This is a genomic window from Syntrophorhabdales bacterium (genome assembly GCA_035541455.1).
In the GTDB taxonomy this organism is placed as follows: Bacteria; Desulfobacterota; Syntrophorhabdia; order Syntrophorhabdales; family WCHB1-27; genus JADGQN01.
The window spans coordinates 1-57,201 of the sequence record DATKNH010000112.1 but is presented as its reverse complement, the minus strand read 5'-3'; the positions used below and the strand labels follow the sequence as shown (position 1 = coordinate 57,201).

56 protein-coding genes and 1 tRNA gene (1 of these 57 only partly in view) are annotated in these 57,201 nt (G+C 52.5%); 30 read left to right on the top strand and 27 right to left on the bottom strand.

Annotated features, from left to right (window positions below; genetic code table 11):
- Positions 1-1,133 carry the 3' portion of a lipopolysaccharide transport periplasmic protein LptA gene (gene lptA / locus VMT71_11690; GenBank protein ID HVN24625.1) on the top strand. It extends 466 nt beyond the left edge of the window, so 1,133 of the gene's 1,599 nt are visible here — the last part of the coding sequence; its start codon lies beyond the left edge, outside the window; the stop codon is at positions 1,131-1,133.
- Here lptA and VMT71_11685 read toward each other — a convergent pair.
- The 5 genes from VMT71_11685 to VMT71_11665 form a co-directional block, all read right to left on the bottom strand.
- Entirely contained in the window at positions 1,111-1,551 is a 441-nt protein-coding gene (locus tag VMT71_11685; GenBank protein HVN24624.1) for a PaaI family thioesterase, read from the bottom strand. The two genes, lptA and VMT71_11685, sit on opposite strands and share 23 nt — an antisense overlap.
- Before the next feature lie 4 nt (positions 1,552-1,555).
- Positions 1,556-1,882, bottom strand: coding sequence for a thioredoxin (gene trxA / locus VMT71_11680; protein ID HVN24623.1), 327 nt, complete (start codon positions 1,880-1,882; stop codon positions 1,556-1,558).
- Between the two features lie 569 nt (positions 1,883-2,451).
- Positions 2,452-2,643: a hypothetical protein gene (locus VMT71_11675; GenBank protein ID HVN24622.1), complete on the bottom strand. Its 192-nt coding sequence runs from the start codon at positions 2,641-2,643 to the stop codon at positions 2,452-2,454.
- 236 nt (positions 2,644-2,879) lie between these two features.
- On the bottom strand, positions 2,880-3,548 hold the full coding sequence (locus tag VMT71_11670; protein ID HVN24621.1) for an MBL fold metallo-hydrolase: 669 nt from the start codon (positions 3,546-3,548) through the stop codon (positions 2,880-2,882).
- Complete coding sequence (locus VMT71_11665; protein HVN24620.1) at positions 3,545-4,540, bottom strand: hypothetical protein; 996 nt, start codon at positions 4,538-4,540, stop codon at positions 3,545-3,547. The genes VMT71_11670 and VMT71_11665 overlap by 4 nt, the downstream gene beginning before the upstream one ends.
- A gap of 170 nt (positions 4,541-4,710) precedes the next feature.
- On the opposite strand from VMT71_11665, the gene uppS reads away from it, so the two are divergent.
- From uppS to VMT71_11650, 3 genes are read left to right on the top strand one after another with little or no spacing between them, the layout of a single operon-like run.
- Entirely contained in the window at positions 4,711-5,481 is a 771-nt protein-coding gene (gene uppS, locus VMT71_11660; GenBank protein ID HVN24619.1) for a polyprenyl diphosphate synthase, read from the top strand.
- Positions 5,478-7,472 carry an ATPase, T2SS/T4P/T4SS family gene (locus VMT71_11655; protein HVN24618.1) on the top strand — a complete coding sequence of 665 codons (1,995 nt, stop codon included), beginning with the start codon at positions 5,478-5,480 and terminating at the stop codon, positions 7,470-7,472. Before uppS ends, VMT71_11655 begins: the two co-directional genes overlap by 4 nt.
- The gene (locus VMT71_11650) at positions 7,469-8,218 is read left to right on the top strand and encodes a TVP38/TMEM64 family protein (protein ID HVN24617.1); all 750 of its coding nucleotides are present in this window, start codon (positions 7,469-7,471) and stop codon (positions 8,216-8,218) included. Before VMT71_11655 ends, VMT71_11650 begins: the two co-directional genes overlap by 4 nt.
- Before the next feature lie 59 nt (positions 8,219-8,277).
- Here the strand turns inward: VMT71_11650 and VMT71_11645 are convergent, their stop codons facing one another.
- From VMT71_11645 to VMT71_11625, 5 genes are all read right to left on the bottom strand, one after another.
- Positions 8,278-9,039 carry a cell envelope integrity protein TolA gene (locus VMT71_11645; GenBank protein HVN24616.1) on the bottom strand — a complete coding sequence of 254 codons (762 nt, stop codon included), beginning with the start codon at positions 9,037-9,039 and terminating at the stop codon, positions 8,278-8,280.
- Positions 9,036-9,446, bottom strand: a complete 411-nt coding sequence (locus VMT71_11640; protein HVN24615.1) for a biopolymer transporter ExbD — start codon at positions 9,444-9,446, stop codon at positions 9,036-9,038. Before VMT71_11640 ends, VMT71_11645 begins: the two co-directional genes overlap by 4 nt.
- Positions 9,443-10,117: a MotA/TolQ/ExbB proton channel family protein gene (locus VMT71_11635; GenBank protein HVN24614.1), complete on the bottom strand. Its 675-nt coding sequence runs from the start codon at positions 10,115-10,117 to the stop codon at positions 9,443-9,445. Before VMT71_11635 ends, VMT71_11640 begins: the two co-directional genes overlap by 4 nt.
- A gap of 285 nt (positions 10,118-10,402) precedes the next feature.
- Positions 10,403-11,137, bottom strand: coding sequence for a ribonuclease Z (locus VMT71_11630; GenBank protein ID HVN24613.1), 735 nt, complete (start codon positions 11,135-11,137; stop codon positions 10,403-10,405).
- Between the two features lie 70 nt (positions 11,138-11,207).
- Complete coding sequence (locus VMT71_11625; GenBank protein ID HVN24612.1) at positions 11,208-12,179, bottom strand: NAD-dependent epimerase/dehydratase family protein; 972 nt, start codon at positions 12,177-12,179, stop codon at positions 11,208-11,210.
- A gap of 136 nt (positions 12,180-12,315) precedes the next feature.
- Here VMT71_11625 and VMT71_11620 point away from each other — a divergent pair.
- The 5 genes from VMT71_11620 (at position 12,316) to VMT71_11600 (ending at position 14,747) form a co-directional block, all read left to right on the top strand.
- A tRNA-Met gene (locus tag VMT71_11620) sits at positions 12,316-12,389 on the top strand.
- Positions 12,390-12,439: 50 nt separating this feature from the next.
- Positions 12,440-12,712: an HU family DNA-binding protein gene (locus tag VMT71_11615; protein HVN24611.1), complete on the top strand. Its 273-nt coding sequence runs from the start codon at positions 12,440-12,442 to the stop codon at positions 12,710-12,712.
- 2 nt (positions 12,713-12,714) lie between these two features.
- Positions 12,715-13,308 carry a hypothetical protein gene (locus VMT71_11610; GenBank protein ID HVN24610.1) on the top strand — a complete coding sequence of 198 codons (594 nt, stop codon included), beginning with the start codon at positions 12,715-12,717 and terminating at the stop codon, positions 13,306-13,308.
- On the top strand, positions 13,309-14,193 hold the full coding sequence (locus VMT71_11605; protein HVN24609.1) for a hypothetical protein: 885 nt from the start codon (positions 13,309-13,311) through the stop codon (positions 14,191-14,193).
- Positions 14,190-14,747, top strand: coding sequence for a hypothetical protein (locus tag VMT71_11600; GenBank protein ID HVN24608.1), 558 nt, complete (start codon positions 14,190-14,192; stop codon positions 14,745-14,747). The genes VMT71_11605 and VMT71_11600 overlap by 4 nt, the downstream gene beginning before the upstream one ends.
- Positions 14,748-14,764: 17 nt before the next feature.
- On the opposite strand, the gene VMT71_11595 is transcribed toward VMT71_11600, so the two are convergent.
- The gene (locus VMT71_11595; protein HVN24607.1) at positions 14,765-15,469 is read right to left on the bottom strand and encodes a thymidylate synthase; all 705 of its coding nucleotides are present in this window, start codon (positions 15,467-15,469) and stop codon (positions 14,765-14,767) included.
- Between the two features lie 146 nt (positions 15,470-15,615).
- Between VMT71_11595 and VMT71_11590 the strand changes: the two genes are divergently transcribed.
- Positions 15,616-16,254 carry an MBL fold metallo-hydrolase gene (locus VMT71_11590; protein HVN24606.1) on the top strand — a complete coding sequence of 213 codons (639 nt, stop codon included), beginning with the start codon at positions 15,616-15,618 and terminating at the stop codon, positions 16,252-16,254.
- Between the two features lie 28 nt (positions 16,255-16,282).
- Positions 16,283-17,122, top strand: coding sequence for a patatin-like phospholipase family protein (locus VMT71_11585; protein HVN24605.1), 840 nt, complete (start codon positions 16,283-16,285; stop codon positions 17,120-17,122).
- 219 nt (positions 17,123-17,341) lie between these two features.
- On the opposite strand, the gene xseA is transcribed toward VMT71_11585, so the two are convergent.
- The 3 genes from xseA to VMT71_11570 are packed head-to-tail and all read right to left on the bottom strand — an operon-like array spanning position 17,342 to position 20,781.
- Positions 17,342-18,565, bottom strand: a complete 1,224-nt coding sequence (gene xseA, locus VMT71_11580; protein ID HVN24604.1) for an exodeoxyribonuclease VII large subunit — start codon at positions 18,563-18,565, stop codon at positions 17,342-17,344.
- A 12-nt stretch (positions 18,566-18,577) separates the two neighbouring features.
- Positions 18,578-19,867, bottom strand: a complete 1,290-nt coding sequence (thiC, locus tag VMT71_11575) for a phosphomethylpyrimidine synthase ThiC (protein HVN24603.1) — start codon at positions 19,865-19,867, stop codon at positions 18,578-18,580.
- Positions 19,864-20,781: a hydroxymethylpyrimidine/phosphomethylpyrimidine kinase gene (locus VMT71_11570; GenBank protein HVN24602.1), complete on the bottom strand. Its 918-nt coding sequence runs from the start codon at positions 20,779-20,781 to the stop codon at positions 19,864-19,866. The genes thiC and VMT71_11570 overlap by 4 nt, the downstream gene beginning before the upstream one ends.
- A gap of 418 nt (positions 20,782-21,199) precedes the next feature.
- On the opposite strand from VMT71_11570, the gene VMT71_11565 reads away from it, so the two are divergent.
- From VMT71_11565 to VMT71_11550, 4 genes are all read left to right on the top strand, one after another.
- Positions 21,200-21,652 carry a Spy/CpxP family protein refolding chaperone gene (locus tag VMT71_11565; GenBank protein HVN24601.1) on the top strand — a complete coding sequence of 151 codons (453 nt, stop codon included), beginning with the start codon at positions 21,200-21,202 and terminating at the stop codon, positions 21,650-21,652.
- Positions 21,642-23,195: an ATP-binding protein gene (locus VMT71_11560; protein ID HVN24600.1), complete on the top strand. Its 1,554-nt coding sequence runs from the start codon at positions 21,642-21,644 to the stop codon at positions 23,193-23,195. The genes VMT71_11565 and VMT71_11560 overlap by 11 nt, the downstream gene beginning before the upstream one ends.
- Positions 23,196-23,293: 98 nt before the next feature.
- Positions 23,294-24,652, top strand: a complete 1,359-nt coding sequence (locus VMT71_11555; protein ID HVN24599.1) for a sigma-54 dependent transcriptional regulator — start codon at positions 23,294-23,296, stop codon at positions 24,650-24,652.
- 89 nt (positions 24,653-24,741) lie between these two features.
- Positions 24,742-25,335 carry a DedA family protein gene (locus VMT71_11550; GenBank protein HVN24598.1) on the top strand — a complete coding sequence of 198 codons (594 nt, stop codon included), beginning with the start codon at positions 24,742-24,744 and terminating at the stop codon, positions 25,333-25,335.
- 2 nt (positions 25,336-25,337) lie between these two features.
- Here the strand turns inward: VMT71_11550 and VMT71_11545 are convergent, their stop codons facing one another.
- From VMT71_11545 to VMT71_11530, 4 genes are read right to left on the bottom strand one after another with little or no spacing between them, the layout of a single operon-like run.
- Entirely contained in the window at positions 25,338-26,543 is a 1,206-nt protein-coding gene (locus tag VMT71_11545) for a type II secretion system F family protein (protein ID HVN24597.1), read from the bottom strand.
- Positions 26,544-26,575: 32 nt separating this feature from the next.
- Positions 26,576-28,027, bottom strand: coding sequence for a DegQ family serine endoprotease (locus tag VMT71_11540; protein ID HVN24596.1), 1,452 nt, complete (start codon positions 28,025-28,027; stop codon positions 26,576-26,578).
- Positions 28,024-29,442, bottom strand: coding sequence for a heavy metal sensor histidine kinase (locus VMT71_11535; protein HVN24595.1), 1,419 nt, complete (start codon positions 29,440-29,442; stop codon positions 28,024-28,026). Before VMT71_11535 ends, VMT71_11540 begins: the two co-directional genes overlap by 4 nt.
- The gene (locus tag VMT71_11530) at positions 29,426-30,109 is read right to left on the bottom strand and encodes a response regulator transcription factor (protein ID HVN24594.1); all 684 of its coding nucleotides are present in this window, start codon (positions 30,107-30,109) and stop codon (positions 29,426-29,428) included. The genes VMT71_11535 and VMT71_11530 overlap by 17 nt, the downstream gene beginning before the upstream one ends.
- 416 nt (positions 30,110-30,525) lie before the next feature.
- On the opposite strand from VMT71_11530, the gene VMT71_11525 reads away from it, so the two are divergent.
- From VMT71_11525 to VMT71_11490, 8 genes are all read left to right on the top strand, one after another.
- On the top strand, positions 30,526-32,076 hold the full coding sequence (locus tag VMT71_11525; GenBank protein ID HVN24593.1) for a fused MFS/spermidine synthase: 1,551 nt from the start codon (positions 30,526-30,528) through the stop codon (positions 32,074-32,076).
- A gap of 188 nt (positions 32,077-32,264) precedes the next feature.
- Entirely contained in the window at positions 32,265-33,377 is a 1,113-nt protein-coding gene (nuoE, locus tag VMT71_11520) for an NADH-quinone oxidoreductase subunit NuoE (GenBank protein HVN24592.1), read from the top strand.
- Between the two features lie 12 nt (positions 33,378-33,389).
- Positions 33,390-34,601, top strand: a complete 1,212-nt coding sequence (locus VMT71_11515; GenBank protein ID HVN24591.1) for an NADH-ubiquinone oxidoreductase-F iron-sulfur binding region domain-containing protein — start codon at positions 33,390-33,392, stop codon at positions 34,599-34,601.
- Positions 34,602-34,609: 8 nt separating this feature from the next.
- On the top strand, positions 34,610-35,206 hold the full coding sequence (locus VMT71_11510) for a (2Fe-2S)-binding protein (GenBank protein HVN24590.1): 597 nt from the start codon (positions 34,610-34,612) through the stop codon (positions 35,204-35,206).
- Positions 35,196-37,634, top strand: a complete 2,439-nt coding sequence (locus VMT71_11505) for a xanthine dehydrogenase family protein molybdopterin-binding subunit (GenBank protein HVN24589.1) — start codon at positions 35,196-35,198, stop codon at positions 37,632-37,634. The genes VMT71_11510 and VMT71_11505 overlap by 11 nt, the downstream gene beginning before the upstream one ends.
- A gap of 10 nt (positions 37,635-37,644) precedes the next feature.
- Positions 37,645-38,613: an FAD binding domain-containing protein gene (locus VMT71_11500; protein ID HVN24588.1), complete on the top strand. Its 969-nt coding sequence runs from the start codon at positions 37,645-37,647 to the stop codon at positions 38,611-38,613.
- A 199-nt stretch (positions 38,614-38,812) separates the two neighbouring features.
- Positions 38,813-39,052 carry a MoaD/ThiS family protein gene (locus VMT71_11495; GenBank protein ID HVN24587.1) on the top strand — a complete coding sequence of 80 codons (240 nt, stop codon included), beginning with the start codon at positions 38,813-38,815 and terminating at the stop codon, positions 39,050-39,052.
- A 76-nt stretch (positions 39,053-39,128) separates the two neighbouring features.
- A complete protein-coding gene (locus VMT71_11490; GenBank protein HVN24586.1) occupies positions 39,129-40,322 on the top strand; it encodes a glycerol dehydrogenase in 1,194 nt (397 codons plus the stop codon).
- Between the two features lie 64 nt (positions 40,323-40,386).
- On the opposite strand, the gene VMT71_11485 is transcribed toward VMT71_11490, so the two are convergent.
- On the bottom strand, positions 40,387-40,830 hold the full coding sequence (locus VMT71_11485; GenBank protein ID HVN24585.1) for a hypothetical protein: 444 nt from the start codon (positions 40,828-40,830) through the stop codon (positions 40,387-40,389).
- 10 nt (positions 40,831-40,840) lie between these two features.
- Positions 40,841-41,383: a hypothetical protein gene (locus VMT71_11480; protein ID HVN24584.1), complete on the bottom strand. Its 543-nt coding sequence runs from the start codon at positions 41,381-41,383 to the stop codon at positions 40,841-40,843.
- 539 nt (positions 41,384-41,922) lie between these two features.
- On the opposite strand from VMT71_11480, the gene VMT71_11475 reads away from it, so the two are divergent.
- Positions 41,923-42,525, top strand: coding sequence for a hypothetical protein (locus VMT71_11475; protein ID HVN24583.1), 603 nt, complete (start codon positions 41,923-41,925; stop codon positions 42,523-42,525).
- Between the two features lie 61 nt (positions 42,526-42,586).
- Here VMT71_11475 and VMT71_11470 read toward each other — a convergent pair whose 3' ends face one another.
- The gene (locus VMT71_11470) at positions 42,587-42,808 is read right to left on the bottom strand and encodes a hypothetical protein (GenBank protein HVN24582.1); all 222 of its coding nucleotides are present in this window, start codon (positions 42,806-42,808) and stop codon (positions 42,587-42,589) included.
- A gap of 801 nt (positions 42,809-43,609) precedes the next feature.
- Here VMT71_11470 and VMT71_11465 point away from each other — a divergent pair.
- Positions 43,610-45,004, top strand: coding sequence for an MATE family efflux transporter (locus VMT71_11465; protein HVN24581.1), 1,395 nt, complete (start codon positions 43,610-43,612; stop codon positions 45,002-45,004).
- Positions 45,005-45,082: 78 nt separating this feature from the next.
- Here the strand turns inward: VMT71_11465 and VMT71_11460 are convergent, their stop codons facing one another.
- Positions 45,083-47,293, bottom strand: a complete 2,211-nt coding sequence (locus VMT71_11460) for a vitamin B12-dependent ribonucleotide reductase (protein ID HVN24580.1) — start codon at positions 47,291-47,293, stop codon at positions 45,083-45,085.
- Positions 47,294-47,629: 336 nt separating this feature from the next.
- Between VMT71_11460 and VMT71_11455 the strand changes: the two genes are divergently transcribed.
- Positions 47,630-48,076 carry a hypothetical protein gene (locus tag VMT71_11455; protein HVN24579.1) on the top strand — a complete coding sequence of 149 codons (447 nt, stop codon included), beginning with the start codon at positions 47,630-47,632 and terminating at the stop codon, positions 48,074-48,076.
- Between the two features lie 140 nt (positions 48,077-48,216).
- Entirely contained in the window at positions 48,217-49,290 is a 1,074-nt protein-coding gene (locus VMT71_11450) for a PDZ domain-containing protein (protein HVN24578.1), read from the top strand.
- Between the two features lie 33 nt (positions 49,291-49,323).
- On the opposite strand, the gene VMT71_11445 is transcribed toward VMT71_11450, so the two are convergent.
- Both VMT71_11445 and VMT71_11440 read right to left on the bottom strand, forming a co-directional pair.
- Complete coding sequence (locus tag VMT71_11445; GenBank protein HVN24577.1) at positions 49,324-49,476, bottom strand: hypothetical protein; 153 nt, start codon at positions 49,474-49,476, stop codon at positions 49,324-49,326.
- Between the two features lie 29 nt (positions 49,477-49,505).
- On the bottom strand, positions 49,506-49,934 hold the full coding sequence (locus tag VMT71_11440; GenBank protein HVN24576.1) for an SRPBCC domain-containing protein: 429 nt from the start codon (positions 49,932-49,934) through the stop codon (positions 49,506-49,508).
- A gap of 978 nt (positions 49,935-50,912) precedes the next feature.
- Here VMT71_11440 and VMT71_11435 point away from each other — a divergent pair.
- The 3 genes from VMT71_11435 to VMT71_11425 all read left to right on the top strand — a co-directional run bounded on the left by VMT71_11435 (position 50,913) and on the right by VMT71_11425 (position 53,429).
- Positions 50,913-51,206, top strand: a complete 294-nt coding sequence (locus VMT71_11435; GenBank protein ID HVN24575.1) for a hypothetical protein — start codon at positions 50,913-50,915, stop codon at positions 51,204-51,206.
- A gap of 130 nt (positions 51,207-51,336) precedes the next feature.
- Positions 51,337-53,010: an FAD-dependent oxidoreductase gene (locus VMT71_11430; protein HVN24574.1), complete on the top strand. Its 1,674-nt coding sequence runs from the start codon at positions 51,337-51,339 to the stop codon at positions 53,008-53,010.
- A 38-nt stretch (positions 53,011-53,048) separates the two neighbouring features.
- Positions 53,049-53,429: a hypothetical protein gene (locus VMT71_11425; protein ID HVN24573.1), complete on the top strand. Its 381-nt coding sequence runs from the start codon at positions 53,049-53,051 to the stop codon at positions 53,427-53,429.
- 223 nt (positions 53,430-53,652) lie between these two features.
- On the opposite strand, the gene VMT71_11420 is transcribed toward VMT71_11425, so the two are convergent.
- The 3 genes from VMT71_11420 to VMT71_11410 all read right to left on the bottom strand — a co-directional run bounded on the left by VMT71_11420 (position 53,653) and on the right by VMT71_11410 (position 57,100).
- Entirely contained in the window at positions 53,653-54,822 is a 1,170-nt protein-coding gene (locus VMT71_11420; GenBank protein ID HVN24572.1) for a M20 aminoacylase family protein, read from the bottom strand.
- A 66-nt stretch (positions 54,823-54,888) separates the two neighbouring features.
- Complete coding sequence (locus tag VMT71_11415; GenBank protein HVN24571.1) at positions 54,889-56,160, bottom strand: MFS transporter; 1,272 nt, start codon at positions 56,158-56,160, stop codon at positions 54,889-54,891.
- A 25-nt stretch (positions 56,161-56,185) separates the two neighbouring features.
- On the bottom strand, positions 56,186-57,100 hold the full coding sequence (locus tag VMT71_11410; protein ID HVN24570.1) for an L-2-amino-thiazoline-4-carboxylic acid hydrolase: 915 nt from the start codon (positions 57,098-57,100) through the stop codon (positions 56,186-56,188).
- Between the last annotated feature and the right edge of the window lie 101 nt (positions 57,101-57,201).

The window sequence follows — 57,201 nt, the reverse complement described above, 5'->3', positions numbered from 1 at the left end:
TGCAGCGAATGACCCAGAAACTCGCTGATCGGGAGTTGTACGTCGGAGAATTCTACTACAAGACCGGTAACTATAATGCTGCCGTGACCCGGCTGGAGTACTTCATTACCAAGTATCCGACAGCGAAGGGCATCGACCAGGCATACTTTATACTTTCAGCATCCTACAAGGAACTCGATGAGCCCCAGAGGGCCAACCTGTATCACGAGAGGCTGGTCAAAGAGTATCCTGACAGCCCGCTTCTTGCATCCAAAGGTAAGAAGGTGACTAAAACAAAGGTCACTGTGGCAGATGCAGCGTCTGGAAGCGGCACTGGAAAAAAATCGAAGCAGATAACGGTCCGATCCCCTACTGCAGCAGCAACGACAGGGGCCCAAAAAGACGCCGCCACAGGCAAGAGCGGCACGGCCCAGGCCACAACAAAGCCAGATCAGAAGACAGCACCCGCGACGGAACAGAAAGCAGAACGGAAACCGGAAGCGGCGCCCCCAGCAGATAAGAGCGGTACAGAGCCACTCCCGCGCCTGACCGAGGAGAAGAAACTGCGTCAGATAGAACTCTATCCTCCTGCCGAGGAAGCGGCTCCGGCTGAACCCCAGAAACTGGCGTCTGCTGACTCCGGGCAGGCCACAAAGGGTAAGGGGCTAACTGGAGAGCCGCCGGCACAGGGACAGGTCACATCGAATGGACAGGCAGGAAAGCCTGAAGGAAAGGGCGGCGCACTCGGTTTTTTCAATACGAAAAAGCCTGTGGATATTGTATCCGATTCGATGGAAGGGCTGGAGAAGGGAAAAATTATTATCTTCAAGGGAAACGTGTTGACCAAGCAGGATGATCTGCAGATTTTTTCAGATACGCTCACCGCGTACCTGAACGAAGAGAGCAACGAGGTGGAGAAAGCCGATGCGGAAGGCAATGTGAAGATCGTGAAGGGCGACAGAACGGCGACCTGCAGGCAGGCCTTGTTCGAAAATGCCAAGGGCGAGATAACATTGAAGGGCAACGTGGTTGTTTACTCGGGCGCTGACAGGCTCGCAGGAGAAACTGTGATCTATTACATCAATGAAGACCGCGTGACTGTGGAAGGGGAAAAGGATACGAAGGCCCGCGTCACCGTTCAGCCGAAGAAGTAGTCTTCAGAAATCCTATTTCAGCATCTTTTCTATACACAAGTGCCTGGCACGTCGCGACGAGACCTTCGCTGTCGTTGACCGTAATCTGATATGTTGCAGTTCTTCTTCCCCTGCTTACTTCTCTCGACTCTGCGCGCAGAAGGCTGTTCTTCAGCGCGGGCTTAATGTACGTCATGTTCATGTTCAGAGCCAGTGCCACAGTCCCATGGCTGTTTGACGAGATCTCGAAGGCTTCGTCGATCAATGAGAAGACAGCGCCACCGTGCGCTATGCCATGGATATTATCGAGAGCATCGGTGTAGTGCATCTCGCAGAGAGCGTAGCCTTCCTGCACATCCACGAGTTTTATACTGAGAAGCTTTGAATAAGGCTCCTGTGCGACCTTGTTGAAAAAGGCTTCGCGTTGCCAATCTTGCATATGATCAGCCGAGCACTTTCTTGAGGGAATTCTCAACGGTGCCCTTGGGAACGGCTCCCACAATTCGATCGACCACTTCCCCGTTCTGAAAGAGAAGCAGTGTTGGAATCCCCCTTATGCCGAACTTTGCCGGCGTCATGGGATTTGCGTCCACATTCATCTTCATTACCTTCACCTTGCCCTCATACTCTCCCGCCAAACCCTCCACAATGGGGCCCATCATCTGGCACGGTCCGCACCACGTGGCCCAGAAATCGACCAGGACAGGCATTGTAGATTCAGCCACTTCTTTTGCAAAATCTGCGTCATTCAGCACCAAGGCTTTCTCCATAATTACCTCCTTTTAGTATCCATTTCGCAATGCTTGTCATTTCAACGCCGTGCCTCGCGGTCGGCAGAGGCGGTATTCTTGATCGCTTCGCTGTGTGTCATGCCTCCCCGTTGAAAAGATACATGGCACACACGAGCCGCTGAGGATAGCTTCAGGACAACATGCTGTAGTGAATGGTCACGCCATTCAGGGTGCTACTTTCAGCTGAATCGGGTAGTCTTTCCGCATCCCAAAGAGACAGGTTCTGATGACTTCCGGTTGTCCAAGCTGCCGCATATCGGACACGCAGTTTTGCTTGCGTCAGAACTCTTTTCAAAGGTCTTGCCACACTTATTGCAGGTATACTTTTCCTCTGCCATTCTTTCTACCTCCGTAGTGTCTGCGCTGGTTGCTTATATAATATAAGAGGACCAATGAAGTATTACAACTGTCGTCCGGTGTCGCAGGAATCCTTCCTGCCGGGGGCAACTCAGGTTCCAATGCCCAGACGGGGGAGAATATACCGGTTGAGGAGGAACCACGCAATGACGATGAGTGGCAGGGCTATCAGTTCCAGCATGTCTCCAGTGTTACCAGATCACATCAATTTTTTGAGGACTGCGGGTCATGCCGACATATACATCCTCGTCGGACAACTCGTTGTAACCTATTTCCTTGCGCACCTGGCTACCGCCGCAATTGGGACAAAATATGTTCTTTGGATTCGGCAACAGAAAAAGGCAGCCGCATTGATCGCACAGATATTCATCGGGTATCTTCACCGTTTGCCCTCCTTTTTTCCCTGCATTCAGGATCATCCATACACATCCGGTTGATAATGCAGCGACTCCTGTGAGTGCAATAGTCAAGGGGATGCGGGCACGGCTGTATGGTGATGTCTACTTCCTGATTATATCTTTCGCATGTGAGCTGTGTCATGAACAGGAGTAAACCTTCACTCGTACGCTAACATAGTACATCGATGCACCGGTAATGTCAACAATCCTGTAAGTACCCGTCACATAGAGTTCACGGAAAAGAATTCCTGAAGAACCACTTGGAAGTTCTTTTCGATTGTCTTCTTTCCCTTGACAACTTCTCCGTGTCCGGGCACGAGGTATTCAATATCCAGCTTCGAGAGTCGTGCGATACTCTCCGCCAACGTGCGTATATCTCCTCCCGGCAGGTCGGTGCGTCCCACACCCATATAGAAGAGAGTATCCCCGGAAAAGAGCACCTTACGATCCTGCCAGTACAAGCATAGTGATCCCGGTGAATGGCCGGGAGTATGGAGTACCTGAAAGCGTTTGGTCCCCAGCGTGAGGGAGCCCTCTGTCAGGAGAAGGTTGAACGGCGCTTTTGGTACCTGACACCCGGTCATCATAAACAGGTCTTTTCCTTCGTGTTTGAGGTATTCGTATTCCCTCCGACTGATAGCGATTATTACTTCCGGATCAAAGCGTCCCGCTGCTTCCAGGTGGTCCGGATGGCCGTGCGTACATATGACGAGTTTGCTCGATTCAAGAGCGATGCCGTCCCGCACAGCCCCCTGAATCACATGGCTAAAGAGGTGCGTGTGGCCAGGGTCGATCAGCGTTGGCACCTCACCATCTATGAAAATAGTATTCGCGTTGTTCTCCTGGGCCGAGACCCAGGGGTAGACGTACAGATCTTCAATGAGTTTCATAGTCTCTGCTCGATCCTGTAACTGTCGGGATTGATATCTATTCTTTCAGTTGTCTCCCTGCGGGCATGGCCGTCAAAGAACTCCAGGCTCACGGCGGGTGACGTATTTCTGCTGTAGAAAGCTACAATGGAAATGATCTTCCGTAGCGTGGCCCGCTCCGGGGAACCTTTGAACATTGCCGTCGGGCCTTTGAAAAGGACTGGATAGGCCAGTGTAAACGGAGGACTCCAGAATGACGTCAGCCATTTGTTTTCATCGCTGTTACGCCCCAGGACCAGTTTCATCCCGTCGATTCTGAAATGGCGGCCGATCCTCAGAAGGGCAATGTCCTTCATGGAAAAGGGCACATCCCGGGCCATCAGCTCTGACAACTTCTGCGAGTAGACGGGGTCTGTAAGCAAACAGCCGCCTGCAGGGGCTCCGAAGGCGCGAAGTGCGTGCTTCTCAGCCAGGCGGTACTGCTCCTTTCGCGACCTCCCCGAGATGGAAAGGAGTTGTTCGCGGTTTATCAGTCCTTCCTCTTCGGCCTTTGTGGAGGGAAAGAGCCTTGCCGAAAGGGGTCTCAGGATATACCCTGAAAGGCCGCTTTCCTTCTCGATCATCATTATGGTCCGTCTCATCTGCGACATGGGTCTCTGGCCAAGGACTTCACCGGTGATGACGAAGCTGGCTCCTTCCGCCTGCATAATCCTGGATGCCTCTCGCAGCATGAATACCTTGCAATCTATGCATGGATTCATGTTTTTTCCGTAGCCATGGGCCGGCTTTTTTACGATCTCCAGGAACTCGGCACCCTTATCCTGTATGATCAATGGAATGCCGAGATCCTGAGCAGTCTTCACTGCCATTCCTCCTCTATCGCCGCTGATGCTGTTGCATAGCAGCGACGTAAAGTGGAGCCCCACAACCTCCACGCCTTGATCGAGCACAAGTTTCGTCGCGAGGGCGCTGTCCAGCCCGCCTGACATGAGTGATATCGCTCTTATGGGCATAAATGAGATAAGCTCTTATAGTGCACTATACTACTTCTTTTTTACCCGCCCCTTCAAGCCATCTGCGTGCTTTGGCGGAGCACCTGTTCCCGGTCAAAGCACAAGCTCGATTAGTGGCCAGCGATTTAGATATTGGAATTTTTCCGGAATACACATATAATGTACTTGGTTTGGTAAAAAGATTCTTATACTTCGTTTACGAGAGACTTCTTTCCCGAGAAATCAAGCAAGGTCCTATACCAACCCACCTCGGCCTCATTCTCGATGGCAATCGACGCTACGCGCGCGAAATGGGCTTTGACGATCTTGCAGACGGACACCGCGAGGGAGCCCGCAGATTGGACGCGGTACTGCAGTGGTGCGGCGAGCTGGACGTCAAAATAATCACGATATGGGTGCTTTCGCCTGACAATATTCAGAGAAGCACGGAAGAGGTTGAGGGGCTCTTCAGCGTGATAAAGGAAAAGATGGAGGAGCTTTCCAATAATCCGGTAGTGAGGCGTTACGGTTACAGGATAACGACCGTCGGGAATCTCGACACGTTGCCGGACAGCGTCAGGGCAGCCATACGGAAATCGGAAGAATCCACAAGGGACCATGGAGAAAGGATACTCAATATTGCAATCGCCTATGGCGGCAGAGAGGAGATCGTGGAAGCCGTGCGCAAGAGTATACTGGAAAAGAAGGAAGGCTCTGTAGCAGATCTTGCCGCATCGCTGACCGCAGAAGATATTGCCAGCCATCTTTACACATGCGGCATTCCTGATCCGGACCTGATCATCAGAACCAGTGGAGAGGTTCGCCTTTCCGGTTTTCTCCTGTGGCAAAGCGCATACAGTGAGTTCTATTTTTGCGATGCGCTTTGGCCTGCCTTCCGTAAGATAGACTTTTTTAGGGCTATCCGTAGTTACCAGGAACGTACCAGGAGATTCGGTAGATGAGCGTGCCGGAGGAAGCCGTCGTCTACCTCAGGCAGACAGAACTCCTGTCGGGCCTTGATGACGTGACCCTAACGACAATCGCCGCAAGACTGAAAAAAGGCGCGTATCCTGCCGGCGCTGTCATCGTCAAGGAAGGAGAGCCTGGCGACGCCCTCTTTCTCATCATAAGTGGTCTTGTCGAAGTAAAGAAAAGAGAACCGTCTATCGGGGCTGATCTGACCCTGGCGAAAATAGGTAAGGGCGCCTGTTTCGGAGAAATGTCGCTTTTGAGCGGCAAACCAAGGAGCGCGACCGTGGTTGCTGCTGAGCCCACGGAAGTTTACCTGCTGGGGGGTAAAGACTTTGAATCGCTGCTCCTCGCAAGTCCTTCGATGTCCCTGTCACTCAACAGGATGTTTGCGGGTCGTATAGAGGAGATGAACCTCAATAAAGGATTGAACGTTGTTTCTCCGACCAGGCTCAGTCTGGACAGGGAGATCGTTGGGTTAATGCCTGAGCAGTTCCTTCTTAGGCACAGGGTGCTCCCTTTGGGCTATTCGGCGGGGACCCTGACTCTTGCCATGGTGAACCCCGCGGATATCCTTGTCCTCGATGAAGTCAGAAAATTTGTAAAGCACGTGCCCATCGAGCCTGTTCTCATGACAGCCGAAGATTTCAGTTTCTTTATGAAGGATGGCTATCGGAAAGTGATGGAAGGAGGGGGCAGCAGTAAAGCCTCCGGCATTGGTATTTCTACAGATGGGACTGAAGCCGGGAGGCTTGATTCAGTCAAGGATATTCATTCCCCGGATAAGAGCGAAGAAGTTTCTACCATGGTGGACTTGGAAAAAGAAGCGGCAGGCGCCCCGATTGTGAGGCTCTCCAGCAACATCATCGCCCGTGCTCTCAAGAAAGGTGCGAGCGATATACATTTGGAGCCAGTAGAAGAAGGTTTGAGGGTCCGTTTCCGTGTTGATGGGTTGCTGAGTGAAGAAGAGGTGCTTCCCAAGAAGTTTCAAATGCCGCTTACCAGCCGGTTCAAGATTATCTCGGGCATCGACATCACTGAACGGCGTTTTCCCCAGGATGGAAGGATCAGTATGCGCCTGCAAGAGAGAATGGTCGATTTTCGGGTCTCGACGATTCCCACGAAGCATGGCGAGAAGATCGTAGTGAGAATACTGACCAAGGAGAGTATTCTCGGACTCGACCGGTTGATTACAGACGGGCGCACTCTCGAGCTGGTGCGGGAAATGATAAGAAAGCCCTACGGTATTATCTATGTTACCGGTCCCACCGGCTCCGGGAAAACCACCACGCTCTACAGCGCGCTTTCTGAACTGCACAGGCCGGAAGTGAATATACTCACTGCAGAAGACCCCATCGAATATGAGCTTGCCGGTGCGGCTCAGGTTCAGATTCATACCGATATCGGGCTTGATTTTGCGAGAGTGTTGCGCTCTTTCCTCAGACAAGACCCGGACATTATTCTTGTAGGGGAGACCAGGGATAAAGAGAGCGCGGCAATTGCTGTTCAGGCAGCACTTACAGGCCATCTCGTCTTCACCACGCTCCATACGAATGATGCTTCATCAACCTTTATACGGCTGATGGAAATGGATATCCAACCGCTTCTGATATCCACATCCCTGATAGGAGTTGTGGCGCAGAGACTGGTGAGAAGAGTCTGTCCTGAATGCAGAGAAGAGTATATCCCTGATGGAACCGTAGCCCAGTACCTGGGCCTTTCACGAGGTGTGCCTGTGTTCAGAGGGCGCGGATGTCCTCATTGTAACATGACTGGCTACCGGGGGCGGGTAGGCATATTTGAGGTCCTGCGAGCAAGTGAGGAGATCAAACATCTCATAGCCCAGGGAACAAGCACTGAGGAGATCAGGAGAGCTGCGATAGCAGGGGGAATGCGCACCCTCAAGGACTACAGCGCTACGCTCCTCCGCGATGGTTTAACCTCCGTCGATGAGGTCTTAAGAACGGTGGTTCTGGACTCGTGAGACGGAAGATCGTGAAATCCCCCTATCTTTCTGCAGCGCTGCGCGTGCTCCTCGGCGTTCTTATTCTCTTGCTTGTCGCTTTGCTCTTCTACACGTACTATTCTGGTGCATGGAGAGATACGCTTCTCTTCTACAGGTATTTCTTTAACCTGAGAAGGCTGAAAACTTTTGTCGCATCTTACGGACCTTACGCATGGATCGTCTATATCTTCATCCAATGCATGCAGGTCGTCATTGCACCCATACCGGGAGAGGTGACCGGTTTTGTCGGAGGGTTGCTCTTTGGCGTTTGGGAAGGAACGCTGCTCTCCACAATAGGATTGACCATCGGTTCGTTGATTGCATTTACGATAGGCCGCCTCCTTGGCGCCGGGTTCGTTCACAAAATCGTGAAGAAGGAGTACATCGACAGGTTCGATAACTTCGTCGCCCACAAGGGACTCTACATAGCCTGGCTGCTCTTTATCCTGCCCGGCTTTCCGAAAGATTCTCTTTGCTACATTTTAGGCCTGACCAGGATGCGCTACATCGACTTAATTCTGCTTAACGTACTCGGGAGGCTCCCGGGGACACTGATGCTGGTGCTTCAAGGAAGCGCCGTTAGGAGGGGTCACTACCAGGAGTTCTCCATGTATCTTGTCGGCAGTGCAATGCTCGTGTCTGTACTTTACATATTCAGGAACCAGTTGATCCATTTTCTGGGCTGTTTTCTGCCCTTGTTAGGAAAGAAACGAGAGAACAAATAGCGCAGAAACGCTTACTCACGCGCGTGTCTGACAGAGATACTGCGAAATAAACGGAAATTCTAGGATACGCCCTCTGGTCGAAGGGTCAGTTCCACTTCCAAAGGGTCGTCTGTCACAGAGGAAGGCAGGGGAGGCAGAGGGTCAACCATGCGTAAGACACGTACCACTGATTCGTCATAAACCCTGTTTCCCGAACGTTTGTCAATAGTGATGTCGACAATCCGTCCATCTCGTCTGATTTTGATGGTGGCATTTACCTCAAGGTTCTTCTGCTGGGATGATATGAAAGGGATATGCCAGGAAGTCTCTATCTTTTCCCTCACGCCTACAAGATAACGCGCCAGTGCAGGATCTATGAGGCGTCCTCCGGCTCCGCCACTGCCGGAGAACTCCGAGGTGCCGGGCGTGCCTTTGGCGCTCGCTACGCTTGTATTCCCGGTACGCCGCTTCATCTCACGGATTCTATCTTCAACATTTTTTAAATCGTCCTTCGCCGTGTTTTGCGGTTTTTCCTTCTCAGATTTTTTTGGTGCAAGGCTTCGGACGTCCTTTTCTCTTGTGGGCGTGGGGCGCGTCTTCTTTTGGGCTGTCTGTTGAGGCTTGGCTATCTCAGGCTTTTGTGACGGGATGGCCTTGCCCTTTTCCTCCCCTGCGCTGCCCAGGCCAGGTCCAATATCACCCACCAGATTCACGGAATAGTACGATTTAGAGGCGTCGAACTTCCTGAAGGCTTTTTTGACAGGGAAACTCAGTGCCGCAAGAACTACGAGATGCAGAGCGGCTGAGATCATGAGCATTTTGTGCCAGTTCTCTTCCCTCATTTCTCGTCTATATTTTTTGTCACGATATTTATTTTATCCACGCCTGCCTCGCGGATGAGCGCCATGCAGCTGACCACAAATCCGTAAGGAACCCTACTGTCCGCGCGGAGGAATATTTCTTTGTCGGGCTTATTGGTGAAGAGCAGCTGGATGGCGGCCTTTAGATCACTTGCCTCCAGTCTTTTTTCATTCAGGATCACCGTTTTGTCCTTGGTGATGGTGAGCACCTGAACATCCTCTTTTGACGGGAGCGGTTTAGTGGTGACTTTAGGCAGATCGATCGACATCCCGTGCTGCATCATAGGCGCGGCTATCATGAAAATGATCAGAAGCACGAGCATGATGTCAACAAGGGGGACCACGTTAATCTCTGAAAGCGGTCCTCTTTGTCGTCCGGCGGGTGTCATCGGGTAATGAGGTTCAAAATATGCCCGGAGGCATTTTCCAACTTCGAGGAGATGCCTTTCAATCTCGCGAGCAGGTAGTTATATCCAAGAACTGCGGGTATGGCAGTGGCAAGCCCGAGGGCTGTAGTAATCAACGCTTCACTGATTCCGGGTGCAACCACCACCAGACTGGTGGAGCCCCTGAGTCCTATCTCTCTGAACGAGTCCATGATGCCCCACACCGTGCCGAATAGCCCTATGAACGGGGCAGCGTTCGCCGTGGTGGCCAGGAACGACAGGCGAGACTCCAGCCTCTCCATTTCTTCGGTCGTGGTAATTCTGAGCACATTCTCGACAGCAGGCACGATTTCCGGTCGCATCTCCAGACTTTCCTTTTGCCGCACGGCCGTTTCTTTGTACGTAGCAATCAGCAGGCGGTAGAAGGGACTTTCAGGGTTCTCCCGGTAGGCATTTGCCAGACGCTTAAAGGAATCACTCTCTTTTATTATTTTGAGGAACCGATCTCCATCCCGGTCAATCCTCGAGAATTGTTTCCATTTCAAGAAAATGACAGCCCAAGAGACGAGGGAAAAGCAGAAGAGGATGAAAACAACGGTCTTCGCAACGGCACCCGCCGAGTAGAGAAGAGCGAGCAACCCACCGGTGTAGGCATTAAAATCGGATAGCCCCATACGTAAAATTATAATACAATCAAAAGGCCTGCGTTGTAAAGTAAAAACCCCCTGGGTGGGGCCCAGGGGGAAAAGGGGAGTAATTATGAGAAGTTACAGTGTTATAGTATCTGTCGTTTTTTCGTTGCCCTTACTTGGCGGCGCTTATTCGTCAAAAAAGCAACAGATTGTGAATTTCATCGCATCAACTATTGTATACAATATACCTCCCCCCGCCGTTTGTCAACAAAAATCTTTACCGTCTTGAAATTTTTTTAACGATTGAAGCAGGGAGTGTGCCGCCACCTAAATTTCCAGTTCCAGTCCGTCAAAACCCAGGAGCAGGGGCGCCGGCAATATGCCTTTGAAGTCCTCCCACTCGGGGTACAGATGGGACAGGATAACCCGCTTTGGTTTTGCCTCTTGCACAATCCTCCCCAGTATATTCAGATTCAGATGACCACGGACATTCTTATTGGGGAAAGAACATTCGCTGACGAGGAGGTCCGCACGCGATGCGAGAATAACAATTTTTTTCGAGTATCCGGTGTCGCCCGTGAAGACAATGCTTTTCCCGCCCTTTCTCCTCTCTTTGATCCGCAAGGCTATGCTCTCCGGGTTATGGTTGCTGCTCGCCGTCGAAACTGAAATTTCTCCGAGACGCCAGGTGCCGGTCGGCAAGGACTTGAGTTCGAGATCGTATCCAACCGGTGAAAGCCACCGGTATACGTGAACGAACCTCTGATAAAAGTCCTCCAACCCCTCTCCGCCCAAAATCACGAGCGGCTTCTTTCTTGTCGTGTCCCCGTAATTGGAGGCAAACAAGAAAGTGGCAAGGTCAACTGAATGATCGGGATGGAAATGAGTCAGCGCGATTATGTCAACATCGTTGGTGGTGTACCCGTACTCCAGCAGCCGTCGCACCACAGAAGGACCCACGTCGACAAGTACTACACGTCCTGTAGTGGAGAGAAGATAGGAGGAGGAGACGCGCTGCAATGAGGGCGTTGCTGTCCCTGTTCCCAGGATCTTTAGTTTCATGCAGTTAGGTTCTGGCAGTCATCAGCCCATCAGTCCCTGGCAAAAAAACATGTCATGTCTTGGCTGATTGCTAATCGCCTATGGCCTTTTGCCTGGCAAGATACCATTCCACCGTCTGTGCAAGACCCTCGTGAAGCTGGAAGGCTGGAATGAAGCCCAATTTCTGTTGTGCACTGGCAATGTTGAGGGTACTTACCTTGATGTCTCCTTCTCGTGCGTCCGCGGTTTTTGGATGGTCGTACACCTCAGATAAATCAATGTCTTTTACGCGCAAGGCCTTGAGAATCCCTTCGTAAAGTTGTCTGGTGGTTGTGCCCCTTGCGGTTCCGATATTGTACGTCCCCGGTTTGCTGGTGCTTGCCGCTAAAAGGTTTGCCGACGCTATGTCCTTTACAAAGCAGTAATCCCGCACCATGCCCTCGGGTTCATCGGGAAAATGGTTCAGGATCGGCAGCCTCTTCTCCAGGAGAGCTTCCGTGAAGATAGCCACTACGCCCGCCTCACCATGCGGTATTTGGCGCGGTCCGTAGACATTGCTGTACCTGAGGATGACTGGAAACAGGTTATGCTGCTTCTGGTAAAAGCGAATATAGTGTTCACAACTTAATTTCGAGATGGCGTACGGCGAAGATGGCTGCGGCACGTACTCCTCAGGCGTCGGCACTACCGTTGCCTCTCCGTATATTGCCCCACCTGTAGAGGCAAAAATGAATCTCTTGACGCTGTGCTTCTTGGAAAGCTCCAGGAGTCTCAAGGTTCCCTTGATATTTACCTCAGCATCGGCAAGGGGATCCTTTACCGATAAAGGAACAGATATCTGAGCTGCATGATGAATGACGATCTCCGGGCTTTCATCGTGGATTACATCCTCAAGTTCCGGCATGCAGATATCCACCCGATAAAAACGTGCCTGTGGATTCTTGTTGGCGAGGATTCCCGACGACAGATTGTCTACAATGACCACCTCATGCCCTGCACCCACGAAAGCGTCTGCCACGTGAGACCCTATAAAGCCGCACCCGCCCGTCACCAGTGTCCTCATTGGTTTCTCCTAGGGCTTCTGTTATCCCTGATAGCATTTATACTACAGAATTCCGGCGTTACAAAAGGGAAAAAGATCGCGTACTGCCACTTTCCTATTGACAACAATGGCTTAATATCTTATACAAAACCATACAGGCGGTGTAGCTCAGTTGGTTAGAGCATGCGGCTCATATCCGCAGTGTCCGGGGTTCGACTCCCTGCACCGCCATTGTGCAGAGTGTATTAAAGTATAGAAGCTCCTGACTGGAGGTGGTTCCTATGACCAAGATTGATCTGATTACGAAGGTAGCAGGTGAAACAGAAATCAAGAAGGCGGTGGTTGAGAAGGTACTCAATGCTATAACCGACGCCATCGCTCAAGCCCTTAAGGATGGTGACAAGATTGCGCTGACCGGATTTGGCACCTTCCAGTGTTCCAAGAGGGCGGCGCGAACAGGAAGGAACCCAAAGACAGGAAAAGAGATCAACATCAGCGCGTGCACAGTCCCGAAATTCAAACCCGGCAATAAACTCAAGGAGGCGGTACAATAAGCGTGCCGAAGAGGAAGATACAGCGAGTCCCTCTTCTCATACTGCTCGCCTCAAGTGTTATCTCGTTGCTGGTAGTGAGCTCGGGGGTCAGCCACGGTCAGGCCAGAAAGCCGCCGAAGCAGACCCCTGCCCCTAAAGTCAGCCCGCCCCGTGAGGCAGCGATAAACGATACGACTATTCAGGCGGTATTCAAGAGTGGGGAAGAACTGTTCAAGCAGGGAAAGACAGATGAGGCCCTGAGGACATTTCTGGCCATTTATCGCTACTCCAAGGACATGATCACGTTCCTGGAGATAGTTCGTCCTAATTATGAAAAACTCCTTGATCAAAATCCCTCATTGAGCCAGGAGGAAAAGGAAGATCTCTACATGAAGCAGAAGCGTGTGCGGGATCTGACTTCGAAGTACTCTTCTCTGCAGGTCGAATCCGCCTATTACGTTGGTGCCGCGTATGCAAAACGCGGGGACGCGGAACAGGCGAGGAGATATCTCCTCGAAGTCTGCCAGTCTGCGCCGTTCTCTCTCAATCCAAAATCCGCATGGACCAAGTCCAAAAATTTACTCCTCGCCCTGTTTCAGCTTGAGGGCGAATTCTAAGTGGACAAAGCAACAGTCGTAGTTGAAGACGTCTTGACGTCCCTCGAGATGCGTGACGCTGTGCGCCAGGTTTACACCGAGGCAACGGATTCTCCTTGGGACGAAAAGGTGCTGGTAAAGAGAAAGAAGGAATATCTGGATGTGAAGATTTTCGTCTGGAACGAGAACATGTATCTTTATGGGCGCATATATCGCCTGCTCCTGTACATACATGACATGTTGGATCCTTCTTTCGATTATGATTCCAGAAGGGCTCCGAAAGAAGATGAGACAGGCACTCGAGAGCTCTACTCACAAATCTGGGGGACCTACGTTGATAGCAGACTCGAGAGAGTACACATACCCAACTTCTATGATCGGCTACTGAGAAGAAACATGATGATGGAGGCGATGAAGGAATTTGGATGGGAGCAGTCACTTATCTTCTTCGACGCTCTTTGGGCGGAAGAATCGCTGACGCATGCTCAAATCGTAGAATACGCGCGCGACCCGGCTGCCCGTCTATCGGGAAAAGCCCCGGAGACGGACGCTCTCGAAATAAAGATAGGCTCATTCCTGAAAAATCACTCCGTCAAGAAACATCTGGAGAAACTTACGTCGGAACCTGTCAGGCGCATGGCGGAGGAAATCCTGAATTTTACCCTGTACCACTGCAGAGACGTGATGGTCACCTCGCTCTACTTTGGCATACGTTTTACTTACAAGGAGACGATTTTTGCAGAGATGGTGGTCGAGAGCGGTACCCTGTTGCTCATAACGCTCCACAATCCGCGCTCCCCCCACTCAACTACACTGGAAGTGACAGAAGCGACCGATCTACAATCGGTGCAGAATAGCATAAAAGAAGTCTTCTTCTTGTATTTTCTGGACCTTCAGTCAGCATGACCGCCAACCAGGCGATCTTAAGAAATCTCTTCCATTTTTCGGGCGTAGCGATTCCCATTACCTATGCTTTATGCGGCAGGGATGTTGCGCTGGCCCTCACCCTGGTTTCTTCTTGCGCGGTAGCTTTCCTGGAATTCCTGAGGATCACGGGCCGCCTTCACATAGCAAGAATTGGAAAGTTTCTCAAAGAGAAGGAGCTCAAAAAGCCCACCGGCAGCCTCTTTTACTTGATTGCTGCGTTTATCTCCATTCTTCTTTTTGTAAAATGGGTTGCGATCTGTTCGCTGCTTATCCTTTGCATTTCCGATCCCTTGTCTTCCTTTATTGGCCGGAATATGGGGCGCCATCCTTTCTCTGGGAAATCTATCGAGGGAACAGCTGCATTTTTCTGTTCGGCACTGATCATTGTCGCCCTTTTTTCGCACGCTGCTTTTGCGGCGATTGCTGTAGCGACCGTCACCACGCTCACCGAGTTGTTCACACCTGCCTTTCTGGATGATAATTTGACAATACCGATTGTAGCTGGGCTGACGCTTGCGCTCCTCGGAGCATAGAGAGCAGGAAAATGCGGTCAGGCTCTCCGCAATCTTTTGAGAGCGAGGCCGAAAGAATACTCGTAAAGGTGCAGTCCTTTACTTACTGCGGTGATGGAGCCGTCTTCCAGCCCGGTTTCGTGGCACATGTATTCTTTCAGAAGTTGTATGGCTGCAAGGTTGGAAGGAAATCCCGCCCAAAGATCCCAGCTTCTAAAATAGAGAATGAAATGGAGCTTATTATCCATGACACGGGTGTCAATGAGGCGCAGGCACGGCGGATCCTCCAATAAGATATCTTGCGGCATGCCGACTTCCATAACCGCCTGGTTTGTACCGAGCTTGTTTTCCTTGTAAATCCTTATAACCTCCTGCAGCGGATTGACGCCCAGCGTGAGTTCTCTGCCCTCTATGCGTATCTTGGGGTTTGTCAATCGCTCGCCGTAGGTGTAAAGTTCGTTCTGTTTCTTGCTGTCCGTCATGAGATACTGGAGGTAATCCTCTACGTATTCCATGCTCGTAGGGGTGGGTATCCCGAGCTCGACGGGTATATCGGGGATCAGCGGCCTTGTGCCGGGATATTTGATGTGTACCATGATTATGTCAAACTCTCTCCTGGTGCACCCCTCAAAAGATCCTCGATCAACGCAGTATTCGTGAATGCCGTCGTCATCAAATATCCGGTAGACGCATTGGAACCAAGCATCCGGAATGTCTCGGGCATCGATGTAAACAGGCAGCATACAACCTCCACTTTGGTACAGGGAACGTAAGCAGTAAGCAGTTAAACCGGAAGAGATTCTACTTACTCTTCACTCCAGGCGCAGTTGAAATAACTATACTAAAAATAGTATCCTTAGGCAACTTTCGTAGCGAAGATGGAGAGACCGTGATCGTAAAACAGATGGAAGTGGGAAGAATGGCTGTATTTGCCTATCTGGTGGGTTGCGAGAAGACCAAAGAGGCTCTCGTGATAGATCCTGCGGGTGACGAAGATAGAATTCTACACGAAGCCAACAAGAACGGGCTCAAGATAAAATACATCGTCAACACTCATTTTCATGTAGATCACATGCTTGGCAACAAACGCATGCAGGATTTGACCAAGGCGACAATCGTGATTCATGAGAAAGAAGCACATGCCCTGACTCACCAATCTCCGCAAATGTTGCAGATGTTTGGGGCCGAGGCGTCCCCCCCCGCGGGCAAGACCGTAAAAGACGGGGACGTGTTAAGCGTTGGCGAGGTAAGCCTTGCAGTCCTTCACACGCCGGGTCATTCACCCGGCGCTATCTGCCTGTATGGCCACGGGCTCGTTTTCACGGGCGACACCTTGTTCGTAGGAGGTGTTGGGAGAACCGATCTGGACGGCGGCTCCTGGCAGGTGCTTGTTTCCTCCATACGCAATAAGCTCTTCACACTGCCCGACTCGACGGTGGTGCTTCCCGGCCACAATTATGGCAGCTCGCCCAAAAGTACGATAGGCATGGAAAAGGCCACCAATCCGTATGTCGGCTCTCGTTCGTAGTCTTTTCATACCAGCAGTGTTGCTGGTTATGATTTTTCTTTCTTCCTGCCAGACACCCAAGAGTATTGAGCCCGTCGCTGCCCCGAAGAGGGAACCGAAAGTGGCTCTTGTGCTTGGGGGAGGCTCTGCCAAAGGCTTTGCGCATGTTGGCGTGATCAGGGTACTGGAACAGGAAAAGATTCCGGTGAACATGATAGTGGGTACAAGCGTGGGTAGTCTTATCGGCAGCATCTACGCGTCGAATCCCGACGGTTTCCAATTGGAATGGCTCGCCTTCAAGATAGAGAAGAGTGACATACTCGATTTCTCTATCGTCTATTCAAAAATGGGTCCGGTACAGGGAGCGAAGCTTGAAAGCTTTGTCGAGCGTAATGTAGCGGCAAAAAGAATAGAGGATACAAAGATACCCTTCTTCCCTGTTGCAACAGACTTGAATACCGGGGAGACGGTCACCCTCGAGAAAGGATCTATGGCAAGGGCGGTTCATGCCTCCTGCGCGATTCCAGGTATTTTTGCGCCGGTTACGTTCGACAAGAGAATGCTTGTTGATGGCGGTGTTACTGACAACGTAGCCTGTGATATCGCGCGCAAGAAAGGTGCAGACATCATTATCGGCGTCAGTCTCCAGAAGGACGTCAAAAATTATCAGATCGATTCAGCCATAGATGTCATCGCCCAGTCGATAAACATTATGGCAAGAGAAGCGAGCAGATCTAAGCTGGAGTGCGCTGATGTGATCATCGAGCCTGACCTGCACGGCGTTCCACTCTTTGATTTCAGCCAGAAGAAGCTGATGATGGAAGAGGGCATCAAGGCCACCGGGAAGGCTGTGCCGAAGATTCAGTCGCTACTCGCAAAATACCGCTGATGCCAAGTTGCATTCATTCATACAGCTTCGTTGCCTGCGTCGGCACGACTCCGAGCTACTAGTAGTACGCCTCCGTCGCTATCCTCCTGGTCGCCTCGCTCTATTTTTGAATGCAACTTGGCATCACGTAAGCATGGGTTTCCGGCGAATTCGGTCTTCGCCGCCGCCCGGGGTACCCGGCCGAAGGCTGGGTCGTCCAGCTTGAACTCGAAAAGATCTTCAGGCACTCTCTGGCGGAGTTGTTTTTGAGACGACAGCGTCGATCTCACCCTTGTACAATTTTATCTGTACTTTATCCTTTGGGAGGAGTTGACTGCTCTCTTTGATTACTTCCTTGGTAGCTTTATTGACGGTGATGCTGTATCCCCTTTTCAGAATACTTTCGGGATTCAGATCATCGAGACGCTGGGCTGTGCCGTTGAGTCTTGTCCTCTTCTGATCGAGAATTGCAGCCACAGACCTCACGAGCGCGCTGGAAAGCTCATCCACGTATATCCTGTGTTTAGTGAAGAGATCCTTTCTTTCTCTAAGCTCCGCAAAGGATTGGTACAAGAGTAGCCTATTCTTTTCAAGTCGTTTTCTGATACAGCTTTCCAGCTTCTGCTCGCAGGCAAGCAGCGACGCCAGGAGCTCTTGTTTGTTCCGCACGACCATTTCCGCGGCTGCGGTCGGCGTCGGCGCTCTCAGGTCGGCAACAAAATCGGCTATCGTAAAATCGATCTCGTGACCGACTGCTGATATGACAGGTATTTCTGACGCGTGGATGGCACGTGCTACGCACTCTTCATTGAAGCATGCGAGGTCTTCAAGAGAGCCTCCTCCTCTGCCCACGATAATCACGTCTACTTCCTTATGCTCGTTAAAGCATCGTATTCCTTCTGCGATCTCCAGGCCGGCCCCATCTCCCTGCACCCGGACCGGATAGATGAGCACCGTCATATTCTCATACTTCTGCGATATGACCTTGAGCATATCCCGTATCGCCGCTCCCGCAGGAGAGGTAACGATGCCTATCTTAAACGGCAGCAGGGGGAGGGGACGCTTGCGGGATTCGTCAAAGAGACCTTCCTTAAAGAGCTTTTCCTTGAGTATCTGAAACTGAAGCTGAAGGAGGCCCAGCCCTCTCACCTCGAGTTCGTCGACAAGAAGCCTGTACTCTCCCCTTTTTTCGTAAACGTCGATTCTTCCGCTGCAGATCACTGCCGCGCCGTCTTTGATGAACCCCTCAGGGTATTTGCCCTGAAAGTTGAACATGATTGCCCTGAGCGAAGAAGATTCGTCTTTCAGCGTAAAATAGAGGTGGCCGGAAGGATAGAGCTTGAAATTAGATATTTCTCCCTCAACAAGTATGCCTCTGAACTGCTTATGCAGAGACTCCCTGATGCGGGAAGTGAGCTGAGAGACGGTATAAAGATGGATGGGCCATGCGCCGGCCTGTTGCAAGTGGGCGCAGCCTCACTTTTTGGCAAAATAGTCTTTGACAAGCTTCATGGCACAGTACTCGCCGCACATGCTGCACACATCATCGTGCAGGCTTCGCTCCTTGCGGAAAGAACGTATCTTCTCGGGATCGATAGCCATTTTCAGTTGGCCCTCCCAATCAAGGGCCTTGCGAAACCTGGACATCTGCCTGTCCCGTTCAATAGCCTTCTCGTTACCTCGTGCAATGTCTGCTGCGTGCGCAGCAATTCTCGCCACCACAACGCCTTCTCTTACATCGAGAGGAGAAGGAAGACCCAGGTGCTCTGAAGGTGTAACGTAACAAATGAAATCGGCCCCGCAGTAGCCTGCCAGAGCGCCGCCTATGGCGGCAGTGATGTGGTCGTATCCGGGAGCGACATCGGTAACGATCGGGCCGAGCACGTAAAATGGCGCCTCGTTACAGAGCTTCTTCTCGAGCATGATGTTCCCCTCGATCAGGTTTAGAGGTACATGCCCCGGTCCTTCGATCATCACCTGGACACCTTTCTGCCAGGCTTCCTGGCAGAGCTCGCCCAATGTTATGAGCTCCTGTATCTGCGCCCTGTCAGTGGCATCGCCCGTGGAGCCGGGACGCAGTCCGTCTCCCAGGGAGAGCGTCATGTCATATTTCTTCGCTATGGCGACCAGCCTGTCGAACTGTTCGTAGAGCGGATTCTCGCGGTTGTTGACAATGATCCACTCGGCGAGAAAAGCCCCGCCTCTGCTCACTATGTCGGTGACGCGTCCCTGTAATTTGAGCCTTTCCAGTGTTTGACGCGTGACACCGGTGTGGACCGTTACGAAATCGACACCGCTTTGACCGTGCTTTTCAATCACATCGAAAAGCTCCTCAGGGTCCATTTTCGTTACGCTCTTTCTCTTCTTGATGGCTTCAACGGCTGCCTGGTATATGGGCACTGTGCCTAATGGTATCTTTGAGTGTTCTATGATGATTCTTCGTATGTCATCAAGATCTCCGCCTGTGGACAGATCCATGACCGTGTCGGCACCGGCCTCCATCGCCATATTCAACTTCTCTATCTCTACATTGATATCAACGCATTCCGGCGACGTACCCAGGTTTGCATTGACTTTGATAGAGAGATCTTTGCCGACGCCTTTGGGGGTGAAGCCCTTGTGTTGGTTGTTCTCGAGAATAACGACCTTTCCGGAAGCGACAAGAGCGCGCAACCGTTCTTTATCGACAGCCTCATCCTGTGCTATCTGCTCCACAGCCTGCGTGATCTGCCCTTCACGGGCCTTGACTAGCTGGTTTTCCATCATTGCACGATCTCCATCTTTTTAAAAAGATCTGCAGGATCGCTGGCATCAAGCAACGCAGCATTGCGCTTTTGGCCGTGTCGACCTGCTGATGTTTTGCGGGGAGAATTGAGACTCTTCAAGTCTTTGTGTTCCCCGCAGGCAATCTTCGTGAGGTTCGAGTACCAGTAGCCGTTCTCATCCAGTCTGTAGCTCTCTCTGAGGAGAATCTCCATGAGCTGCTCAGACCTGACAAACGCTTCTTTCATCGGATAGCCCAGCACTATGAAACTAAGCATGAGAGATGACAAGGCGCAACCCGTGCCGTGTACTTGCCGGTCTATCCTCTGCCTTTTGTGCGTAAGGATTTCATTTCCGTCAAAAAGCAGATCGATAGGATCTCCGGCAAGGTGCCCACCCTTTAATAACACGTTTTTGGGGCCTAATTGTGAGAGCAGTCTGATGGCCCTCTCCATCTCTCTGATGTTCCTTATTGGTTTCTGCAGGATGAGCGACGCTTCATCGAGGTTGGGTGTGATCAGGTAACTCAAGGGAAAGAGCTCCCGGATCATAGCGCTGAGCCCATCATTGCTTATGAATCGAAAACCGTTTTTCGAAGACAGTACCGGATCCAGTACTGTCGGTTTGTCATGATATCGGTTGAGAAGCGAAGAGACGGCTCTTATCTGCGCTATTCGCCCCAGAATCCCTATCTTTATGCCATCCAGCCGCACTTCGTCCCCTGCGGTTTTCAGCATTCTATTGAATGCTCTCGATGGAGTGGGTATCAGGCCAGTGACTCCCTTGGGGCCCTGGATCGCAAAACTCGTCGGGATTGATAAGGGATGCAAACCGAGCGCCAGGAAAATCTCCAGGTCCTTGGTTATTCCTGCCCCGCTGGTAAGGTCATGGCCTGCGATAGTGAGGACATGTTTCATGTTGTTTCTCGAAATGACCATTAGTATAGCATTTTTGTTAGTAATGATAAAGGGTTTTACACGCTTTCCCCCAGCAGGATCGTGCTGCCTTATCCCGTGCAAATGGTCCAACCGATCGACGTTTTTGTCGACCCATCGCCACACTTTCTGACCAATTTGTCAATCCTTCGCAGTTTGCACTTCACAAACGTGACCAATCTCAAGGGCTTATGCTTGTGTAGCCGTGGCACCCATGTTGCTGCGCGTGAAGTGCGTTCTGCGTGCGGAAGGCCCGCGATAGGTTTTCCCGCTGTGCAGACGCTGCGGCGATAGGGGCACCTGACCCTGACTGACGTCCATCGGCATGAATCGTGGGTACCCCTTACGGTATAATAAACTGTCTCTTTGACTACCCGCGGTCCGGGCAGGTGCTAAGAGTATGAGCTTCTGGATACTTGCGACCCTCATCTTCCTCGGTCTCTTTTTCGCACCTGCCGAGGCTCAGAATTCCTATCAGGAATTCGAAAAAGGATTGAACCTCAGCGATTCGCAGAGGGAGCAGGCACAAGAGATAAAGAAGAAATACATGGACGAGTTGAGAACGCTTAATAACGAGTCTGCGAGGAAAAGACTGGAACTCCAGAGTGTTGACCGGAACTCGGAAGCAGGCAGGGAACGGTCGCGCAGGCTTGAAAACGAGCTCAACAGTGTCCAATCATCGAAAGAGAATCTTTACAGACGTTATCGCGGGGAGGTTTCCGGGGTTCTCAATGAACAGCAGAGGGGCCAATATGAGAAGTTCTCAAATGGAGAAAGGATGAGAGGGGTCTCGCCGCCGTCCCAACAAAGATGGATGGCGCCAGCACCCCGGTACAGAGGGCATGGGAGATAAGAGGGCTTTATTTTTTCCCCTTTCCCTGTTTGTTATATTCTTTGTTCTTATAGTTTTCACCGGTTTTTTTCAGATCAGAATCATCAAAGAAAACATCGAAGGCATTCTCCAGGCTGAAGGTGAAATCCTGTCAAAGAGCATTCAACGGGAGATAGACAGGAGCATAGGCTACCTCGAATTGTTGGAGAAGTCTCCTGCGATCATTACACCCGTCTATCTCAATATTCTCGGATACGACGAATCCATCGTGGATGACCTCTACGACGAACTGAACAGGTTGGCAGTTCCGGATGCGGAGCATATAAAGCACCGCCACGCGCTCGTGACTAACGAGAAGGGCGGACAGATTGAACGGAAGGGGTCAATGAACGTGCCTGCGCCGTATGTGGAGGCGCTCGCAAAAAAAGGCGAACGCACTGTCCTCAGGATGCCGTCAGATGGGGATCAAACGCTCCTCATCGGAGTCAAAGCAAAAAACCACCTCCTGTTTGTGAGCCTTGATGAAGAGGAATTGATGAATCTGAGAAAGAAAGCAATCGTTGAGTCGATTTTGATGGCAGAAGGAAAGCGGCTCAACGTGAGCGGCATATCCGTCTTTGATCCAACGGGCGCTCCATACCTGGGGCTCAAACCCGCGTCCAACAAAGGGTACAGCGTAGTAGCGCCCCTCAGCACCCGCTATTTCCCGAATTACATCCTTGAGATCAGTATGTCGAGCGGCGTCGTGAGGGATACCCAGAAGAGGACCACGTACAGTTTCATCGCTCTTCTTTCTCTGCTGCTTTTGGGTGGTGCCGCTGGTATATACGTCATATTCCGGCTGGAAAGGAAGGCTTCAGAAAGGCTTAAAGAAATGGAACGGCAAATGGAGCTTAAGGAGCGCCTTGTTTCCCTGGGAAAGCTTGCCTCAGGAATGGCGCACGAGATAAGGAATCCATTGAATGCGATGAGCATGTCTATCCAGAGACTCAAACGTGAATTTGTGCCGGCCGAGGAAAAAAAGGATGAGTACTACAAATTCATTGATATCGTGCGGGCGGAACTGACACGGGTAAATCATCTTGTGGAAGAATTCCTGCTTGCGACGAAATCGCACGCTCCGATGGAAGATGAAAAGGTGAGCACGATAATAGAGGAGGTCGCCATAATCCTTCGTGAGCGGGCTGATTCGAGAGGTATCCGCATCGTAAATCGCGTCGAAGACACTCTTGTGGTAAGATGCCAGAAAGAAAGACTCAAGCAGGCTTTTCATAACATACTCCTCAATGGCATCGAGGCTATAGGGGCAAACGGTACGGTTACGATTTCATCCCAAGTTCACGGCCCGTCCGTGTATCTTTTCGTCAGGGACACCGGTCCGGGAATTGAGAAAGAGCAGCTCTCGAAAATATTCGAGTACCATTACACTACGAAGGACAAGGGCATGGGTCTCGGGCTCCCCATCTCATTCACTATTGTCAAAGATCATGGAGGGGATATTCACGTGACGAGTGAAGAGGGCAAAGGAGCCACGTTTATAATCACGTTACCTATGAAACGATAGTGCCGTGATTTTGCGGTTTGTTGTCCGGCACGACAGGCGGGTATGATAACCAGGCATACAAGGGGCGTGCATCTCATTAATTGCCGAGGAGGAAGAACATGGATCGGATGAGCATACTTGTGGTGGAAGACGAGGAGGCGCAGAGAAGTCTGCTTGCCGGTCTGCTCACAAAAGAGGGCTACGCCGCGAGTGCTGCGGGAGACGGAAGAACAGCTCTCGATCTATTCAGGAATGAAACCTTTGAGGTCGTGCTTCTGGACTACAAACTGCCGGATACTGACGGCCTGACGCTTCTCAAGACATTCAAGGAGATCAATCCTGAAGTGGAAGTGATCATGGTCACGGCCTTTGGCAGCATAGAGAACGCGGTGACCGCGCTGAAAGCAGGCGCGTTCGAATACCTGACCAAACCTATCGATCTCGATGATCTACTCTTTAAAATAAAGAAGGTAGAGGAGAAGCGCTACCTTGTGCGGGAAAATATGATCCTGAAAGAGGCTCTGAAGGACAGGCTGAAATCAGAGGAGATCATCTACACGAGCGAAAAGATGCATCAGGTTATGAGTTTGGTGGTGAGGCTTGCCAAAACCGACTCCACCTGTCTCATCGAAGGTGAAAGCGGCACGGGGAAAGAGGTGATCGCCGATGCGATCCATGATCTGAGCGACAGAAAAGGAAATGCATTCATCAAGGTCAACTGTTCGGCTATTCCCGAAACTCTTCTCGAGAGTGAACTTTTTGGCCACGAAAGAGGATCCTTTACCGGCGCCTACCAGCGGAAGGTGGGGAAATTTGAAATGGCGCACAAAGGCAGTATATTTCTGGACGAGATCGGAGATGTCCCTCTCCTGCTTCAGCCCAAGCTGCTCAGGGTCTTGCAGGAGAAAGAGATAGAGAGGATAGGGGGCTTGCGTCCCATTAAGGTTGATGTGCGCATCATCAGCGCAACAAACAAGAATCTAGGGGAAGAGGTAAGATCAGGCCGCTTCAGGGAGGACCTTTTTTACAGGCTTAATGTAGTGACTGTGGTGATTCCGCCGTTACGCGAGCGAAAAGATGACATTCCACTCCTCATGGATCACTTCCTGAAAAAATATGCTGAAAGACACAAAAAATCGATTAAAGGCTTGACGCGGGAAGCCAGGGATCTCCTCATAAAGCATGATTATCCCGGCAATGTGCGGGAGTTGGAGAATATGGTAGAGAGGGCAGTAGTGCTGACACGGGGAGAATATCTTTCGAGGGAGGATTTTCCTATGTTTGTCGCCGCCGAAAAACCGGTGCCCGATGCGGGGATGAAGCAGGTTGTGGAAACGGCAGAAAGGAAGATGATCCTTGAAGCTCTGGTGGGGGCCGGATGGGTGCAAACGAGGGCGGCCTCAGCCCTTGGCATCAGCGAAAGGATGCTGAGGTACAAGATGAAGAAACTGGGTATCAGCAGGGAAGGTACACACTAGCCCATTTCTTTGCTCTGACTGTTTTTTGCGCAGCAGTGCTCACTCTCGATGTTGTCGTAATTTCCGGAGAGATCGCGGGTGCACAGTCCGTGACAGTTGAACAGTTCGTTGCCGCATACGGTTATCCAGCCCTTCTTGCTGGAACATTCGTGGAGGGTGAGACCATAGTGATCGCTGCGGGTTTTGCCGCTCATCAGGGATACATGAAGCTCTGGCTTGTGATGCTCGCGGCATTCGCGGGGAGCCTTGCAGGGGACCAGGTCTATTTCTTCATCGGAAGGCTCAAGGGAAAGCCTTTCCTGGAAAAGCGCTCTGTGTGGCGGGCGAAAGCAATGAGGGTGAGCCGCCTCGTTGATCGCCACAGCACATGGATAATGCTGTTGTTCCGTTTCATGTACGGTTTCCGGACTGTAACGCCGTTGGTCATTGGCGCGAGCCGTATCAGCGTCTATCGCTTTCTCGCGCTTAACGCAGCGGGTGCGCTGATATGGGTGGTGGCCTTCAGCTGTATCGGTTTTCTTTTCGGTGCCGCGGCGGAAAACATTTTCAGAGAAGCCAGGAAAATCGAAGGGTGGCTTGCCTTGGCGATTCTAGGAGCCGGTGCACTGGTGTGGGCGATCTACTTCCTGAGGAGAAAGCGAAAACTGGAAAACGGACAAAACGCAGATACGCAAGCGCCCTGATGTTAGCCGACGACCGATCCGAGCTGGAAGATCGGGAGATACATAGCGACAATCAGACCGCCCAGCACGACGCCGAGAAAGACCATGAGCGCAGGCTCGAGAAGAGCTGTCAGGTTCGTCACTGCGTTGTCCACGTCATCCTCGTAGAAGTCGGCGACTTTGTTGAGCATGGTGTCGAGCGCTCCGGTCGTTTCACCTACTTGTATCATCTGGATCACCATGGGCGGGAACACACCGCTCTCCTTGAGCGGTTCGGAGATAGAGCGTCCCTGGCTGATGTGTGTACGGGCCGTAACCAGGGCTTCCTCTATAACCTTATTGCCCGCGGTCTTGGCGACAATGATAAGGCTCTCCAGGATGGCGATGCCACTGGTGAGAAGCGTCGAAAGCGTCCGGGTGACCCTTGCCAGCGAGGCTTTCTTCAAGAGAAGACCCAGTACGGGAAGGCGCAGGAGGAGCGCATCTATCTGTTTGGCGCCAATCTCGGTTTTATAGTATCTCCTCAAGAGAAATGCCCCGACCACCATTCCTGCGATAATGAAGTGAATGCATGACTTTACGAACTTGGAGAGGTTTATAACCATTTGGGTCGGCGCAGGCAATGCCCTGCCGAAACTGTTGAACATCCCTTCAAACACGGGTATCACGAACACGAGAAGAACCATGACTACCGCTATTGCGACAACGATGATGCTTGCGGGATAGATGAGCGCGGACTTTACTTTCTTCTTCAGTTTTTCGGTTTTCTCAATGTAGCTGGCGATCCGGATAAGGACGCTGTCAAGGTTGCCGCCCTCTTCCCCCGCAAGAATAAGGTTTACGTAGAGATCGTCGAAACACTTTGGAAAACCTCTCAAGGCGTCGGCGAAACGCACGCCCTCTTCGATCTTTTGTTTTATGTTCTTCACGATAAGGCGCAAATTGCCATCATCCAGCTGCTGTGAAAGCGCCTCCAGGGACTGGACCAGCGGCAGCCCCGATGTGAGCATGGTCGCCAGCTGGCGGGTGAAGACGCCTATCTGCGCCGGCTTCACCTTCTTTTTTAAGCTGTAGCGCGCGCTTTTTTCCTCTTTTTTCTCTTTCGATTTGACGAGAATGATACCTTCCCGTCTCATCATTGTTCTGAGGTCGAGTTCAGACTCGGCGGCGAGCGAACCGTACTTTACTTCGCCTTTGGAGGTGCGGCCTTCCCATTCAAAGAGTGGCATATGGACTATTATCGTCCATACGCGCAAAAAGTTTATTCCTTCATCACGCCATAGAACGTGACGTTCTCCCGTTTCACAAGAATGACTATGCCGTTCTTCAGGTTAGCGCTTTTCATAATCTCCTTGAAATCCACCACATTGCGAACCGGTTTCTTGTTAATCTCCGCTATGATGTCACCTGCTCTCAGGTCCGCATTTTCTGCGGGGCTGCCGGGCTGAATATCGGTGACAATGACGCCCCGTCGATCTTTGAGGTTGAGGTGGCGGGCAATCTCCGGAGTGATATTCTGCACCACCAGACCGTAATTCTTTTCAGTCTCCGGCGCTTCCCTTGCCTCTCTCTTTTCATCTTTGAGTTCGCCGACCGTGATATCCACCTCGATATTCTTGCCATCCCTTATGAGGCCGAGTTTCACCTTTTTGCCCACCTCCGTGCCGGCAACGAGCTTCGGCAGCTGTTCCATTTCTTTGATCCTGTTGCCATCGAACGATATGATCACATCGCCCCTGTGTATGTCGGCTTTGCTGGCCGGGCTGTCCTCCATCACATCAGAGACGAGTGCACCTTCCGACTCTTTCAGATTGAAACTTTTTGCCAGCTCCGGGGTAACCTTCTGAATGACGACACCGAGCCATCCCCTGACCACTTTGCCCTTGCTTTTCAGTTGCGGCAGCAATGATTTGGCAAGATTGATGGGTATGGCGAAGCCGATACCCGTACCGCCGGACACAATAGCAGTATTAATGCCGACAACCTCGCCTTTCAGGTTGAACAGGGGTCCGCCACTATTCCCCGGGTTGATGGACGCATCTGTTTGGATGAAGTCATCATAGGGCCCCTGCCCGATCACTCTTCCCTTGGCGCTCACAATGCCTGCGGTGACCGTATGCTCAAGACCAAAGGGATTGCCCACGGCAAGGACCCATTCCCCTACCTCAAGTTTATCCGAGTCCCCCAGGGGTGCAACGGTCACACCATTTTTCGTGCTTATTTTGATTACCGCGATGTCGGTCTTTGAGTCTTTACCCACGACTTTTGCATCGTACTCCTTGCCGTCTTTCAGCCTCACTTTTATAGCCGAGGCCTTTTCCACCACGTGGTTATTCGTCAGTATATAGCCTTCCTTATCGATAATGAATCCGGACCCGAGGCTCCGCTGTTTGAATTCCCTTTGCGGATGGTCTCCGAAGAATTTTTCGAAAAAGTCCTCCCCGAAGAATTCCCTGAATGGGCCCATGAAACGTTCGCCCTGGTCCATTCCCTTAACTACAGTGGTGGTGCTGATATTGACAACCGACGGAGAGACTTCCTTGACCAGCGTGGTGAACTGCGGCAGTCCTCCGCTGAAAGCGGGTTGGTGGGTGCCCACACTCTTGGGTGCACTGGCCTCTTCACGAGAGGTCAGTTTCTCTCTCGCGTATAGTGAAGCTGCCAGGATCAATATAAGCAGAAGAATTACGCCGAACCACTTCTTGTCTCTCATGTAGCTCCTCCAGCCAGCGGTAGTTTGATCGAGAAGATGGTGCCAGAAGAGGCATGGCTTTCCACCTCTATCGTGCCCTTGTGTGCCTCTGCAATCCACTTGCTGATCGACAGGCCCAGGCCGCTCCCGCTCTCCCTGTTTCTCGAGCCGCCTGCCCTGTAGAACCTGTCGAACACGTACTTCAAATCCTTTTCCGATATGCCGACTCCCGTGTCTTTCACATTGATCCGTATTGACCCGTTTTCGGGGCGTGAGGAAATGGCGACTCTCCCGCCCGGTTGCGTGTATTTTATGCCATTTTCCACGACATTCCAGAGCATCCTCCGCAGCTTCAACTCATCTCCGGGCAGCCTGGTTTCATGCAATTCCTCCACCGTGAGTTCTATGTTCTTCTTCTCGGCGAGGATGCTCATGCCCGAGTAAACTTCCAGTATCAGATCTTTCAGATCCACCTCGTTTACTTTGAGCTGGGTCTCGCCGGTATCGGCTTTAGCCAGGAGGAGAAGATCATCTATGATTCTGGCCATCTGGTTAATCTCCTCTAGGTTGCTCGTGAGTAGCTGCTGGTATACTCCATTATCTCTAGGTTTCCTGAGGGCTACCTCCGTTTCGCCCTTCAGTATGGTGAGAGGAGTCTTCAGTTCGTGGGAGACATCAATACTGAATTGATTGATTCTCTGGAACGCATCTTTCAGCCTCGCAATCATCTCGTTAAAGGTGTGCGCCAGCCGGCTTAGCTCGTCTTTTCTGCGGCCGACATCTATCCGTTCATCGAGGTTGCTCGACGAGATTTTGATGGCAGCCCTCCTGATCTGGTCCACAGGTTTCAGCGCCTTTTTGGCCATGTAGTAGCCGACTGCAATTGCCGCGACTATGGACGAAGGGATGCCGATAAGCAGGATAATGAGAAGCCGTTTCATTGTTTCGTCGAAGTCTTCTAGCGAGGTCCCTACCTGCACGATGCTTGTAACCTTCTTATTCTCGATGATAGGAAACGTTATCATGCGAAGGCGGGGAGTTCCTGTTTCTATTGTTTCGTATACGGTCTCGCCCTGGGTGGCCCTTTCCAGCGTCGAAAAACTCGTCGGCAGAGTCTGCGTTTCGATGTCGCTCATCTTGGCGCCGATTCTTCCCGATCTGTCCATGATCTGGATGAATTTGCCTTTGGGTTTTCGCCCCAATACATTCTCCAGGTAACGTTCGAAGTTACCGAATACGGTCGGATCGTGGGTGTCCGTTATTGATGACGATATGACTTCCGCGATCGAACGTATTTTGGTATCGATGCTTCGCTGCAGGCTGTTCTTGAAATAGACGTAGACTCCGCCTCCGAAGGCCGTTAGAACCAGGAGCAGTATTCCGCCGAATAACAGAGAAAGACGCCAACGTATCGGTAGATTAGTCAGCCTTTTCATCTTCCTCTTTAAGGACGTAGCCGGTGCCCCTCACAGTGTGGATATATTTCTTTTTGGAAATTGACTCGATCTTCTTTCTCAAGAAATTTATATAGACATCCACGATGTTGGTAGAATCTGAACCATCCTGCCACACACACTCTGCTACTTCCTTGCGGCTTACAGGTCTCTCGTTGTTCTTGATCATCAATTCCATGATCATGAATTCTTTCTCTGTCAACTCGGTCTGTTTGGATCCAACCGTCAGGGCCCTGTTAAAGGGATCGAGCGTCATATCCCGGTAACGGAGGATGTGGGCATCTCTGCCCGATTTTCTCCGGAGGAGCGCCCGCATACGGGCGAGAAGCTCTTCGAAGGAGAACGGCTTGGTGAGATAATCGTCGCTACCCGTGTCGAGACCGCGCACGACATCCTCTTTAGAGCTCTTGGCGGTAATGATCAGCACGGGGGTCGTCATGCCCCAGCTCCGCGCAGTCTTCAGCACTTCAAGTCCGTCTATCTCGGGAAGCATGAGGTCAAGCAGCACAATGTCGTACGCGGCAGCTTTGAGGAGCTGCAGACCCTCCGCACCATTATAGGCTACCTGCACGGCGTAACCCTCCTCCTCGAGGCCTTTACTGATGAAGCTTGCAACCTTGAGTTCGTCCTCAATCAGAAGTACATTCATAGTCAGCCCACAAGATTCCCACGGTTAGCCGTGTTATTTTGCTCGGACAGATAGCCGGTCTTCGACCCATCCCCGAGCACTGTGCCCCGCTCTTCCCCATCCAGCAGGAATCTATGCAACTCTGTCGGACAGGCGAGCGAAAGCGCGGCATCACCTCGCCCTTGCCGGTGAAAGGGGGACGCAAGCCCTCATGGATAGTATAGTACAAAAAGTCGGGCCATTCCAGTAGGTTTGACGACGTTCGACTATCTCAGGCATCGCCGGAGCTCTGCGATCTCTATTGAGCGAATCCGTCGCCAAACGCGCCAAAAAGTGTTTGACAAAGAATTGTGAATCCACTAAAACTAGATGTCCGCGCAGAGGTCCTAGGACATCTGTTGGTCTGATCCATACTATAGAAAGGAAATTTTTTTCTCATGACTCTTTTGGAAGCGTACGTCGTCATGTTTATTGCAAGTTTCTGCTCCCTGGTTATTGAAATGGTGGCGGGTCGGATACTTGCGCCCTTTGTGGGCGTCTCCATTTATACCTGGACGAGCATTATCGGCGTCATACTGGCAGGAATCAGCATCGGAGCGTACATCGGCGGAAAAATCGTAGACCGTTTCCCGGCCAGAAAGACCCTCGGCATCTTGCTACTCCTCTCCGGCCTCAGCTCTCTCACGATTATCCCGCTTACCGACCTTGTGGCTGCGCACCGTTTTCCGCTCTCGCTCATGTGGCGTATTTTCACGGTCACCACAATTATTTTCTTTATTCCAGGGTGTATCCTGGGCACGATATCGCCGGTCGTGGTGCGGCTCACCTTGAAGAATGTGGAACGAGCGGGGAATGTCGTGGGGAAAATTTACGCGGTATCGACCCTGGGCGCAATAATCGGCACGTTCGCAACAGGGTTTGCGCTGATCTCCCTGATGGGAACGCGCCCGATCATTATGTCAATGGGGGCGCTTCTTGTTGCTGCGGCGCTTATCTTCGGTGCCCTCTTCAAAGCCAGGAAGGCGCAAGCGATATTTCTCGTAGCCATGTTCGTTCTTTTTTCAGGCTTTTACGTGTTCGCGCATAAGCCGCACGTTGATGAGCGGTACTATTACTACAGGGAGAGCGACTACTACACGTTGAAGCTGGCAAAAACGCAGAGCACTGAAGGGAAAACGCTTCAGGCGCTCATCCTCGATAACCTGATCCACTCCTATGTTTGTTTGGAAGACCCTACCCACATAGAGTATGAATACGAACGCATCTACGCAGAGATCATGAAATGGCGATTTGCCCAGCATGCGCCCTTCAAATCGCTCAGTATAGGCGGTGGCGGCTACACCTTTCCTCGCTATATGGAGATTACTTACCCCGAAGCAAAGATTGATGTCGCCGAGATAGACCCGATGATCACAAAGATCGTGTACGATAAATTGGGGCTTCCGGCGAACACACGTATCAAGACCTACAACACCGACGGCCGCTGGTACGTCATGAACTCCGCAGAGAAGTACGACGTGATATTTACGGATGCATACAACGATCTTTCGATCCCCTATCACCTCACCACCAAGGAATTCATGGCCCAGTTGAAATCAATCATGACCCCGGACGGCATACTTTTATCGAACATCATCGACAACTTTCAAAAGGGCGCCTTTCTGCCTTCTTACATGAAGACGTTGCAGGCAGTTTTTGGCGAGAAGAACGTGTACCTTTTTTCTGTGAGCCCTGATTTCGAGAATCTCCGGATCAGCACATTCATTGTCATGGCGAGCGTTCGCCCTCTTGACATGGCGGAGTTTGATGCCTGGCTGAAGAAAGATTATCGCAGTGAAGCAAAATCCGCCATAGTCTCGGATGCGTTGATGCGCAAGCTTCTCGCCAATCCTCACGCGATTGTTATCACGGATAGCTATGCTCCTGTGGATAATCTCATAGCGCCGGTGTTTGAGGAAAGGTTCGGCTACAACAGGAAAAGGAAATAGCCGCTTCGGCAACTCCTATCAGTGGCATGACAAGAATACCCTCGTGCAAACCGTTTTGTCTTCGGGTAAAATTTCTGCACTTGGTTTATAGTAAAGCGAGATCGTTTCGCGAGTCGAAGCCGGGTTTCCCCGAGGATGCATGGGCAAAGCAAAACGCCTTCCCTGGCTGAATGAAAGCGAGGCAGAGAATGAACGATCTGCATATCACGGTTGACGGCGTGAAAGTGAGCGCGCCTGAGGGCACCACGATTCTTGAGGCCGCGGAGTCTGCAGGCATAAGCATTCCAAGACTCTGCCATCAGGAGGGGATCAAGCCCTCCGGTAACTGCCGCATCTGCGTCGTAGAGGTCGAAGGCTCCCGCGCCCTGGTCGGCTCCTGTCACACGCCTGTTGCAGACGGCATGATCGTCACAACAAATTCCGCCAGGGTGCGCAACGCTCGCCTGGCAACGGTAGAGCTTCTTCTTGCCGGACATACGGGCACGTGTGTCACAGATCTGGAGGCGAGGGAATGCGGCCTGCACAAGCTTGCTTCCGACCTGGAGGCGGGTCCTCCCCGCTTTCACGTCAAGAAACCGCGCCTCTATGCAGCTGAAGAGCAGAATCCTTACGTGTACAGGGACATGTCCAAATGTATTCTTTGCCGCAAGTGTATAAGAGCCTGCGATGAGGTGGCTTGCCAAAGAATCTACAGCATGGCGTACCGCGGTTCTCATTCAAAGGTCGTCGTCGACTGCGATGTGACTCTCGACAAGGAAGTATGCAGGGATTGCGGCATATGCATAGAGTACTGCCCGACCAATGCACTGATGTGGCCCGAAGGCGTTAAGAGGCCAAAAGAGAAGCTCAAAGCAAAACCTTCCGCCAGCTGTTTCTCGGTTAATGGAACCAGGGCAAAGCTCCTTGACCTGCTCAAGGAGAGCCAGGGTAGCGCCGGCTACGTCTCGGAGGATTCGATGGCGGAGATTGCGGCCGAGCTTAACGTTCCCCTGAGTGAGGTTTACGGCGTTGCAACTTTTTACTCCTTCATCGCGAGAAAGCCGCTGGGAAAGCACGTGATCAGGATATGCAGAAGTCTGCCGTGCTACCTCAAGGAAGCGCCCGTGATCATCGAGAGCGTGAAGAATGCAATCGGCATAGGACCGGGCGAGACAACGGTCGACGGATGCTTCTCTTTCGAACTGACAAATTGCATTGGTGCCTGCGATAAGGCGCCGGCCATGCTGATAGACGAGACAGTGCACGGTAACCTCACGCCGGAGAAGATCGCCGGCATACTGAAGCAGCATCGGGAAGCATAGGGAGATTGTATTATGCCGGAGAGGCGAATTGTCCTGGAGCTCTGCGGAACCATAGACCCCCGTAACATAGAGACGTACCTGCAGAGAGGCGGCTATCTGGCCCTCAAGAAGGCCCGCGACATGGGACCCGCCGCGGTCATTGCAGAGATCAAGTCATCGGGGCTAAGGGGAAGAGGAGGGGCAGGTTTTCCCTGCGGCGTGAAATGGGAATCTGCTCGGGCAGCGTCGGGCAGTGAGAAATTCGTGATCTGCAATGCGGATGAGGGTGAGGTAGGGACGTTCAAAGATCGCTACATCATCCAACACGATCCTTACTCCTTTCTCGAGGGCCTGGCCATCGCTGCCTGCGCCATAGGGGCAGCCAAGGCGTATGTCTATGTTCGCGGAGAGTACCGTTTTCTTCTGGACGGTCTTAAAGAAGCTATCGGCCAAGCAGCCGTGGAAGGGCTTATTGATATTCCAATCGAGATACGTGAAGGCGCCGGCGCTTACGTATGCGGGGAAGAATCAGCCTTGATGAATTCCATCGAGGGTAAAAGAGGAGAGGCCCGGTTTCGTCCTCCTTATCCGCCGGAAAGCGGTCTGTTCGGTCAGCCGACCATCGTCAACAACGTCGAGACGCTGATGAATATTCCCCGTATTATCATGAGGGGTGCTGCATGGTTTTCCAATATAGGCACTGCCCAGAGCACAGGCACAAAAGTATTTTCAGTGAGTGGCGATGTGAAGCGGCCTGGCGTGTATGAGCTTGCGCTGGGGAGCACGCTTTCCGACCTGCTGGCGCTTGCCGGCGCTGAAGATGTGAAACTGGTGCAGATCGGTGGCGCTACCGGCGGCATCGTCCCGGGTTCGATGACGACTACACCTCTTTCATACGAGACCGTCCTGGGCTCGGGTGCGGTCACCGTTTTAAACCGCACCAGAGATGTAATCGATTTTGTCTATCGCAGCATGGAGTTCCTGAACGATGAGTCTTGTGGCGAATGCACGCCCTGTCGTGAAGGTACGGGGGTGATGCTCGAGGTTCTGAAGAGACTCAAGAATGGCGATGGAGTCGAGGAAGATATCAACACACTGGAGGAACTCTCCGCAGTGATGATGGATTCGTCGCTGTGCGGCCTCGGACAGGCAGCCCCCGTTCCGGTGCTCGACACCCTGAAGTACTTCAGGAACGATTATGAGACGCGTATAAAACAATCGATCTTTCTGCGCCGCCTGAGATAGGAGGAGGTATGCAATTCATTTGTCCCTATTGCCGAACGGGCTTCGAGACCGTCGATGAACTGAAGTCCCATATTGTCACCGGCCATGGCGCAGAGCCATTGCCCCGACCCGAAGGACTGATCGGCCTCAACGTCAATGGCGCAAAGTACGAGCTTAGCGTAGAGCCTAATGTGACCCTCTATTCGGTGATTCACGATACGCTGGGACTGACCGGGGTGAAGATGTTCTGCGACCGAGGCGCGTGCGGCTCATGCACGGTGATCATGAATGGAAGGCCCGTGCTCTCCTGTATGACACTGGCAATAGAGTGCGATGGCGCGAGCGTGGAAACTGCCGAAGGTATTGCGGCTGCGAAGCACCCTCTCATCGAGACGTATGTCAAGCATCACTGCATGCAGTGTGGTTACTGCACGCCCGGATTTGTGGTCACTGCAAAAGCGCTGCTGGACAGAAATCCTGATCCGACTGAGGATGAGATACGGGAGGCTCTTTCCGGCAATCTGTGCCGTTGCGGCACGTATCCGCAGCACCCGAAAGCCGTCGCTGAAGCGGCGGAGCTCCTGCGGGAGAGCCGCAGGGCGGATGGTGCGGTCCATGAAAAGTAAGCCGCGCAGAAATGACAAGGAAAGAATCATAGCGCCTGAGCACGCGCTGAGGGCCGACAAGCACCCCCTGAAAGAGTATGAGGCGATCGGCCGACGCGGTATCCGGCGAAAAGACGGCTACGAGAAGGCGACGGGCTATGCTCTCTACACGGCGGATGTGCGCCTGCCGGGCCAATTGTGGTTGCGCATTCTTACCTGCCCCTATCCTCATGCCCGCATAAAGCGCATGGATACAGACAAGGCAGCAGGATTGAAAGGCGTAAGAGCTCTCCTCAGGTATGATGATCCGGAGCTGCCGGAGAGGGCGGATGTAAGCGGTCATTTCGGAGGAGGAACCGAAGGGCACGAACCCGTACTCAACCGGGTCGGCTACTGGCAGGGCATGCCCATGGGTGTTGCCGTTGCGGCCGATACGGAGGATATCGCAAACGAAGCACTGAAGCTGGTGGAGATCGACTGGGAAGAACGCCCTTTTAATCTGGATCAGGAAGAGGCGCTGAAACAGGGAGCCCCGTTGAGCAACCCTGAATCATGGCCCGATGGAAACTTTGTCCTCCCTGCGCAGCAGCGGCAGGCCACCATGATATGGGGTAACCCCGATGCAGGATTCAAAGAAGCTGACAGAATCATCGAATGGAGGATGAGAAAAGAGAAGGAAAACTGGGTCGGCCCGGAGCGGCCGAATGGCCTGTTCAGGTGGAACGGGGAGTACCCCGAGCTGTGGCTCAAGCATCAACGTCCTCATCTCTCGAAGCGTCAGATAGCTCACTATTTTAAGTTGCCGGTCAGCCAGGTAACGCTCCATTGTCTGTTCCAGGGTGGAAGCTTCGGCGGTTGGTCGCAGATGGCGCTCAATATGCAGCCGAACATCATCGCCGGCATTCTCTCGAGGAGAACGGGAAAGCCTGTCAAATGGCAGTTCACAAGAAGAGAAGACTTTTGCGGTGCCGGCATGGATAATGCCCGGTACCAGGTGAAGGTCGGCTTTAAAAACGACGGGACAATATGCGCGGTTGCCGCAACATCATGGTTCGGCAGAAAAGGATTTGCGCATCTGGGCCATTTCGTGGAAAACACCAGGGTGCAGCATCTGCTGCAGGAATCAAATGGCGCGGTGCTCAACATCATGCCGGGATCTGCCTTCAGATGCGAGCAGAATATGAACGCCCTCTGTCTGGGCGCTGTGTTGAGCCACGTAGCCGAGGCCCTCGAAATGGATCCGACGATCGTGGCGTTCCGGAACGATGGTGCCGAGGGACGCCCCATGGCCGAACTCGCCGATGTGAAGCGGGCCCATGGCTTTAAAAACAGAGACAGCCTCGCAGAGTGCATCGAGGCGGGGAAGAAGGCGATCCAGTGGGAGAAAAAATGGCACCTGCCGGGAAAGAAGAAACTCCCTAATGGCAGGCTCCACGGCATAGGTTTCACGTTTACGCACGAATGGAGTGATTCGGCCGGCGCCGGAGCCATAGGGATGAGGATAGAACGGGATGATGGGTCGGCTCGCATTCTCGCCCAGCGCTGTGACAACGGGTGTGCTGCTGAAACAGCCTATTGTCAGATTGCTGCGGACGAGCTGGGGTTTCGCTACGAAGATGTGCACTACCGACAGTTTGAAGAAGCCGGCTTCACAACGATGACTCCCGATTCGTCCACCAATCTGACGGTCAATGGCTATGCCATCCGGAATGCGGCGAGGCAGCTCAAACAGAAGATCCTTCAGATCGCCACGACACCCAGAGTGCCGGAGCGGGCCGATATGGGCTATTACCCGCCTTTTCCCGATTGTAAACCTGAGGACCTGGATATCAAGAAGAGCGTCGTTTATGTGAAGAAAGACCCGTCCCGGAAGATGACCATGGCGGAGCTGGTCCGTCCCGCTTTTTTCATGGGCAAGATGGACATTGGCTCCACCGAGCCGCTCTTTGCGTGGGGATGGCAGAATCAGCAGGGCGCTTTCATGGGAACGCCGGGGCCAAGACCAATATTTGTCAGGCAGGCGCATTTTGTTGAGGTCGAGGTTGATCCTGAGACAGGAGAGATAGAAGTGACCAGGGTTGCGAACGCGAATGACGTGGGCAAGGCTGTCAATCCTGATGCAGTAGAAGGCCAGCAGTACGGCGGTTCTGTGATGGGCGTGAGCCGGTCACGCACAGAGGACACGATCTACTGCCCTGCGACGGGTGTGGTGTTGAATGGCAACCTCATCGACTACAAGATCAACACCATGCTTGACTGCGGGCCCATCGACACGATTGTCATTGAGACGGGAATGGGCTACGGCCCGTATGGCTCTGTGGGCATCGGCGAAGACGTTGCCACCGTGGTGCCGGCGGCTTTCTACGCGGCTGTGCACAACGCCGTCGGTGCCTGGGTCGACCTGCCTGCTACTCCGGACAGGGTACTGAGAGCCCTGGGCAAGATATGAGGGGAAGAACATGAAGAACTTTGCGCACGTCAACGCGAGGAGCGTGGATGAGGCAGTCGCCGTTTTGCAGCGCTACGGCAAAAGAGCAGCCGTGATTGCAGGCGGCACAGATCTTCTCGGCAAAATGAAAGACGAGATTCTGCCCTCTTACCCTGAGGCCCTGGTCAATATCAAAACCATAGCCGGTCTCGATTTTATCGAAGAAGAGGGTGGCGCTCTTCGTATAGGCGCACTGACGCGACTGGAGGATATCGCCACTGACAGGAGGGTACGCGACCTGTTCCCGGCCCTGGCAGAGGCAGCCCGTAGAACCGCTTCTACCCACCTGAGAGAGATGGGGACTATCGGCGGCAACATCTGCCAGGATATACGATGCTGGTATTACCGCAATCAGAATAACCGCTTCCCCTGCCTCAGAAAAGGAGGTGGGAAGTGCTATGCCATCGATGGTGATAACCGCTATCACTCCATCTTCGGCGGCAGCGTCGAAGGAGGCTGCTACGCGGTCCATCCCAGCGATACAGCCCCTGCATTGATTGCGCTGGATGCCTCACTGCAGACATCGCATCGCGTGATCAAAGCAGAAGATTTCTTTCAAGTGGATGTGACCAGGACAACCGTTCTCCATGATGACGAGATTGTCACGGAAGTAGTAATACCCAGGCCTTTCGGAAAAAGCGCATTCATCAAGTTTGCGCTTCGCAAGGCCATCGACTTCCCTATCGTGAATTGCGCGGCGATGGCAGCGGTCTCAGAAAAGAAAGTCACAGCCGCGCGGATCTGTCTCAATGCCGTCTACGTTATCCCGATTCGGGCGAGAGCGGCTGAGGAAGCGATCACGGGAAAAGAGATAAGCGATACCAGCGCGGAAGCCGCAGGGGCAGCGGCGGTCTCAGGGGCAAAACCCATGCCGTACAATGGCTATATGGTGCAGATAGCGAAGACGATGGTTAAACGCGCCATCCTCGGCTGCATCTAATGTCAATTTGTCTTCAAGCGTACACCTTCATTGCCCTTCGGCCTGTTCTACTTGGACGTATCGCGAGGTACGCCTGCATAGCCCAGGCCTCGGGTCGCCCCGGTCTCCATCTTGAATACAAATTGACACCAGCACATGTAGAAGAAAAGTCTGTCGGTTCGCCGCGTACCGTGCTGACGCTGGCGCATGAAAAAGTAACGTGGACATAGAAATTAAGCTTTGGGGGAATGTTGCATATCATTCGCAAGAGGCGAAGGGCAGATTCTCCTTGAAAAAAAGAGTGAACGAGGGCAAAACGGTCCAGCAATTGGTCGAGGAGTTGAAGTTGACGGAGGGCTTGAACTACATCATAACCGTTAACGGACGAACCATAGAGTCTGCATATTACCTCAAGGACGGGGATGAGGTCGCCCTCTATTCGCCTTTCTCAGGAGGGTAGAGAACACAGACGGCTGCGCTCGGGCGGACCGTCCGTGCCTGTCATCATCCACCGCAAAAATTGGGAGGTTTACATAATGGCGCTCAAGGTTTTGAGAAGTCCCCTCAGATACGTGCAAGGCCCCGGTGCCCTGCTGGAGATGGGCGAACAGCTGGAAATGCTCGGCATTAAGAATCCGTTGATCCTGGCTTCACCGAGCGCAAGAAAGATAGTGGAACCCGTGCTCGCCAAACCGCTCCGGGAGAAAAAGATCAGGTATGCCCTCACCCAATTCAACGGTCAATGTAATTTCGCGGAGATCGAACGGGTAAAGAATGCATGCGTCGCGGGAGGTCATGACGCGATCATGAATTGCGGAGGAGGAAAGACCATCGACACCGGCCGTGCCGCTGCCACGGGGCCTGCGACAAACGTGCAGAAAGTTCCGCCTGAATTCATACCCAGGTTCGGAGCCGGTGTTGCCTGCATCAACGTTCCCACTGTCGCGGCCACTGACGGCTCAACATCGGCTTCCGCGCTCGTCTATTCTGACAAAGGCACTGTGGAAGCTCTCCTCAAATTCCCGGTCAACCCCACTATGGTCTTTGTGGATACGGCTGTGATCGCCAAATCGCCCATCCGCCTCTTTGTCGCCGGCATGGGAGATGCGCTCAATACACACTTCGAAGCTGACATGAATTACAGGACCGCCAGTCCGTCCATAGGTACGCGCGCGTTGAGTACGATTACCGGCAGAGCGCTGGCGAAACTTTGCCTCGATATCCTCCTCGAGTTTGGCCTCCAGGCCAAAAAAGAGGTCGAGACCGGCATACCCGGACCAGGCGTCGAGGCTGTGGTCGAAGCGACCGTCCTTTTGAGCGGTCTCGGGTTTGAGAACTGCGGTTTGTCCGCGGCTCATGCAGTGGCGCATGGCTTTGACCATATCCCGGAATCTTTCGAGCGCCATCCCTTTCACGGCGAGCAGTCGGGGTTTGGCACGTTGGTGCAGCTCATGCTCGAGGGAAGAAGCCCTCAATTTCTGGAAAATATTTTTGAGTTCTGCAGGTCAGTTGGATTGCCGACCACCTTTGAAGAGCTGGGCCTGAGTGACGCCAGCGACGAAGCTCTCGCGAAGGTGGCTGACGCTGCGTCGAAAAGTTTGCTCATTCAGTCCATGGCAGGGGCGCGCAGGGAGCGTGACAAAGATGGCCGATTCTATGACGACCGGGAGATCTTTAACGCATTGAAAGCAACTGATACCTTCGGCAGGGCATTCGCGGTCCGGAATTGAGGATTTTAGAGAATTTTTGCCGCGGCCGTTCATTGCCGGCGGTAAGACATTCCGCCGGCAGCGGCTAATAGACGAAGCGCAGTACTGATCTTTCCAGTGCGGCGAGGCATCGCGAGAGCGGAGTCTGGGCCAGAAGTAGAGCACAGAGCACTCCGGCTGCATTGGCCCCCATATCGGCGCACTCAAACGATCGGTACCCGCTCAGGCGTTGCAGGTACTCCAGGCATATGCCCAAAACCACGAACCCGATGGCTATTACCCAACGGGCTCGACTCCTCCTGTATATCTGATCGAACCAGAATGTCATTGCGACGTAGGCTGCAAAATGACCGACTTTGTCATTGCCTCTGAACTGCGCCACGTGCGGCGGGTGCGGCATCAACGAGAGAACTATCACCGATGTCACCAACAAAAGACCGATTGCAAGCCACAGATTCGGAAACTTCAGATCGCTCCAAAGACTTGCTTCCTTCTCGCAGCGCAGTAGTATGACACCTTGCTTCATCATCTGTATCGTCCTAGATCTCCTGCTCCAGTTTCTTGGCGTTGCTGAAATCAGGCTGGGAATTCGGGTCAGGAACAAACATCACGTTGTTCTGTTTGTCCTGGGATTTTTCATTGATAAGCTTGTCCGCGTCCTTGTATTTCACCACTTCATCCGCAAATCTGACCATCACGAGAACCAGCCTGTCATCCTTGACGGAGTACGTCGCCGTGATCTTGCCCTTGGCAAGGGTCTGTCCATGTCGCTTGGCTTCGTAATCCGCATTCGCTACGACGCAACTTTTCTTGTCAGCCATAATCTCAAATTTGTCTATGGTGGTATCAAATGAAAACTCATAGATCTTCCGTTGCTGCTCCGCCGCTTTGTTTAACCGGTTTGAGCCTATCATGTAGCTTCTGAAGCTCTTTGTAAAAAGTTCCGTGTCTCCGTTGCTGCTTGCAGCTGTGTATTGATCGGCCAGAATTCTCAGGTCCTTCTCCATCAGGTCTTCTGCAGCCGCATATCCCGCACACCCTATAATAAGCATCATTACAGCAACTACCACTAAACGTTTCATCTCTGCCCTCCCGATTGTTTGGCGATGCCTTGATTTACGTCTATCAGCCCTACCGAAATGAATCCTTTGCACCGCATGTTGTAATGGTAACGACCCGCAATGCCAAAAGCAATCGGCCAGCGGGTTAATTTTTATCAGTAAGAGGCATTAAGCCTTTTGGCCTAATCACGAAGGTCCGGAGCATTCTGATTGCTCCCGCGCGAGCGTATCTGTAGCCTTTAATGGCGCGCCTTTTCCCTGTGCGCGATGGTCGCTGCTGCACTTCGTCAATTCTGGAGAAAATAAGCCGATAGTTTATGTCGAGCCTTAGCCATTCATTGCCGCATATGGCCAGACTTCCCGGCCTGGCCGTGAGTCATTGCGTGCCTTCTCTTGAGGGACAGCGCCCGCAGCGTTACACGCTCCCATTGCACCGGAGTTGCTCAGCAGGAGTGGCGAGCACGATGCACTGCCCGAGGTGCCGTCTTGCCGCAGCCATGAATTTGTAATTCCAAAAAGACACTGAAAGTTGTAGAATGGAAAGAAAGTCGGGGGACAGAATGATAATTTTTAAGTGTGCCAGTTGCGGAGCGGAGATAGAGGTCAGTCTCAAGTCGATCGGAAAAAAAGGGAAATGCCCTGTTTGCTCCGCGGTTAATGTTGTCCCTGGACATGCTAAGAACAAACTGGTTATTGAAGAGCCCGAAACGAAGTGCAAGAGCCCCGTCATTCAAAAGATTTACGATCACGTATCATCGCTAAGTTTCCCCGAGAGCATTATTACTTCGCGTATCACTACAGACCCCAACGGGACTGATCTCGTCTTTTTCAATGTGAGGGTCGGAGACAACGAAAGAAAACAAGCCGTGGTGTTAACGCTCTCTCCGCCGGTCGAGGGTGTAGCCGAAGAGAGCTCGGTGTACGTACGCACTGAAATCGGAAACCTTAAAGGCGCTTCCATCGACGATTTGCTGGACACACTAAAAACCGTGGCTGACTTCTGGTCGTTTAATCTGCACGTGGACGAGAATGAGATCGCAAGCTTGAACTACTCGGTGCCCTTGAGTTCAGTGAACGTGCCTCGCGTTGCAAGAGCGATTCTTGTTATTGGATGGGTTGCAGACACGCTGGAGGGAGCCATACTAGGCGTAGACAAGAACTGATGGAGCGTCTCACGCCGAATTAAGCAGCGGCTGTTGGCCTGGAGTGAATCAACCTGGTCAGCTACGCTTGGTCTGCGCGCCGTTCTCTGATGTCTGCCGCCAACGTTGTCAGCAGTGACGGATTCTTCTCGCGCAGCCAGAGAATGAATTCGATTCCATTCTCATACAACAGAATCCTTTCATCATCGTTCATTGCTTCAATGGTCTTGAAGACCCGGTCAACGGGATCTGGCCGCCAGGCTGTCGTCTGCGTATCAAGGGAATTGTTTGCAAGAGCCTTCATGTCAGACCTCCTCGGGAGATGGTGCGTTCCATGGCGTCGCTGCCTTACTGCTTTTCCTCAACACTCATTGTAATGATGTCAGGAGTACAGTAACACTCTACCGGGGCTATAAGCCAAAGGCAATACATCATACGGCTATTTTTTGTCAGTACAACGGCCTAATCCGTCCAGTGTAACAGATTCCTTTTATCGAGAAGATTTGGCCCTGTTTCGATGAATTGCACGGGCACGTTATGAACCGGACGAGCATGCAGAGCAGCCAGACGACCTCAGCCTACACTAAGCAGACAGGGACAATCTAAAAGTACGATGTCGTCTGTTGGGACCTGAATAGTGTCCTCCTAAACCTCTAATGGGATCAGTGTCAACGTAGATCCATCTCTTCTCGGACGGACGTCTGAATCTTCGAATCTCGTTTTCTGCAAGAAGTCTATCAAGAGTCTGAGCATTGACAAAATCGTAATGGCTATTTTGATACTGCACATGTAACATCATGGTGGCCTCCGGGATAATCCTGCTAAACCCCGTTTCGGTCTCAATTGTTGATTTCAATAATCCGTTTCGCTCTTTGTTGCCCTGTCTTAATATAATCCGGGTTTCTCGGAAAACAAGCGCAATCCAGGCCGCGTCGAGCAGCGGAGGAGCATGCTTTCAAGCGTGGGTGAATGCATGGCCTGTCTGCGCGAACGCATGCTCCGAGTAACGCCCGCGGAAAATCCCACGGGTACCCGGCTTGCCCGCGAGCATCTGTTGTAATTCTGCTCCCGGATGTTGTAACTTCTCCCCACGGCGCGAGACTACATGGCCAAAAAGTTCGGAAAGGACCTCACAGAGGGCAGTATACCCAGACACCTCCTGCTCTTCTCCATCCCGATGCTGGCAGGCAATGCGCTGCAGATCGGCTACAGCCTGATAAATACCATCTGGGTGGGGCACCTCATCGGAGAAAATGCGGTGGGAGCTGTGGGAGTCAGTTTACCCGTACTCTATGTGCTCTTCGGTTTTGCCATGGGCATGTCGATCGCGACCACCATTGTCGTGTCGCAATATTACGGGGGAAAAGATTACGCTATGGTGGAGAAGGTGGTGGCCAACGCCTTCTCCCTATGCCTGCTCATCGCAACGGTGTTGACTATCACGGGGATTCTCTTGAGCGATCATCTCTTGAGACTCATGGCGACGCCGCCCGAGAACTATGCCATGGCCTCGACCTACCTGCGCTTGAACCTAGCCGCTTTCATGTTCTTCTATTTCGGCATGCTCGTCAACTTCATGCTCAGGGGGATAGGCGACACCCTTACCCCTCTCGTATTCATGTCCGTGGGGCTCGGCCTCAACGCAGTGCTCGATCCTTTCTTCATCGGAGGATTCGGCCCTTTTCCGCAGTGGGGCCTCAACGGCGCAGCGTACGCGACCATTGTCGCCCAGGCAAGCGCCGTAGCGGTGAACATCCTGTACTTGAACCGAAAGAAGCACCTGATCGCATTTCATCCCCGGAAACTCATGCTGGACAGACACCTCACCCTGCTGCTCTTCAAGATAGGGCTTCCATCCATCGTGCAACAGTCACTCGTCTCCATCGGCAGCCTCTTCATAGTGAGCTTCGTCAATGGCTTCGGAGCCGCAGCAACAAACGCCTTTGGAGCCGTGGGGCGGGTGGACATGATCGTTTTCATGCCCGCCCTGTCCATGAGTATGGCGACTGCCGCGCTCACCGGGCAGAACCTCGGCGCGCGCAAGACGCACAGAGTGAAGGAGATATTCCGGTGGGGCCTTGTCATGACGTCGTCAATCACCATCCTCATATCCCTGTTTGCCGTCTTTCTTTCAAGGCTGATCCTCATGATGTTCGGTCTCGGGGACGATCCAAACGTCGTGGACATAGGCGTCAGCTACCTGCACATCGTGGGTCCCTGCTACCTTTTCTTCTCGATTGCCTTCGTGTCGAATGGTGTCATCAACGGCGCCGGTCACACCATGATCACCATGATGCTTTCCTTGATGTCGCAGTGGATCGTGAGGGTACCCGGCTCGTGGCTCTTGTCAAAGACCAGCCTTGGAGTGAATGGCATATGGGTGGCCGTGGCACTGAGCTTTATGGCGACTATGGTTGCCAGTCTGCTCTACTATTTTTCCGGAAAGTGGAAAACTTCGACAGTCATCAAAGCTCCTCCCGTGCTCCCGGTCGTTGAGTGAACAGCCGATAGAGAGAAGGTTCATTGCTGCACCTTGCGCGTACCATTGGATTTGTAACAGAATGACCTTCAAAATCAACTAAGCACACTCGCTGAACCCGCAGGAATGACACACGGAGCAACCTCCTTCGTGCTCCACCTTGCCGCCACATTCGCGGCACGCTCCTTTAAGCGGCGGCCTCCTTTCCATTTTGCCCGAATGACCATTGGAAGACATGTGGTTCCGAATAGCCTTGGCCACCGCATCGGCGCAAGAGAGGATCTTGTTTTCACCAAAGCCGGAAGGTGAATGGCAGGAGATGTCCAGAAGCTGCTTGGTGACCTCTTCCGGTTGAACGCCGCTTCTCCAGGCAAGAGAGACCATCCGGCCGATGGCTTCGCTTTGTGAAGCGGCGCAACCGCCAGCCTTGCCCATGGTGGTAAACAACTCGAACAGCCCATTTTCGTCCTCGTTAATGGTAACGTAGAGAGGCCCGCAGCCGGTCTGCATGCGGTAGGTCCAGCCCCCGAGGGATACAGGACGTTCACGGACGATTCTTGCCTCGCTCTCCCCCGATTCTTGCGGCGTCTTCGCGGTAGAGAGCACCTGGTGTTCCCGTGACCCGTCACGATATATCGTGACGCCCTTACAGCCCAGTCCGTACGCAAGCTCGTAGACCTTCCTGACATCCTCAACCGTAGCAGTTTTCGGAAAATTCACCGTCTTGCTTACCGCATTGTCCGTGCTCTTCTGAAATGCCGCCTGCATGCGGATATGATCCTCCGGTGTGATGTCGTGGGCTGTAACGAATATGCGGCGGATATCAGCAGGAATCTCCTCGATGTCTTGGATCGTGCCGTGCTCGGCAATTTTCTCCATGAGGGCCTCAGAATAGATCCCGCTTTTCCTTGCCATGGTCTCGAACAAGGGGTGGACCTCGACCAGGGTGTTGTTGTCCAGGACCTGCCGTACAAATGAGACGGCAAAAATCGGTTCGATTCCGGATGAGGCATTCGCAATAATAGAAAGCGTTCCTGTCGGAGCAATGGTGGTAACCGTAGCGTTTCTGACCAGGGGTTTTCCCTGTTGAGAAAAAAGTGAGCCTTCGAAGTTAGGAAATGCACCTCTCTCCCTGGCAAGACCGATGGAGGCACGATGTCCTTCCTCATTGATAAACTCCATGACCTTCCCGCCGAGTTCGATCGCATGCTCCGAGCAGTAAGGAATCCCGAGTGCGATGAGCATGTCAGCCCACCCCATGACACCAAGACCGATCTTTCGGTTGGCGTACGTCATCCGGGCGATCTCGGGCAGGGGGTATCGGTTGAGCTCAATCACGTTGTCGAGAAAATGTACCGCCAGATGCACAATCCCTTGCAGTCGCTGCCAGTCGATTTGACCGTCCTTTACCATCAGGCCCAAGTTGATTGACCCCAGGTTGCAGGATTCATAGGGGAGCAGCGGCTGCTCGCCGCACGGGTTTGTGGATTCGATAGTGCCGACATGAGGGGTGGGGTTGTCCCGGTTCAAACGATCGAGAAAAATGATACCAGGCTCTCCATTCTCCCATGCATGCCTGACAACCAGGTCAAAGACCTCGCTGGCTCTCGCTGTTCCAGCAACTTCCTTGCTCCGGGGATTGATCAGCGGATAGGATTCATCCCGTTCCAATGCCTCCATAAAGGCGTCGGTCAGGCCCACCGAGATGTTGAAATTGTTCAACTGCTTCTGGTCGGCCTTGCACCGGATAAATTCCAGGATATCCGGGTGATCGACGCGCATGAGAGCCATATTGGCGCCTCGCCTTGTACCGCCTTGTTTGACGGCTTCCGTGGCGGTGTCGAAGACTCGCATGAAAGAAACAGGTCCGCTGGAGATGCCCGTGGTTGACCGGACAACATCATTCTTGGGACGGAGAGACGAAAAAGAAAAGCCTGTTCCTCCGCCCGACTTATGGATGAGGGCGGTGTGTTTGACTGCATCAAATATCCCCTCCATAGAGTCTCCAATGGGAAGCACAAAGCATGCGGACAGTTGACCGAGCTCGCGGCCGGCATTCATGAGCGTAGGGGAGTTAGGCAGGAACTCGAGGTTGGCCATGATATCATAAAATTGACGTGCCAGAGCTTGAGTGCCAGCGCCATCGCTGAACTTTGTATCAGCCTGGGCAATCGCGCTTGCAACACGCCGGAACATATCAGCGGCCGTTTCAATAACGTGGCCATGCTGGTCTTTTCGCAGATAGCGTCGCTCCAGGACCGTTGAGGCGTTTTTCGATAATCGTGGGGCGATGGGCTGATGATTGTCCATGATACAGTCTCCTTCTCAGAACATGGGTAAAATGTTGAGTTGTTGATGCGTAAACACAACATCTAGTATATATTGTCAATATACCTACTATATATAGTGATCGTCAAGCCAAATCTTCTATTAGATTACCGACGCCCTTAGACCACGCTTCCCAGCGCTCTTACAGATTTGGTATCCCGGAACCCGCAGCCATAGTGCTTCCTGGCCTTGGGCTCGTGAAAACAGGCCGAGAGAGAAAAAGACTGGAAAGTGTGCTACAACCCTTATAGCAGGGGTTGCTACCGAATTCACCGCAAAGCGGTTCTTAAGGTCGGGCCGCACTACGGAGGTGGGACAATGAAACGCAATTTCATCGTACAAGTCCTGGTACTTATTTGTTTGGCAAGCATTCTGCCCGCCGTTTCAGCCGCCGAAGAAAATCGAAGGGATGGCAATTGGTGGCTCAATCAGGACCCGCTCACGCGTTCAGGTTACGTTAACGGCTTCCTCGATGGCATGGGCCTGGGTAGCAACTTCTCGTACTGGAATTTCGCCAAAGACACCAAGATGAATGCGTGCATGGAAAAGGTACTGGAATCGTATGGTGATTACCATTCCAAGTATTTTGAGAAGGTAACAAACCGGCAGCTCATTGATGGTATAGAATCCTTTTACACTGACGTTATGAATCGCAGGACCCTGGTAGCCGATGCCGTCTGGCTGGTTGTCAATGTCATCGCGGGTACTCCGATGGAAAAAATTGATTCGATGCTCAAGACTTGGCGCCGTGGGGCACATGACTGAGCACTCTCATGACCGAGCAATCTCTATGGGGGGCACTGAACGAAAATGATCCTGCGCGTCCTCTCTCATCCCCTTAACCGAGAAAATTGCCTGCCTTAATAGTCTGAAAATCCTGCCGAAAACTGAGTTGTGGAGGACTTATGACAAGGCATATTGTGGCACTGAACATCCTCATCTTTCTTATGGGGCTCTCGGTATTAACTGCAGCAGAACCAAACCCGGAGGGTGAGAAGACAGTCGAATCCACCGAGGGGATAACAGACAATAAACCTGCTGTTCCATCAACGGCTGAAGCACTCATTCGATTAAAGCGTTCATTAGATTTGGTTGGGCTGGGGCCATCAGCAACCCTTGATGAGAATAGTATCATGAGAGAAACTTTTCCGAATGCCTCTAGTCCTGAAGAAATCAACCGAAGTGTAGGGGCTTCTACCCCTGAGGAAGCCCATCGCAAGGTCATGCAGAAAGTACAGTACGTGCTATTCAAGAAATATCTGGAGTGGGGGCGACGGGTATACGGGCAGGCAGGCTACAGCTTTGATCGCTCCATAATCAGCTTGGCCGAGAACACGGATTCTCTCCAAACGTATGACGCGAGCAGGTCTGAAATGGTGACCTGGCTCATGACCTCATATCTTTTTATCCAACTGCACGACAAACAGGGGAATAACGATACGGAGTTTTTTTCGACCACGGCAGGCCCTGCACTCCTGGAGGCAATTGACCACATAATAGAAGAGGCAGGGCTCTATCCGACATTGAGAGAAACGACTCCACCACCAGCTTCGACCGCTCACACTGCTCTTCCGCCGGCTAGCACAGATGCTCCACGAGAATCATACGTCCGGGTATATTCTGATGATCCTCACGTATATGCCGGTGACTGGGGAATGCAGATCAACCCCAAAACAAAAGATGTCGATTCAGTTACAAGGGGAGGGCCCGCACAGAAAGCCGGGATTAAATCAGGTGATACGGTAGTGAGGATCGACGGGGTCGATGTGACTGATGCCAACGTCGATGACATCATTAAATGCAAACCGGGTGAACATAAAATTTTTGTATTTTCTAGAGACGGCAAGGAAGAAGTGTTCGAGCTGGTTTCAGTTGCCTCTGCAGGACCAAGGGCAAGCAATCTGAATAACAGTCCCGGGGCTGTACGTGAATCGCAGGCGGGTGCCGGCGTGCGAAGTCCCAAGAGGCAGATGAGATGATGTCACGATGCAAATACAACGTCCTGCAGCGGGTCATTCACGCTTGGTGGTACTTCCGAATGTAGCAAGCTCAAGTTTTTCAATCTCATCGCTTGCGCATTCAGGACATTCAGGGGGTTCTTCCTCTCCAGGAATCGCGACGAACTCCCAACCACACTTCCTGCATATATACTTTTCTTCGGCCATACCATCACCCCTTTCTTCAGTTATTTTGCTTAATCATCAACGTCGATTTTGACATCGTAGGGAGCAGGGCGGCCCTCGCCCCTTTCGAGCCAGTCCCTCAGGCTCAAGAGAAAGGTAGCCCACTTGGTACTGCAGTGGTGCATAAATTCTGTGGGCTTCTTCCAGTTGGCATGTGTGAATAGGACAACAGTTCGATCTTTTTTTGGCTTCAGTTCAAAGATCAGCTCCGTCCCCAGCCACTCCTTCGGCCCCTTCACGCATTTCCATTTCACCAGTTTGTTAGGCTTCGACTCAACGACCTTCATGTCAGCAAATCCGAAGAGAATAGTTCCGCCTTTCTTGGCGCTCCCTTTCGTATCCACGATCCACCAATGGGAAAGCCCATCAATAGTGGATAACGTTTCAAAAACCTTCTTGGGCGTCGATCTGATACCGACTCTATGAACAATATCTGCCACGGCTCTACCTCCTTGACTGAGACTATACCTCTTAGTTAGTCATTCGTTTAGAAGGAGTCAAGACGGGGCCGGGTCAATGGGGCCAAGAGGGGGCCAAGAGAATGAAGATAACCGATTTGAATTTGTAGACGGAGGCTACCGTTCGATTTTATCACTCGACCTCAGTCTTTACGAGTAATGTGCATGCCCCTTCTGTAGCCAGTGTTGAGAAGGGTTTTCAGACCACACAAAACGATGATCCGTAATTGACCGTAATAAGAGCATTTTTTGGAAGGCTATTGGTTTGCCATGCAGAGCAGCATTAAGACATCTTAATTTTTGAATAGAGCTTGGAATCATTAGACATTACAGGGATATTTCAGGGATGTTACAATACTGAGCAAAGTGGTCATCACCCAAGAAATAACAGATACTTACAGTCTTTGATCGGGGAGTTATGCACAGGTTGTTCTACATAGAATGTGGAAAACCCCTAACCGAAGAGATGTGACTGATTCGGAAGGCGATGACCTGCAGGAGTTAGAGCCAACCCTTTCGCTTCCATCCTTGAGTATTTTCGAGACAACGACGTCTCTCTTCGCTTATTATTCGTCCTCAGGTAATGCCTTTAGCGGCCAGTGTCTTTCTGGCGGTGAGTTCACATGCTGCCCGGTCCCGTTCAAACTGACTGGGGCTTTGAAACGATAATCTTCTACTCATCCCACCATCAGACCAATCGTACAGACGAGATCACGCACTTCCCAATTTCACGTGTAGTTAGAAGATGAATGAAATATCCTTCGTCATCTGTGCGCAGTATGCACACAAACCCCTTCACAACATCTTATCTTGAAAAATGTTACAGGGTTGGGTACAAGCCCTTCTGGGCAATAAAAATAGACATTGACACAGATCCCGTGGCAATCTAACGCGCCTGGGCATACGACTTGCTGATGAAAAAGAAGAAGGTGTGATCTTTTGAGAGGAAGGAGCGCGATCATGAAGAAGAAAGAAAATGTTTCCGAGATTTTTGATAATGATGACCTACTTGATGATATAGAGCTGTTGGAGGGCAGAGATCACGACAGAACATTGACACTCAAAGCAGAGCCTCGATCGAGGAGAGTACAACTTTTGGCACAAGGTGCCAAACTTATAAGGTGTATGTGTTGTCGCGGGATCAAGCCGTTGATCGCGGCAGACGAATTCCAAGACGGATGGATTTGTGAAGATTGCATCCCGATACAGAACTCATCTTGTCCACATCCTTACATTCTTCCCTGGCCACCTTAGAGCGCCAATCTATCTCACTTGAGTCCTGCCTTGCCCCACCGGCACTATTCGCAGGTGCACTGCACAACAACACTGACCGCCCGCTTTGGTCTTTACAATCGCGGGAAGTGTTTGGTAGCATGAGATCGTATTGCAGGTCCGATTAGTCCCTGCAGCCTCTTCTAATCTTAAAACACGAACCCAGGAGGGCCATATGAATCGTCGTGACTTCCTAAAGAGTTCCATTGCGGGTGCCGCAGCCGCGGTTGGAATATCGGCCGGTCGCGCGGAAGCTGCTTCCTCTTCCGGCGTGCCTAAGAAATGGGACTATAGCGCCGATGTTGTTATCGTCGGGTATGGCGGCGCGGGTGCGACCGCTGCCATAACCGCTTTCGACAAGGGAGCCAAGGTGGTCATCATCGAAAAGGCTCCAGAGGGCATGGAGGGTGGCAACACAGCGGTCAACGCGGGAATCTTCCGGTGTCCTACGGATGTCAAGGAACACATAACCTATCTCAAAGCATTGAATGGTGCCCACCACGTACCCGACGACATCGTCAGGGCAATGGCGGAAGGTGCCGCGAAAGTCGCCGACTGGATCAAGAGCTTCGGTTTCGGTGTCACCCCGACGATCCTCAACCCGCGTTGTTCCGGTGCCGAGTTCCCCAACCTTCCCGGCGCAGAAGTGGATAAAGGCTTCAACATGACCAGGCCTGATGGGACGCTCGGATGGGGCAAAGATTTTTGGGCCCTTCTTATCAAACCGCAGGTTGAAGAAAAGCGCAAGATCAAGATCCTCTATGAGACCCCTGGGCGTGAACTCATTCTCAATGAGAGGCGGGAAGTAATAGGCGTCCTTGCCGACAAGGGCGGAAGGCCCATAACCATCAAGGCCAGGAGAGCGGTCATTCTCGCTGCCGGAGGCTTTGAGAATAGTGAAGAGATGCAGCGTGACTACCTGGTGCCTGGGGCCGGAATGGCCGGAACCGTGCCGCTCAAGACGGTGGGAACGCCCTACAATACGGGAGACGGGATCAAAATGGCAATGGGTGCGGGTGCCGACCTCTGGCACATGCAGGACATGGCCGGACCTATGCTCCACTACTGGCCACCTACAACCAAGACCTCTTCGCAAGTTTTCTTTCAGGGTAACAGCTACATCATTACGGACCGACGAGGAAACCGCTGGTTTGACGAAAAAGAGCTCTGGCTACACGGGAAGGGTGGTGAGAAACTGTTCAACTACGACGCAGCCAAGACCGAGTATGCCCGTATCCCCTCTTACGCCATTTTTGATGAAACTGTGCTCAAAGCCGGCCCGCTGGGCCCGACACGAACAAGTCAGTGGACTTGGGTGTCTCTTAAGGAGAAACTCGCCTGGAGCCAGGACAACTCGGAGGAAGTTGCGAGAGGCTGGATACTCAAGGCTGATTCTACGAGGGACCTGGCTGCGAAACTGAATGTCGACGGATCGATCCTCGAGGCGACGCTTGCAAGCTGGTCAAACGCTTGTGCTGCCGGCAAAGACGCGCTGTTCGGCAGGAACCCCGCTACCCTGAAGCCCATACAAGGTCCTCCGTACTATGCAATGACCCTGATGCCGCAGGTGATCAATACACTCGGAGGTCCGCGGAAAAATGCGAAGACCCAGGTACTCAGGCCGAACGGCCGGCCTTTGGGTCGCCTGTATGCTGCCGGCGAGGCAGGCTCCATGTTTGGCTTCCTCTACCAGTGCGGCAGCAATTTCGGAATCGACTGTCTCGTTTTCGGTAAAATAGCAGGCATGAACGCAGCCGCCGAAAAACCGTGGGATAGAAGTGCCTGAAGAGGGGCTTAAACGTTTTTTTGAAAGAGGCTGAGAGAATGAGCGCGAGATTTGTTTGCTCATGGGGCTTGGCGGTCTTTTGCTTTTTTCTCGGGACCGGTTTCGCGAGCAACAAAGCCGCGAAGCCTGCAACGAAGCCTCCTGAGGCCGCTTCGGAGAATTGCCTGAACTGTCACGGGCCGTTCGATACGCTCGCTTCACAGACCGGAAACTACGTGATGCCCAGCGGCGAGAAAACCACGCCCCACCGCCACGTGCCTCACGACGGGACAAAAGTTCCGAATTGCTCGATTTGCCACATGGCACACGGTCTACCCTTCAAGAAGAACGATAAGGCTCCCAAAGCAAATGTCGACTTTTGCTATGCGAATTGCCACCACACGAGTAATTTCAGGTCCTGCAAGGATTGCCATGCCTAGTGCCAGCCTGTACGCTGTGATATGAAGGCCGGCTCAAGGCGGCACGAACCGAACTCTGCTGCTAAAGTCCGGATTCTCTGCAGACTACTCTACTAACAGACATGTGCTGAGCGGCATGTTCCACGTTAAGCACCTGCGAATGAAGCGCCCAGGCAGTATAAGCAAAACTTTACATTGCCGAATAGAAGATGGAATGGCGGAACGCTTCTGATGGTCTCATTTCTCAAGCAGCTATGGTTTCTATGAGGTTCACCCAATAGTCGGCTCCGATTGAAAGCAGACGATCGTTGAAATCATACCTCGGCTGATGTCCCATTCCATTCGGTCGTGGCGCTCCTGCTCCCATGAAGAGAAAAGCTCCAGGCGCACAGCGCAGCATACACGAAAAATCCTCGGAATACATCACCGGCGAAGCATTGCCAATGACGCGGTCACTTCCCACTACAAGGGATGCGGCGCGAAGAGCGTTTTCCCTTTCCTTTGGGCTGTTAATTACTGCTGGGCAGCGCCGTTGATAGTTCAGATCCACCCTTACCCCGAGAGAAAGTTCTAGACCTCCGAGCACCTCCCGCATTCGTTGTTCCACCAAGTCCTGAATCTCTGGTTTCAGGTGCCTCGTGCAGCCGCGGAGCACCACCTGCTCAGGAATCACGTTATACGCTGTGCCGCCCTTGATCTCCGTAACGCTCAACACCGCTGTCTCGAGCGGTTCTATATTCCTGCTCACGATGCTCTGAAGCATGACCACCGCATGGGATGCGGCTACTATGGGGTCGCGCACGTTTGCGGGCATGCCGCCCGCATGACCCCCCACGCCTGTAATGGTGATATCGAACGTATCGAAGGATGCCATCATGCTCCCGGGAGTCGAGGCAAAGTTACCCTCCGGCATCGCCATATGGTTATGCAATCCGAAGACACAATCCATAGGAAAGCGCTCGAAGAGACCGTCATCCACCATAGCCTTTGCGCCACCGGCGGTCTCCTCAGCCGGTTGAAAGATAAATGTCGCCGTGCCCTTGAATCTGCGGTTTGCGGCAAGGTACTTGGCGGCACCGAGCAGCATGGCCGTGTGGCCATCGTGCCCGCAGGCGTGCATTTTGCCAGGATTCCTGGACTTGTAATCAAAGTCGTTCTCTTCCTGGATGTTCAGTGCGTCCATGTCAGCCCGGAGGCCAACGGAGCGGCCTTGCCCTTCAATCCCCACGAGCCGCGCCACGACTCCTGTTTGACCGATGCCAGTATGGACATCGAGGCCGAATGATCTTAATTTTTCAGCTACAAACTTGGAAGTCTCATGTTCCTCGAAGGCAGTCTCCGGATTCGCATGGAGTTCGTGCCTCCACGCAATCATCTCCGCTTCAAGGCCGGTCATTTCTTTTGTCCTTCCCATAGCAGTAACCCCGCTTGCTGCCGATTCCGGCTTCGCTAGAAATTTCTTACTGTACCTCCCTGAGGCTTACAGGCGCCGCTTCATCAACGGGATCCCCATGATAATCGCCAGGACCGTCATGCCAAGAAGCAGATAAAATCCATTCTTGAGGTTGCCCGTGGACTTGTAGAGCGCTCCCATTGCGTAGGGAAAAATCGAAGCGACGATATAGGCGATGCCGTTGAAGATCCCTGTCGCGTTCGCGATCTGCGTCGGCTTGACAGTGTTCTGCAGGATCGTGAACAGGGAAGGCACGTTCGGCATGAAGAAACCGTTGGCAATGCAGAAGATAACAACCGCAGAGGCCTGGCTGGAGGCCTTCATCGCCGCGAACAGAGAGATGCCGAAACCAAGAAACGCGATCATGGCAAATGACGCACGTGAATTGAACTTGTCCATCAGCGGCGTGAATGCGAGGACTGAAGCGGCGCCGACCAGAAAGGGCAGGGCAGCCATAATGCCCATCCTTGCGAAGGAGAAGCCGAGCACCGCCTTGAAATAGGTCGGGAGCCATCCCATCACGCCCCAACCTATACCCGTTGAAATGGCATAGAGAATAGCTACAAGCCAGAAGTTGCTCTCTTTCACGAAGCCAAAACCCCCGGCAGGCTTTGCCCCGCCCGTGGGCTTCTGGCCTGCCCCTTCTGTAATGTAGTCGACTTCTTCTTTGGAGATCCGTGGGTGCCGTGCAGGAAGGTCATACACGTAAAGAAACGCTATGATGACCGGGATGACGCCGATGATGGCGAGAAAATAGAAGCTCTCCCTCCAGCCGAACGAGGTGACAAGCCCGGTAATCATGGGCGGCGCTACGATTTGCGACATCAAGAGGCCGATGAACCATGCGCCATTCACTTTGGCCCTCTCCCTCACAGGAAACCAAGTCTGCACGAGCTTTGAGACGCCCGGCCCCAGGACCGCTTCGCCGATGCCGAGGAGCACGCGGCACGCAAGAAGTACGACGACGCTCGAGACCGAGCCCATGATGGCGGTGAAGACAGCCCACGAAAGAAGGCCGTACCCGAGGGTCTTCCTAGCTCCGAATCGCTGCACCACCGGGCCTGCAAAGAAACAGGTGATGCCGTAAAACAGCATGAATATGCTCAACAGGAGGCCCTGCGTCGATTTGTCCGCGGTGATGCCGAACGCATCGGTGAAACTCTTGTGCGCGATAAGGACGGTCACGTTCGCACGGTCAAAAAAAGCTACCATGTAGGCGATGAACGCAATTACCGCGATCCACAATCGCACCTTGCCTATTTTTTTTGCCGCGGCCACACCGGTATTAAGCGCTGTCATGGGGGGGTCACCTCACAGTTGTGTATTATTCTTCCTCTTCATAGGTCCAACGCATGTCACAGAAAGGCGCTCCCTCCATGACTGTCTGCGTGCGGGTAAGCTTAATCCTCGGATTGAACCCTTCCATCAACGCAAAGTCGCGCCCGCAAGAGAGCAGATACCCGACGTCCTCGAGGCCGTGCCTGCGATACATTTCCGCATACTTACAGCGGAACACATTGGTGGACAGTTTCCGGGGCGTTGCTTCAATGGTCTCCTCGTAATCGGGACCCTGACCAAAAATAGCTGCTGCCTTCGCAAAATGTTCCAGGGTGTTTCCTCCGGTCATCGTTGCAAGACGTTGGCCCATCTGGCGCGCGAGGGCCTTGATGACGCGCCCGGCGACCTCCAGGGTCTTCTCTTTTCCGAATTCCTCAACGAAGGCCTTGATGATTGGAGCTGCAATGAGCGCCTCTATTTCGCGCCTGATGAGAAGAGGCACAGCGTTGATGTCGGTGATGGCAGGCCGCTCAGGTTCTCCTGCCTGTTCTTTGGCTTCGCTCGCGGGAGCCGCTTCCATCACCAGATCCTTGAGAACTTTCTTCTGATTGAGCGGTTCAAGGGTGAGATCCCCTTTGACCGGGGTCTGGCAGAGAAGACCCGGCTTACCATTTATCCGCGCCGTGCAGCGGCCGCAGATGCCTAATGAACAGCCCGCATGATCGTAGTACGCAATCGTGCCGTCCTCATGCTGATAGATGTAATCGAGTGCGCCCATGGCGCTCATGCCTTCTTCGAAAGGCACTTGGTACGTCTTGTACGAGGGCTTCCGACCGACCGCCGGGTCGAACCTGAAGACCTTCACTTTTATCATTTTCTTGGCAGCGGATATCCTCTTCTTGGGAACAGGCGATCGGCTCTTTGTTCTCCTGGTCCTGGATGCTATCTTTTTGGTCGGCATATGGGTTCGCCTCCTGATCGTTAATGATGGCCCTTTGTGTCAGAGCGGGATTGCATCATTTTCTTGATATAATCGAGATACGACATCACGCCTTTGGGCGG

Bases quoted from the DNA above. Each gene is read 5' to 3' on its own strand.
- VMT71_11455 (HVN24579.1), top strand. From the start codon at position 47,630: ATGAAACGCAATTTCATCGTACAAGTCCTGGTACTTATTTGTTTGGCA.
- VMT71_11535 (HVN24595.1), bottom strand. From the start codon at position 29,442: ATGAAAAGGCTGACTAATCTACCGATACGTTGGCGTCTTTCTCTGTTA.
- VMT71_11425 (HVN24573.1), top strand. From the start codon at position 53,049: ATGAGCGCGAGATTTGTTTGCTCATGGGGCTTGGCGGTCTTTTGCTTT.
- VMT71_11460 (HVN24580.1), bottom strand. From the start codon at position 47,293: ATGGACAATCATCAGCCCATCGCCCCACGATTATCGAAAAACGCCTCA.
- VMT71_11640 (HVN24615.1), bottom strand. From the start codon at position 9,446: ATGACACCCGCCGGACGACAAAGAGGACCGCTTTCAGAGATTAACGTG.
- VMT71_11585 (HVN24605.1), top strand. From the start codon at position 16,283: ATGATTTTTCTTTCTTCCTGCCAGACACCCAAGAGTATTGAGCCCGTC.
- VMT71_11540 (HVN24596.1), bottom strand. From the start codon at position 28,027: ATGAGAGACAAGAAGTGGTTCGGCGTAATTCTTCTGCTTATATTGATC.
- VMT71_11670 (HVN24621.1), bottom strand. From the start codon at position 3,548: ATGAAACTCATTGAAGATCTGTACGTCTACCCCTGGGTCTCGGCCCAG.
- VMT71_11490 (HVN24586.1), top strand. From the start codon at position 39,129: ATGGCGCTCAAGGTTTTGAGAAGTCCCCTCAGATACGTGCAAGGCCCC.
- VMT71_11515 (HVN24591.1), top strand. From the start codon at position 33,390: ATGCCGGAGAGGCGAATTGTCCTGGAGCTCTGCGGAACCATAGACCCC.
- VMT71_11500 (HVN24588.1), top strand. From the start codon at position 37,645: ATGAAGAACTTTGCGCACGTCAACGCGAGGAGCGTGGATGAGGCAGTC.
- VMT71_11625 (HVN24612.1), bottom strand. From the start codon at position 12,179: ATGAGGACACTGGTGACGGGCGGGTGCGGCTTTATAGGGTCTCACGTG.
- VMT71_11655 (HVN24618.1), top strand. From the start codon at position 5,478: ATGAGCGTGCCGGAGGAAGCCGTCGTCTACCTCAGGCAGACAGAACTC.
- VMT71_11480 (HVN24584.1), bottom strand. From the start codon at position 41,383: ATGAAACGTTTAGTGGTAGTTGCTGTAATGATGCTTATTATAGGGTGT.
- VMT71_11685 (HVN24624.1), bottom strand. From the start codon at position 1,551: ATGCAAGATTGGCAACGCGAAGCCTTTTTCAACAAGGTCGCACAGGAG.
- VMT71_11615 (HVN24611.1), top strand. From the start codon at position 12,440: ATGACCAAGATTGATCTGATTACGAAGGTAGCAGGTGAAACAGAAATC.
- VMT71_11560 (HVN24600.1), top strand. From the start codon at position 21,642: ATGGGAGATAAGAGGGCTTTATTTTTTCCCCTTTCCCTGTTTGTTATA.
- VMT71_11450 (HVN24578.1), top strand. From the start codon at position 48,217: ATGACAAGGCATATTGTGGCACTGAACATCCTCATCTTTCTTATGGGG.
- VMT71_11420 (HVN24572.1), bottom strand. From the start codon at position 54,822: ATGGGAAGGACAAAAGAAATGACCGGCCTTGAAGCGGAGATGATTGCG.
- VMT71_11470 (HVN24582.1), bottom strand. From the start codon at position 42,808: ATGAAGGCTCTTGCAAACAATTCCCTTGATACGCAGACGACAGCCTGG.
- VMT71_11555 (HVN24599.1), top strand. From the start codon at position 23,294: ATGGATCGGATGAGCATACTTGTGGTGGAAGACGAGGAGGCGCAGAGA.
- VMT71_11545 (HVN24597.1), bottom strand. From the start codon at position 26,543: ATGCCACTCTTTGAATGGGAAGGCCGCACCTCCAAAGGCGAAGTAAAG.
- VMT71_11530 (HVN24594.1), bottom strand. From the start codon at position 30,109: ATGAATGTACTTCTGATTGAGGACGAACTCAAGGTTGCAAGCTTCATC.
- VMT71_11435 (HVN24575.1), top strand. From the start codon at position 50,913: ATGAAGAAGAAAGAAAATGTTTCCGAGATTTTTGATAATGATGACCTA.
- VMT71_11505 (HVN24589.1), top strand. From the start codon at position 35,196: ATGAAAAGTAAGCCGCGCAGAAATGACAAGGAAAGAATCATAGCGCCT.
- VMT71_11445 (HVN24577.1), bottom strand. From the start codon at position 49,476: ATGGCCGAAGAAAAGTATATATGCAGGAAGTGTGGTTGGGAGTTCGTC.
- VMT71_11475 (HVN24583.1), top strand. From the start codon at position 41,923: ATGATAATTTTTAAGTGTGCCAGTTGCGGAGCGGAGATAGAGGTCAGT.
- VMT71_11645 (HVN24616.1), bottom strand. From the start codon at position 9,039: ATGAGGGAAGAGAACTGGCACAAAATGCTCATGATCTCAGCCGCTCTG.
- VMT71_11465 (HVN24581.1), top strand. From the start codon at position 43,610: ATGGCCAAAAAGTTCGGAAAGGACCTCACAGAGGGCAGTATACCCAGA.
- VMT71_11600 (HVN24608.1), top strand. From the start codon at position 14,190: ATGACCGCCAACCAGGCGATCTTAAGAAATCTCTTCCATTTTTCGGGC.
- thiC (HVN24603.1), bottom strand. From the start codon at position 19,867: ATGATGGAAAACCAGCTAGTCAAGGCCCGTGAAGGGCAGATCACGCAG.
- VMT71_11595 (HVN24607.1), bottom strand. From the start codon at position 15,469: ATGCTGCCTGTTTACATCGATGCCCGAGACATTCCGGATGCTTGGTTC.
- trxA (HVN24623.1), bottom strand. From the start codon at position 1,882: ATGGAGAAAGCCTTGGTGCTGAATGACGCAGATTTTGCAAAAGAAGTG.
- VMT71_11485 (HVN24585.1), bottom strand. From the start codon at position 40,830: ATGATGAAGCAAGGTGTCATACTACTGCGCTGCGAGAAGGAAGCAAGT.
- VMT71_11635 (HVN24614.1), bottom strand. From the start codon at position 10,117: ATGGGGCTATCCGATTTTAATGCCTACACCGGTGGGTTGCTCGCTCTT.
- VMT71_11410 (HVN24570.1), bottom strand. From the start codon at position 57,100: ATGCCGACCAAAAAGATAGCATCCAGGACCAGGAGAACAAAGAGCCGA.
- VMT71_11570 (HVN24602.1), bottom strand. From the start codon at position 20,781: ATGAAACATGTCCTCACTATCGCAGGCCATGACCTTACCAGCGGGGCA.
- VMT71_11510 (HVN24590.1), top strand. From the start codon at position 34,610: ATGCAATTCATTTGTCCCTATTGCCGAACGGGCTTCGAGACCGTCGAT.
- VMT71_11525 (HVN24593.1), top strand. From the start codon at position 30,526: ATGACTCTTTTGGAAGCGTACGTCGTCATGTTTATTGCAAGTTTCTGC.
- nuoE (HVN24592.1), top strand. From the start codon at position 32,265: ATGAACGATCTGCATATCACGGTTGACGGCGTGAAAGTGAGCGCGCCT.
- VMT71_11630 (HVN24613.1), bottom strand. From the start codon at position 11,137: ATGAAACTAAAGATCCTGGGAACAGGGACAGCAACGCCCTCATTGCAG.
- VMT71_11565 (HVN24601.1), top strand. From the start codon at position 21,200: ATGAGCTTCTGGATACTTGCGACCCTCATCTTCCTCGGTCTCTTTTTC.
- VMT71_11415 (HVN24571.1), bottom strand. From the start codon at position 56,160: ATGACAGCGCTTAATACCGGTGTGGCCGCGGCAAAAAAAATAGGCAAG.
- VMT71_11665 (HVN24620.1), bottom strand. From the start codon at position 4,540: ATGCCCATAAGAGCGATATCACTCATGTCAGGCGGGCTGGACAGCGCC.